The sequence below is a fragment of the Blautia schinkii genome, assembly GCF_013304825.1.
In the GTDB taxonomy this organism is placed as follows: domain Bacteria; phylum Bacillota; class Clostridia; order Lachnospirales; family Lachnospiraceae; genus Blautia_A; species Blautia_A schinkii_B.
Genome location: NZ_JAAWUO010000005.1, coordinates 115,344 through 162,225, shown reverse-complemented (window position 1 = coordinate 162,225; position 46,882 = coordinate 115,344). Strand labels below are relative to the sequence as shown.

The following is a 46,882-nucleotide window of genomic DNA, read 5'->3' as shown; positions in this document are numbered from 1 at the left end:
GAGCCATGCAGCTCTGTGCGCTTATGCGGTATTAGCAGTCATTTCTGACTGTTATCCCCCTGTACAAGGCAGGTTACCCACGCGTTACTCACCCGTCCGCCACTAGAAACAATCTAAATCTGCCGAAGCTTCAATAAAAGGTTTCCCGTTCGACTTGCATGTGTTAAGCACGCCGCCAGCGTTCATCCTGAGCCAGGATCAAACTCTCTGATAAAGTGTTTGAATCTTTTACTCAAGACAACCGTTTGGCTATCTCTCGTTTTTACTGCTAAATAGGTTGTAACTCCGATTTGCCTTCGCTCATCGGAGCAGGTTCATGCTTTCGCATTCACCCGAACCGTTCTTTAAATGTAAAGAAATTTTCGAGAATCGTATGTGTTTCACTGTTTAGTTATCAAGGTTTGTTGTGTCTGTCTCTCAGACAGCTCGTTTATTTTATCTCATCTCTTTTTGTTTGTCAAGCACTTTTTTAAGTTTTTTTCAAACATTTTCGAGTTAAGATTTTGTTGCCGCTTTGTTGGCGACTTGGATACTTTATCATATCTTCTGTCTTTTGTCAACTGTCAATTTCATTTTTCTGAAATTCTTTTTAATTGTTTGTTTTTCAAAAACAATTATTTGCGACAGCTCAGTTATAATACCACTGGGAGTTATGCTTGTCAACCATAAAATTCAAATTTTTTTGATTATTTTGTTTGTTAGTCTAAATGTGTTAATTTCCATTGGCATGGAGAGGCCACTGGCTACGCACGTCACACTATTCTAACCGCATCGTCATACCAATACCGCTTCACCCTCACACTACTTCCCACAACCCAGGACAGGGCGCAATCGCGTCCGCATCCGTCCTTCACCCAATTGACTACCAGCCGTGGAGCTGGGGTCTGTCTGGGCAACTCTGCAGGAGGGTCGAAACTACTTGGGCTGCGGGGAGCGGCGTTATTTTCAAAAATCCTGCTGTCTGAGCGCAGCGAGTTCAGGATTTTTGGAAATGGTTTTAGCCGATTCACGGAGTCCTAGTAGTTTCCCCCAACGAAGCCCTGCCCGGACAGACCCCAGCTCCACGGCGTACGTTCGTTAATAACCACAAAAAAAGCAGGTAGCTCCGCACTGCTCCTGCTAATCTTCACTATTCACACTCACTCACTTCATATTAGCGAATCTCTCCACAGCCTTAGTAAAACTCTCTATCGTCTTATCCGGATCTCCATGGGTGATTCCATCCCGTACACAATGCTGGATATGACCCTCCAAAACAACCTTTCCCACCTTATGCAAGGCCGACTTTGCCGCATTTATCTGAGAAAGAATATCCTCACACGGAATATCCTCATCTATCATCCGATCAATAGCCTGTACCTGTCCAACAATCTTCTTCAGTCTTCTGTGAAGGTTATCCGCATCCATACACTGCTTCATACTACTACCCCCATTATGCAAAGTTCATTTCATTTATTATTTTAAAGGCCTCTAACTTTCTTGTCAAGTTTTTCTCACACCCAAACATTTTTCCGGAAAAGCAAAAAAAGCCCAGGACATACCATCTCAGTCTGTCCCGGACATTTTTCCACTGCGTACACTCTCAGTCAGAGCCTCGCCGCCTTTGCGATACCACTCCTTAACAAACGTATCAAAATAGCTCACAGGCTTTTTCCCCATAATAATCTGGATAAAAGCCTTCTTCTCCAGTTGCTGCAAAATCTGCGGGATCTCACTGTCCCCATCACCCATATATTTTCTCTCCGGTGGATGATAAGAGGCATCTACAAGAAGTCCCACAGCCGTGATCCTGGATTTATAGGCAGCCCACTCCTCCACAGACGGAGAATCTGTGCCGAGATATTTTTTGCATGCATCAAAATACGAAACCTCGATAGCACTAAGCTCCTCCCGCATCCTGGAACCGTAAAGAGCCTCCCTGATATGCCTTGTCACCATATAAGTAGCTTCATTATAATCCACATTGATCATCAGCGGCCTGGCCGTAGGATCTACATTCAAAGCAAAATAAGCATTCATTTCCTCTGTATCATCAGCCTCATACCGGGAATAATCAAACAGCACACTCAAAACCTTCATCACGATTTCCGGATGCTCGTATCCTTTGCGCACAACTACATATTTATTATCCCGAAATGTAGAATATACTTCAACCTGCCGCCTGGCACCAGAAGTCAGGTAATAAGGCTGCCAGTCCGCGTCTTTATTCTGACGGTACTCATCCATCAAAGGATTGTTAGGCGTCCACCAGAGCCCAAAAAAAGCCCCGCATTTTCCCTTCACAACAAGATCACGGATATTATTCTGTGCACGCAGTGCAAAATCCGGATCCAGAATCCCTCTGCTATAAAGATCATGCAAACAGGACAACGCATTCTTCGTCTCTTCAGTCAGCGATCCATACACGATCTCCCCCTCAGGATTACGGATCCACTGTTCAGGATAAGCCCCGAAATTTTCGAATATGGCATCCATGGAATAACTGGTACTGACAGTTCCCACAAGACCCGGATCACACACCAGACCTACCGGTTCTTCATCTCTCTCTGCGCCCATCCGGTTCTCCTGAAAAGCCTGGATCACAGAAAAAGCATCCTCCAGTGTTTTCGGCTCTGTAAGTCCCAGCTGTTCTATCCAGTCACGGCGGAGCCACAGAAGCTGCGGACCGTGATCAATGGCAGTTTCCGGAAGTGCAAGAAGCTTCCCGTCAAAAGTTCCGGATTCCAGAAGCTCATCTCCATAGCTTTCATACATCTCCCTGATCCTGTCTGATGCACAGCTTTTGTATACATCTGTCAGATCTTCGATCAGATCATTTTCAACCAGTTCCTCCAGTGTTTCCCTGTCCGACACCAGAAAAACATCCGGCAGATTCCGGTCTTTTACCAGAATATTCAAAGCCTCATCATACCCCTCTTCACTTTCCATGAAAATATTCTTATTCTGTACATTGAGGATTTTTTTCAGATACCGGGTATAGGCATTATTCTCATATGTCTCCCCCTCCGGTAGATTGGAATTGCCGGTGCCCTTCATCTGACCCAGGGTGTATGTCACTGTCTCAGGATATTTTCCCAATGGAGAAGTTTCAGCTTCCTTCCATGCCTTCTGCCTCTGTGCCATCTTAGTTCTCGTGTCTGCATCCTGGCTTTTTTTCTCGCCGGAAGTACACCCTGTAAGAAAAAGCACTGCACTTAGTATCAGAAGCATTCCGGTTTTCAGCTTAAGCCTTCTCATCTTTTTTCTCCTTTCCCGGAATTCTCATCTCAACCCTGGTTCCTTTCCCAACCTGGCTTAAGATCCTAATGGCATATTCCTCTCCATATAAGATACACATACGGTCATTGACATTCTTTAATCCATAACCTTTGGCCTGGTAGGTGATCAGCTTCTCGGCCTGCTCCTGCTCCATTCCCATTCCATTATCATCTACCCGGATCACCACGTCACTGCCATCCGCAAAAAACGAAAGCCGAAGGATTTTTTCCCCTTCTTCCTTTACATCAAGACCATGCTCCAGCGCATTTTCGACCACCGGCTGCAAAATAAGCTTAGGTACCAGTTCCTGCTGCACCTCCTGATCGATCTTCCATTCCACTTTAAAGTCATTATCATGCATGATCAGCTGGATTTCCAGATAAGCCTCAATATTCCGGATGCAGTTCTCCACAGTCACCATATCAGCACCTTTACTCAGCGCAGTCCGATAAAAAGTAGAAAGAGCCAACGTTACACGGCTGATCTCCTTCTGCCTGCTTTTGATGGCCATCCAGTTTATAATAGAAAGAGAATTATACAAAAAATGAGGATTGATCTGTGCAGTCAGAGCTTTCAGTTCAAATTCCTTAAGCGCGATCTTATTCTCATAAACTTCTTCGATCAGCCGGTTGATCTCATCCATCATATGATGGAAGCTCCGTATCAGCTGACCCACCTCGTCCTGTGAATCGCTGTAAACCGTAACCTCTCGGCTTCCCTGGTTGACCTGTTCCATATTTCTGGTAAGCAGTTCAATATTTCTGGTAAACAATTTGGAAAAAGTCATCCCCAGAACAATAATGATCACAACGCAGAGGCCGATCAGCGGGATTTCACTGATCAGAAGTTTGGAGACAGAGCTCTCAATCACTGCAGGCGGCTTATAAAAATAATAAGTCCATCTCGTTTCGTGGCCGCTGGTGCTGACATAAGCATATTCCTCCCTGAGCCTGTCCAGCATTTTTTCGGTACTTTTCTGCGCGGAAATATCGCTGGCAGCCAGATTTTCCCCGTGGTAAACCACATTTTTCTGCTTATCTACCACTATGCCGCCGGAATTTCTCTCAATAATATTGGCAAGAGGCCGGAAAACTTTTTCATAATCAAGAGTAATGCAAAGAACTGCGTCACGTTTTTTTTCGTTATAAATCTCACGCACAGCTGCAATCTGCCGATTGTCACGGTCTACGATCCACTGCGCCATCACACTTCCGTCCAGTTTGCTGCTCCACCATTCCCCGTACATCTCATCCAGCGGAACCAGCGTATATTCATGGCGTACCGGAATGCTCTCTGCAAAAAGCTGTATTCCAAGAATGGCATCGTGATAGGATTTCGGCACAGTAAGAAGTGGATCTACTACCTCTGTATACTGTTCATAAGCGGTATACCGGTCCATATCCTTATTCTCGATCACTTCCAGAATCTCCGGAGAATAAGTGAGATAATTTAGAAGACTCACATAGATCTCCATCTGGCCGTCAATACTCTCTCTTATCTGCTCCAGGATAGAATACATATCTTCCATCTCATTTTCCCGTACAAGACTGCTCATACGGCTGTGGCTGTACAAAGCCAGAACTGTCATCGGAACAAGGCTGGCCACAACAAGAAGAAGCGTTAGTTTGTACCGGTATTTCATATTTTTATACTTCATCAGAAGCTTCTTCATCCTCACTGTTTCCCTTTCTGTAGGACTCCGGGCTGCTTCCGTAATATTCCCGGAAACTGCGGCAGAAGTATGACGAATTGGTAAAACCTACCTTTTCGCTGACCATAGCTACTTTCATGTTCGTTGTACGCAGAAGCTCTTTTGCTTTTTTCATGCGGAATACACGGATAAAACGGTTCAGGTTCATTCCTGTCTCCTTCTTGAAAATAAAGCTTAAATAGCCGGAAGAAAGATAAACTTTTTCCGCCAGTGTTTCAAGATTCAGATCCTCTGCATAATGGTTGTAAATATAGTTCTTAACTGCTGCCACCTCATCTCTGGATTCGCTCATGGAACGATCCAGGAACTCTTCGTACTGATGAATATTTTTCTCCGTAACCTCAATGATCTCCTGAATGGTAGAACAGCTATACAGATGATCCACTTCCAGATCCAGCCTGTGCTCACCCGCAAAACGATTCTCCTGGAACAACTCCCTTATCACATTGGAAAAAACAAATTTCACATACATGGCAGAAAACTGGGTATTGGACTGATATTTGGATGCCAGACTGCGGAAGTGGCTCCACAGCTGCTTCACATCTTTTCTGGAAATATCTTCTGAAATTTTTTCCATGAGTCTGGAATCTTGTTCTTCTTCCCGGGTATTTTTTTCCGCATCTTCCTCACTGGTGTAAACATGGATATCCGGATGATAGAATTTCTCTTCCATCTGCTGTTCCAGCTGCTCCATAATGTCCGGAAGCTCCTGATATCCATCAAAACGTCTGCTCACTGCCAGGTGAAACCTCACAGAATGCAGTCTTTTCAGAAGAGTGTAGACATTTTTTGCCACAAGTACATAATCGCAGTATACATCTTTGAAAAGAAGCAATGACTGACGGCCGTTCAGATTCAGGTAAAAAAATGATCTGCGCAGCTCTTCCATGATTTCCTCCGGAACCTCATCATTCGCAGACTCAAAAAAAGCTTCATCTGATTCAATAAGGATCGCGCAGTGCCATTCCTTCCACATTGCCAGATCCACGATCCCCTCTGCTTCCTTCAGCCGTTCCTGGTCTCCTGAATAGATAAAGCTCAGAAGAAAATATTGCTGCAGAAAACTTTTTTCTTTCATCGACTGCTGTTCTTTGTCCTTCCGGGATGTAATCTCTGCCTGTATTTTCTGAATCGTCTCATGAAAACGATCCGGATCAACAGGCTTAAGTACATAATCTGTCACACCATAACGTATCGCTTCCTGTGCAAACGAAAAATCTCCATATCCACTGAAAATGATGATCTCCAGCCCCGGATACTCTTCTCTTGCTTTTTTGGAAAGCTCCAGCCCATCCATATGCGGCATTTTGATATCTGTCAGCATCAGATCAATCTTATGGCTACGCAGCTCATTTAACGCCAGCTTTCCATTGGCAGCCTCATAAATCTCCCACTCACCTTCTTCCATAGACAGCAGAAATCTGATTCCCTCTCGTTCCAGCTTCTCATCATCTACCACCAAAACTCTGTACATTCCCCACCTCGCCAAATATGGCCTGATCCACGTAAAGACACGCAGATCAGGCCGTTTTTCTTTCATTTTACCATTATTCAGTTGATTTGTCAGCCCTTAACAGCTCCTGCAACCACACCTTCGATAATATATTTCTGGCATGCAAGATAGAATACAATGATAGGAATAATAGAAAGGACAAGAACTCCCATCATAGCTCCCATATCAATCGTACCATAGCCACCCTTCAGATACTGGATCGCAATGGAAATTGTTTTGTACTTCTTGATATCAAGTACCAGATATGGAAGAAGATAATCGTTCCAGATCCACATGGTTTCCAGAATTGCTACTGTTACACAGGTCGGTTTCATAACCGGAAGAACTACTTTAAAAAATGTCTGAATCGGAGTACAGCCATCGATCATGGCAGCTTCCTCAATCTCGATCGGAATGGATTTTACAAATCCGCTGAACATAAATACCGCAAGTCCTGCTCCATATCCAAGATAAATGATGATCAGTCCCCACGGAGTATTCAGTTTCAGAATGTTTGCGATCTTGGAAAGGGTAAACATTACCATCTGGAATGGTACGACCATGGAAAACAGACACAGCATGTACATGGTTTTTGTCAGCGTGTTGGTAACACGGTTGATGTACCAAGCACACATGGAGGTACAGAGCAGAATTACCGCAACCGAAAATACTGTGATAAATAATGTCCATCCAAATGCCTGGAAAAATCCGGTTTTTGTAAGACCATTTACATAGTTTTCCAGACCTACGAACATTTTATCCGTTGGGATTGCAAAAGGATAACGGCTGATGTATGCTTTTTTCTTAAAAGAATTGATCAAAACCAGAAGAATCGGGAAAATATAAGCAACAGATACCACGCTCAGGATCGCAGTCCACAGACCGCTGAATTTTACTTTTTTATTCATTACTGCTGTACCTCCTTACTTCTTGTGAGACGATTCTGGATCATGGCAATTGCTCCAACCAGGATAAAGAAGATCACGGCCTTCGCCTGTCCTACACCTTCCCATCCGGTACGTCCATAGAAGGTATTGTAAATGTTCAGTGCGAGCATTTCTGACATGTTGGAAGGCTCACCATTTGTAAGGGCAAGGTTCTGATCAAAAAGCTTGAAGGAGTTGGTAAGTGTCAGGAAAGTACAGATAGTGATGGACGGCATGACCATAGGAATGATCACATGCTTCAGAAGCTGTCCTTTGTTTGCACCATCAATCTGTGCAGCTTCGATCAGTTCACCAGGAATGTTCTGGATACCTGCGATGTAAATGATCATCATATATCCGATCTGCTGCCAGCACATCAGGATCACAAGACCCCAGAATCCGTAAACTGATGAATATGTAAGTGTTTTATTAATCTGAAGAAGCAGACCATTTAACAGAAGCTGCCATACATAACCAAGGATGATACCACCGATCAGGTTTGGCATAAAAAATACAGTACGAAATACATTGGTTCCTTTGATTTTCTTGGTCAGAAGCAATGCAACTGCAAAACCTATCACATTGATCAGAACAACCGATACAACCGTAAATGCAGTAGTGTACCATAATGCATGTCCGAATGTTCCATCCTCAGTAAAAATCTTCACATAGTTCTGTAATCCCACAAATTTTGCATCCGTTACTGTGGTAAATTTACAGAAGGAAAGATATACGCCCATGATAAACGGAACAATAAATCCAATGGTAAATGCCAGCAGGGTAGGCAGGACAAAAACCGGAAAATACTTTTTCATCATCTTATTCTGCATGTTTTCTCTTCCTTTCTCCTGAGGATGCATCCTTCCCTACTTTACGCACCCTCTCTTCATTGAAAGAGGCAGGCGGAAACCGCCCACCCCTTCGTGATCACGTTTCAGTTATACCTTATCAGCCTTCATTTGCTGCTTTGTACTCTTTTGCCCATCCGTCAACAAATGCAGTTTTCACAGCATCCCACTCACCGGTACCCTGTGCATACTCAAGCATTGCACTGCCGACCTGGTTTTTCCACTCTTCAGAAGGCATGGTTGTGAAGTTCCATGAAACCGGAGTTTTACCAGCTTTTACATATTCATTGGCTGCTTTTACAAGCGGATTTGTAGACTCATAATTCTCATCAAAGGTCTTGAATGGTGTTGTAAATCCCATTTCCTGGCTTATAGATTCTCTTCCTTCATCACTTGTGATAACCCAGCTGAGGAAATCAAGAGTTGCCTGGATATCCTTCTCATCTGCTTTTTTATTTACGCACCAGTAGTTCTCACTGCCTGTGCAAAGTCCCTGATCCTCTTCACCATCTACACCAATGTAGATTGGAAGCATTCCCATATCCTCGTCTGCTACTTCGTTATCTTTGATGCTATCATAAGCCCAGGTTCCATTCTGATAGAACACAGCCTCTCCAAGACCAAATTCAGCATTTGCATCATCGATAGTCTTGCTGGAAAGAAGGCTTGGCTCACAGGTAGAATCTGTGATATAAAGGTCAAACAGGTTCTTGAAGTTATCAAGATAGGTTCCTTTGATCGCATCTGTGGATGTGATTCCATCTTCTTTGTACTCATAATAGATTGGAAGGTTTGCAAGATGTGTCTTGAAACGCCAGTCACTGGAAGAATCAAAGCCTGCGGAAGTAAATGCACCGTCAACTCCAAGGTCATCTTTCTTAGCCTGGATATCATCTGCAACCTTCTTTAATGTCTCAAAATTGTTGATCTCATCTGCAGACTTGATCACAGCTCCATCCATCTCACAGTATTTCTTAAGAAGTGCCTTGTTGTAAATAAGTCCATATGTTTCAATTACATAGGCGATACCGTCAACTGCACCGCTGTCATCCTTCAGTACGAAATCGTCACTCTCCACATTTTTATAAACATCACTGTCTTTCAGGTCATAGCAATAATCCTTCCAGGATGCAAGTCCAACCGGTCCGTTAACCTGGAATAATGTCGGAACCTCATCTTTGGCCATCTCTGATTTCAGAGTAGACTCATAAGTTCCGGAAGCTGCTGTAACAACAGTAACAGGTACACCAGTCTCATCGGTGTATTTTTTTGCCAGATCTGACCACTGATCTGCCTGCTCCGGTTTAAAGTTCAGATAGTAAACAGAACCCTTACTGTCATCTCCTTTTGCCATGGCCGGAACTGCCGGGATCATGGTAGCTGCCATTAATGCTGCAAGACCAAATGCTGTTGCTTTTTTCATTCTCATAATCGTTACCTCTCCTTTACCTTAAATGATATTCAGTTCGTTCCCCGGATATGCTTATAACGCCCCATTTGCATATCCCTGACCGATAAGCTTTAAATTTGCTTCTCGATCAACTTGATGTTATTGTAAATCGGGGAGGTCATTTTCACTATATAAAAAAATCAAGAAACATGTTCATTTTTTTATATAGTGAAAATATTGATATTTTATCATAAAAAAAGAAACCGGAAGAGGATCACTCCTGTTCCGATTTCCTTTATATATTATTTTCGATTCATCATGCTTTATTGACAGATCCGAAAAGCTCCATTTTCTCTTTAACAGTAGCTTTGATCGCCTCTGCTCCAGGTGCAAGAAGCTTACGTGGGTCATATCCTTTACCCTGCTGATCTTTACCCTCTTCAATGTATTTACGTGTAGCTTCAGCAAATGCAAGCTGGCACTCTGTATTTACATTGATCTTGGAAACGCCAAGGCTGATCGCTTTCTTGATCATGTCTGCCGGGATACCTGTACCACCGTGAAGAACAAGCGGCATATCTCCTGTCAGTTTCTGAATAGCATCCAGAGTCTCAAAGCTTAAGCCCTGCCAGTTAGCCGGATATTTTCCGTGAATGTTACCGATACCAGCTGCAAGGAAGTTGATTCCGAGATCTGCAACTCTCTTGCACTCCTCAGGATCAGCGCACTCGCCCATACCAACAACACCATCTTCCTCGCCACCGATGGAACCAACCTCTGCCTCAAGAGACATGTTGTGCTCAGCAACGATCTTAACCAGCTCTTTAGTCTTAGCTACGTTCTCATCGATCGGATAATGAGATCCGTCGAACATAATGGAAGAGAAACCAGCCTCAACACATTTCAGGCATCCATCATAGCTGCCGTGGTCAAGATGAAGAGCAACCGGAACAGTGATGTTCAGCTCTTCCATCATACCGTTAACCATACCTACAACAGTCTTATAACCTGTCATGTATTTACCGGCACCCTCGGAAACACCAAGGATTACAGGAGAGTTGAGCTCCTGAGCTGTCTGAAGGATAGCTTTTGTCCACTCAAGGTTGTTGATGTTGAACTGACCAACTGCATAATGGCCTGCTTTTGCTTTTTTCAGCATTTCTGTTGCGTTTACTAACATGATAAAATCCTCCTAACCTGTATTAGGATACGGAAAAACCGTGTCCTTTATATCCAACCGTACTCATAATAGCAGATTTCCTTTGGTAAGTCCAGTGTTTTACCAAAAATGCTGATACTGTAAGAATTATTATTTTTTTTGAAAAAAAGCTTGCAATTTCATTAATTATTATATATAATATTTTTGTTGTTCACGGATGGATTCCCGAGTGGCCAAAGGGGGCAGACTGTAAATCTGTTGGCACCGCCTTCGAAGGTTCGAATCCTTCTCCATCCATCAGATTTTAGTTCTTACACTTTGTGAAGTGTAGGAACTATTTTTTTTGCTCAAAAAAGAAAACCGCAAAGGGGACGCAAAGCCGCGTCCCCTCTGCACACCCCTTGGGCTTTTTTTATTAGTGCTTAGCTGTGGTATACGTAATGTTATTGACTTGTGTCTGTATGATTCGGTATAGGATGTGATACGCTATGCCGATACACTCCCACACACCACATTTCCCAGAACAGGACGCCTGCGACCGTCTCCGTCCACACAATAGACAGCTGTACACATTAATGCCTTCTTTCGTAATATAACTTTGTCCTCTTATACCTATATTCTTCGTCATCGAATATGATACACTATACCGCTTCCCACACACCACACTCCTCAGGACAGGACGCCTGCGTCCGCTTCCGTCCACACAGATGCCCCATTCACAGCGTACGTATGTTCATTCGTTTCCCCCACAACAAAAAAAGCGGCCGCCTCCGAAGAACCAGCCACTCTTTTCACACATCATATATAGGAAGAAAATCTATTATTTATTAACTCTGTTAACTGTATTACCAGCCAGGAATGCCTTGATATTATCAACCGTAATATCCATGATTCTCTGTCTGGAAGCCTGAGCAGCCCAGGAAATATGTGGGGTGATGATGCAGTTTTTGGCTTTGAGGAGTGGGTTATCTCCTTTGATCGGCTCTGTGGATACAACGTCAAGTCCTGCTGCATAAACTTTGCCGCTGTTAAGCGCATCTGCAAGATCCTGCTCTACTACCAGCTGTCCACGGCTGTTGTTGATAAGGATAACGCCGTCTTTCATCTTTGCAATGTTCTCTTTGTTGATCATACCCTCTGTCTCCGGGAAAAGCGGGCAGTGAAGGAAAATCACATCAGACTGTGCAAACAGCTCATCAAGGGAAACATACTCAGCAAGCTTTGCACCAGCCTCACTCTGGTAAGCATCATAAGCAAGAACCTTCATATCAAGAGCATTCAGAAGCTTGGCTGTAGCCTGTCCGATTCTTCCAAGGCCAATAATACCGGCAGTTTTTCCATAGAGCTCGATCATCGGATAATCCCAGTAGCACCAGTCATCGTTGTTCTCCCATTTGCCAGCCTTAACAGTCTCATCATGATGACCATAGTGAGAGCAGATCTCAAGAAGAAGTCCAAGAGCATACTGACCAACGATCTGTGTACCATAAGTAGGAACATTCACAACCGGGATATTTTTTTCTTTCGCATAAGTATAATCAACAACATTGTAGCCAGTAGCCAGAACAGCGATCAGTTTCATATTCGGGCATTTGTCAATTGTCTCTTTGGAGATCGGAGTCTTGTTGATGATAACGATCTCAGCATCACCGATACGCTCAGCGATCAGTGGAGACTCCTCGTAGGAAGTTCTGTCATAAACAGTAACATCTCCAAGCTCTTTTAATGCGTCCCAGCTTAAATCTCCAGGGTTCTCTGTGTAGCCATCCAATACAACAATCTTCATATTCGTACTCACCTTTCTTAAAAAAATTTTTGTGGTATGTATGATTTATTTAATTCAGATCGATCAGCAATCTGAATTCAACTTTTCATCCAGAGCCTTCATATCATTAAGCTCGCGGATATACAGATCCTGTGCAAGATCAAGGCTTACCTCGACGAAGCGGATCTTCTGTCCAGGACGTGCCTGTGCGATCTTTGTAAAATCAACTGTGATCACAGTACCGATCTTCGGGTAGCCGCCTGTACTCTGACGGTCAGCCAGCATGATGATCGGCTGTCCGTTTAACGGGACCTGAACTGATCCCATGGAAATACCGTCTGTATTGATATTACCATCACCAGCATGCTCAACCGGCTCTCTCTCTATACGGCATCCCATGCGGTCAAATTCATTTGTGATCTTGCCGCTGTACCAGAAGAATTTACGGACCCCCTCTTCTGTAAATTCATTTTCCTGCGGTCCAAGAACAACCCGGAGAACAACCTCATCATCCGGAAAGATCTCTGCCGGAACATGGCGAAGCTCCATATTCGGAAGCTCTGTCTTCGGTGCTGTAAATTCGATACTGTCACCCTTTTCCAGCTTTCTTCCCTCAACACCGCCAATATGGTTACGAAGCAATGTGGACTTGCTTCCCATCACAAGCGGAATATCCAGTCCGCCTGCAAAAGCAATATATCCGCGGCTGCCGTTTCTGGCACCTGCAAACATCAGCTTCTGGCCTTTTTTTACAAGGACTGCCCTGTACATCGGAAAAGGCTGTCCGTCCAGCATCGGTGTCAGGTCACCGCCTGTCACCGCAATAATATTATCACTGGTAAAAGTAAGCGTTGGTCCGATGAAAGTCATCTCCAGCGCACCTTCTGTCATCTCATTTCCAACCAGCAGATTGGCAATATGGAAGGAATGAGGATCCATAGCTCCGGAGGTAGATACGCCAAATGCCTGGTTTCCGAATCTTCCTTCATCCTGAACGGTTGTCAGGATTCCTCCGTTTTCAACTGTTATTCCCATATCATGTCCCTCCGTTCTCAGCCATTATCCTGCAGTGTGTAGGTTTTTACTTTGTAAGTACCATTTTCCACATCTCTACGGATCTGGTCATATTCTGCTTTTGTGACGGGAACATGTTTTACCCAGTCACCCGCACGCACAAGGAACGGATCGTCCTTTGCAAAATTACAGATATCAAGCGGTGTACTTCCGATGATATTCCATCCGCATGGCTGCTCAAACGGAATAAAATCTGACAGTGCCAGCTGAACTACAATGGATCTTGCAGGAATCTTAACTCTCGGAGAAGTTCTTCTCTTAAAGCTGAAAGGCTCCTCAAATCTTGCCATATACGGATGTCCCGGTGCAAAACCAAGCATATATACATAGTACTCATGCTGGGAATGCTTGCGGATGATCTCCTCCGTAGTGGTATTCTCAAGTTCTGCACAGTACTCAAGATCCGGCCCTGTCTCACCGCCGTAATAAACCGGAATCTCTTTTACGACTTTCTCAGTTGTTGTGGAAACTTCGTGCATGTCTGCAATTCTCTTCTGCAGTTCCTCTACAAGTTTTCCGTAACGGATCACCTCCGGGCGGTAATGCACGATCAGTGCACAGTAGGTAGGAACTGTTTCCACCATACCTTCAACAGGAGATTCTTTTAATTTTTCGTCCAGCGCACGGACTTTTGCATTGACCTCAAGACTGATCACGCTGCCGAATTCAACGGAAACTGCTCTGTCTCCTGCGATCAGGAACTTCACATCCATTTAAGCTTACCTCCGTTCTTAATTTGACAAAAAGGCCCGTCATACGTGGTGACAGACCTTCCTGCATGTATCTTTTATTCGGTTAGTCTACAAATTCAAATCCGACTTTTTTAAGAGCTTCGTCAACCCATGGACGCGGCCACTCTCCACGTGTCAGGATTCCCTCAAGCTGTTTTTCTTCACCTGCATGATAGTTTCTTGCAATCTCAGCAAGCTCAGCTGTATGCTCATCCGGCTTGATCGCCAGAAGTCCATCAGAGTCTCCGACGATGATATCACCAGGATTGATTACGATTCCTGCGAAGGATACCGGGAAGTTCATCTCTCCCGGGCCGTTCTTGTATGGTCCGTTAGGTGTGATGCCTTTTGCATATACCGGGAAATCCATCTGGCTTAATGTGTAGCTGTCGCGAACACATCCGTCGATAATGATTCCTGCGATTCCTCTGGATTTCGCATAATTGCTCATGATCTCACCGCAAAGTGCTCTGCTCATGCTTCCTTTGTTTGCAAGAACGATAACATCTCCTGGCTGAGCCATATCCAGAGCTTTGTGGAACAGAAGGTTATCTCCTGCCGGTGCGTTTACTGTGAAAGCTGTTCCCAGAAGTCTTGCCTTCGGGTTCAGAGGGAAAATACTGGAATCTACAGCAGCGATTCTGCCACAGTTATCATCAATATTTGCTACCGGGATACCACGGAATGCTTCTACTAATTCTTTTGACGGTCTTTCAAAGTTTCGTCTGATTCTACATCCTAATGACATATGAAAACCTCTCTTCTTCTGATTACTGATCACTTGGTAACAGTGTCTTGTTTTATCTGCATTTATCATATCACACAAGTTTACCATTGAATAACGAATAATTTCTCTGTATAATATAAATAATTTTTATATTGTTTTGAAACTTACTTTATTCCTGATAGATTGTACCAAAGAAAAGGAGCTGATCATATGAATCTTGCTGAAATTGAAACCTTTCTCACCATCGTAAACACAAAAAGCATCACCCGTACAGCGGATCTTCTTTTTCTTTCCCAGCCTACAGTCAGCCACAGGCTCACTTCTCTGGAGAATGAACTCGGCTTTCCCCTTGTGATCCGCCAGAAGGGGCACAAGCAGGTGGAACTGACTGCCAAGGGAACCGATTTCATCATTCTTGCGGAACGATGGATGTCCCTCTGGAAAGAAACCATGGAACTGCAGCGCAACCAGGATTCCCTGCTGCTTACTATCGGCTGTACAGACAGTCTGAATGTTGCTGTCTTCGCACCTCTGTATGACAGGATTTTAAATGAGCAGACCAAGCTGGACCTGAACATTGAATCCCACCACTCATCAGAGCTCTATGGACTTCTTGGAGAACACAGCATTGATATCGGATTTGTCTACCATAAATTGCATTACAAGAATATCATAACAGAGAAAATCTTTGAAGAAAAGCTTTATCTGGTACAATCAGATCAGCCAGCCATTTCTGCTCCGGCAATACATACCGATGAGCTGGATCCATCCCTGGAGCTGTTTTTAAGCTGGGACGACAACTATCAGATCTGGCATGACCGCTGGCTTTCCTCCGCTTCCAGGCCTCACATTGCGGCAGATACCATCACGCTTTTGGACCGTCTCTGGAAAAAAACGGGAAACTGGATGGTCGCACCACAGTCTGTGATCCTTGAGCTTTCTCATTACCGGCCTCTTTTTATCAGTGAGCTAAAAAACACACCGCCAAACCGTGTCTGCTATAAAATCAAACATAAATATCCAAAATCCACCAGTAAGCGAGCTGTGGAATTCTTCGAAAATGCGCTGGAAGACTTCCTCGCAGAATCCACTCCTTCTTTCCCCATCGGTCAGGTATGGGAACGTCAGAAATAAAAAAACGGCAAGCATAAATCTGTCACAGGAACATTCTCTGCTTTACCGTTTCTTCTTATATTATATACCAGAATGATTCATCCACCGCTTTTCGCCACAAAAAGCGGTGGATATTTTTTTATCTGATTATTTGTTTTTCAGCTCTTCCACTGCTTTTTTGATTCTCGCGCATGCTTCCTGAAGATCCTCATAGCTACATGCATAAGAGATTCTTAAATATCCTTCTCCCTCGGAACCGAATGCAGATCCAGGTACCAAGGCGATCTTTGCATTATCAAGAAGATACTCGGCAACCTCCATTGAAGTCATTCCAAGGCTCTTAATATTTACGAAGATATAAAAAGCACCATGTGGGTTGTTACAGCTGATTCCATCGATCTCGTTCAGTGCTTTTACCACATAATCTTTTCTTCTCTGATACTCTTTTCTCATTGCCTCAACATCATCTGCACAATCAGTTAAAGCTGTGATCGCTGCTTCCTGTACAAAGGAAGATGCGCAGGTAACTGTATACTGATGAACACGTACGCAGGCCTGGATGATTTCAACTGGTGCACACAGATATCCAAGTCTCCATCCTGTCATGGAGTAAGCTTTTGAAAATCCTCCTAATGTGATAGTACGCTCTTTCATTCCCGGAAGAGATGCAATACTTACATGCTCTGTTCCATCGTATACAAGCTGGCTGTAGATCTCATCTGCGATCACAAGAAGATCATGTCTGATAGCGATCTCGCTTAATTTCTCAAGTGTCTCTCTGGAAAAAACACCACCTGTCGGGTTGCTTGGGTTTACAACAACGATCATCTTAGTCTTGTCTGTGATCTTTGACTCCATCTCCTCAAAGTCGATCTGATAATCGTTCTCTTCTTTCAGGCTGTATGTTACAGGTACTGCTCCAAGCGCTGACGGAACATGGATGTAGTTCAGCCATACCGGGTTAGGAACAAGGATCTCATCGCCAGGATCCAGGAAAGCGTCCATGGATGCGAAAGTTGCCTCACCAACACCTACTGTTACAAGAACTTCAGATGCTTCATAATCTGTACCATGGTTCTCGTTCTCCCATTTTGCAATAGCTTCTCTCAGTTTCGGGATACCGTAATTGGATGTGTAAAATACATGTCCTGCTGCAAGGCTCTCGTTTGCTGCCTTTTTGATTTTCTCCGGTGTATCAAAATCCGGACGGCCGATCTCCAGGTGAATGATCTTCTCTCCTGCCTGCTGCATTTTGTTTGCTTTTTCCATTACTGCACGGATACCGGAAAACGGAAGGCATTCCATTCTTTTCGCTGTCTTGTACTCCATATTCATTTCCTCCTGAACCCTTTTATTTTTCTGCGGATGTCCCGCTTTTTTACTCTGGAAATTCCGGACTGTATCTGTGCAGATGGGCAAATCACCTGCACAGCTGCGCATTCATGTCCATTTAGTATTTAAGCGTATAGCTGATGTTTCAACTATACGCTTAAATGGTATCATCGTAGTAATATTAAGTCAATTTAATAATTTGTATGTATAATATTAATACTTTTTATATTTACTTACGCGTTATATTTGTTTACGTCAAGCTCATTCTCTTTCTTGTTAACGATAACGTTGACTGTTGCATCACCGATTACGTTAAGCGGAAGAAGTGCCATCTCAACCGGACGGTTGATAGCTACAACCAGTGCATATGCGATCATGCAGAGGTCAGATGTCCATCCCATACCGGAAAGGATTGTTACGATCAGTGTTGTTCCGGCGATCGGGATAGCCGGGCAGCCCATTGCTGCACAGATGGAAAGGAATGCAACTGTGATCAGGTTTGCCGGTGTGATGTCGATTCCGGATGCTGTTGCAATAAAGGTTACTGCAAACATATGCATAACTGTTGTTCCGTTCATATTGATGGTCATACCTGTAGGAAGTACAAAACTTGTGATCTCCTGAGAGCATCCAAGCTCATCAATACATGTTCTGGTGTTCAGCGGAAGGCATGCTGCGGAAGAATTTGTAGAGAATCCGAACACACCGACCTTTGCGATCTTTTTAAGGAATTTCATCGGGCTTAAGCCTGTTGTAAGGCCGATACCGATCGGGTAAATAGTAACAACAAGTACAAACAATGTCAGCATTGCGCCTACAATGTAAGCTGCTGCAGGTGCCAGATACTCTGCTCCGTAGATAGCAAATGTACGGGAAATCAGACAGAAGATTGCAACAGGACCAACTTTGTTGATCAGGAATGTCAGATACAGGTTGATGATGTCGCTTAAGTTCTCAAGTACGCTTTTCAGCGGTTTCATCTTGTCGCCAAGTGCGTTCATGCAAAGACCAAGAACGATAGCTACTACTACAACTGCAAGGATGCTGTTATTGCTGCTGAATGCGGTTCCGATATTGGACGGAACTGCTGTTACGATTGTTGCAAGCGGGTTGAACTGATCCAGTGTTGCAGCCTCTGTAACTGCCTCTGCCGGAAGTTTTACGTTGAAAAATCCAGCTGTTTTCATTGCGAATGCAACAATACCTGCGATAAGTGCGCCAACTACATAGAAGCAGAAGAATCCAAGTAATGTACGTCCTGCAATTCTTCCAAGCTTGGAGGAACTGGAGATACTGCACATTGCAAGGCTTAAGGATACCAGTACCAGCGGTACGATCGCCATCTGTAATCCTCTCATGAACAGCTGTCCGATGATGTAGAAGAGACCGATGGAATGAAATCCCTGATCTGCTGTGATATCCTGGAACAGAAGTGCATTGATCACGTTCCATGTCCCCTCTGACATCTGCTGTTTCAGAAGCATGAATCCAAGTCCTACGACCAGACCGCCGACCAGAGCGATCATCATGTTTCTTACTATGTTGTTCTGTTTTTTCTCTTTTGCCATAGTTTCCACCCTTTCCTTTCTTATCCTAAAAAGGTACACATTTTCATATAAAAAGAGCCGGACAAATCATCGCAGTAATCCCTTGTTTTAAATCTCCTTTGATTTATCCGGCATTCTATCTCTCATGTGAATGTACTTTATTTAGTTTTTATAAGTGTTTGATCTCAATACCTTCTTCTATGAATCTCTCACGGATCTTCTGTACAAAAGCAAGTGCCTTCGGTCCGTCTCCGTGTACACAGAGTGTGTCACCCTTGATGTCAAGCTCTTTTCCGTTGATGGATGTTACTTTTCCTTCTTTGATCATCTTCACGCATCTTTCGATGGCAATGTTCTCATCTGTGATCATGGATCCCTCCATCTTTCTCGGTACAAGAGAAAGATCATCCATGTATGCACGGTCTGCAAAGATCTCGGATGCTGTACGGAGTCCCTTGCTCTCAGCGATATCACCGAGAACTGCTCCTGCACAGTAGTAAACGATCAGATCTTTGTCATACTCACAGATTGCCTCGCAGATTGCTGTGGAAATGTCCTCATCATACTGGCAGGCATTTCCCATTGCTCCATGAGGAGCGACATGCTGAAGCTTCATTCCATAGCTTTTTGTGAATGCAGCCAGTGCTCCGATCTGGTATCTGACGTAATTCTTAACTTCATCATGAGAGAGAACCATCTTTCTTCGTCCAAAGCCAAGAAGATCAGGATATCCAGGATGGGCTCCAACCATAACGCCACGTTCCTTTGCCATGCGGACTACCTTATCCATTACCATTGGATCGCCTGCATGCCAGCCACATGCTACATTTGCTGTTGTGACATATTTGATGATCTCTTCATCTCCGCCAAGCTTATATGCGCCAAAGCTCTCACCCATGTCACTGTTTAAGTCGATACTGTACATGTTGCTACCTTCCTTTCTTTCTTTACTTGTTGAAAGTATAACATGTTAAATAAAAATAATAAAATAGAATATTTTTTCAGAATATATTAATATTTTCTATATTTCTTTTGCAATAAATTTTACTTTTCTCTGATCCGTTTTTTGAAAATCTATTGACAAAGGATTTTATATATGATTAAATAGTCATATGAACATTAATTCATATATTCATATAAATAATCAGCAAGGAGAATTCATATGAAAGAGATATTAGAGAAGACTTCCTCAGATTCCTGCGGATGCGGTCACGACCATCATGATGTACATGACCATGTAGAACATGCGCATGAAGAACATCACCACCATGAACACAACGATGAGCACTGCGGCTGTGGCTGTGAGGATCATGAACATGAACATCACCACCACCATGACCATGACGATGAACATTGCAGCTGTGGCTGTGAGGATCATGAACATGGGCACGAACATCATCACCATCATGACCATGACAACGAGCTCTGTGCTTGCGGCTGTGAGAATCATGAGCGCGAGCACGAACATCATCACCATCATGACCATGACGATCACTGTGCTTGCGGCTGTGAGAATCATGAACATGGGCACGAACATCATCACCATCATGACCATGACGATCACTGTGGCTGCGGCTGTGAGGATCATGAGCGCGAGCACGAACATCATCACCATCATGACCATGACGATCACTGCGCTTGCGGCTGTGAGGATCATGAACATGGGCACGAACATCATCACCATCATGACCATGACAACGAGCACTGTGCTTGTGGCTGCGAGGATCATGAGCACGAACATGGCCATCACCACCCCCACAGCACAGCATCTGCGAAGCGTGTCTACATCCTGGAGAACCTTGGCTGTGCTCACTGTGCTTCCAAGATGGAAGAACAGATCCAGCATCTTGACGGCGTAGAAAGTGCAACCATCACTTTCGCTACCAAACAGCTTCGTCTCAATGCAGCAGATCCAGATGCTCTGCTTCCGCAGATCCGTAAGATCTGCACCTCTATTGAGTCCGAAGTTAAAGTTGTTCCGAGAAATCCGAAGCCTTCTGCTTCTGCTGACGTAACAACCAGGATCTACCTTCTTGAGAACTTGGGCTGCGCTCACTGTGCTTCAAAAATGGAAGAACAGATTGCCGACCTTGACGGCATCTCCGAAGCTACCATTACTTTTGCAACCAGGCAGCTTCGTGTAACTGCAAAGAATCCGGACCGTTACCTGGATCAGATCCGCAGGATCTGTACTTCCATCGAATCCGAAGTTATAGTAAAAGAAAAAGATCCGAGACCAAAGGCACAGGCAGCTACATCCGAAACTCACGCAGCCAGTACAAAGAGAACTTTTTCCAAAGAAAAGATCGACACGATCTGCATTATCATCGGTGCGATCCTCTTTGTTGCCGGTGAGATCATGGAACATAAAGGATTTTCAGATACTGCCACTCTTCCGGTATTCGTGATCGCATACCTTGCACTTGGCGGTGTGATTGTTGTAAAAGCAGCCAAAAACATCTCACACGGACAGATTTTTGATGAAAACTTCCTGATGAGTATTGCAACACTTGCCGCTTTTGCTATCAATGATTCTGCTGAGGCCGTAGGCGTTATGCTCTTCTACCGAATTGGCGAGCTTTTCGAAGAAAAAGCTGTTGAGCGAAGCCGCGGTCAGATCATGGACGCAGTTGACCTCCGTCCGGAAGTTGTAAACCTTGTTGCCGGCGATGATGTTCAGGTAATTCCATCTGAAGATGCTCAGGTTGGAGATGTTCTCCTGGTTCGTCCTGGTGACCGTATTCCTCTTGACGGTGTGATCATCGAGGGAAGCAGCCGCATCGACACATCACCGATCACAGGTGAGCCTGTACCAGTTGCTGTAAACGAAGGTGACGAGATCACTTCCGGATGTGTAAATACCTCCGGTCAGTTAAAGATCCGTGTGGAAAAACCACTCGGAGAATCCATGGTAACACGTATCCTGGATTCTGTAGAAAATGCAGCAGCAAGCAAACCGAAGATCGACCGTTTTATCACACGTTTTGCAAAAGTATACACCCCTTGTGTTGTAGGAATCGCTGTTGCAACAGCACTGATTCCTTCCCTTGTAACCGGGAACTGGCACTACTGGATCTACACAGCGATCACCTTCCTGGTAATGAGCTGCCCATGTGCTCTTGTACTTAGTATCCCGCTTGCTTTCTTCTCAGGAATCGGTGCTGGTTCCAAAAAAGGAATCCTGTTCAAAGGCGGCCTTTCTATTGAAGGATTAAGCCACCTTGGTGCAGTCGTTATGGATAAGACAGGTACTATCACAGAAGGTAACTTCCAGCTCCAGAAAGTTGTTACAATCGGAGAATACAGTGAAGAGCAGCTTCTTGCCATGTGCGCAGGCTGCGAACAGAACTCTACTCACCCAATCGCAAACAGTATCGTAGCTGCCGCAAAAGAGCGCGGAATAAGCCTTGAAAAGCCCCTTTCCCTTGAAGAGATCTCCGGCCATGGAATTTCTGCCCAGATGCCGGAAGGCAAAGTCCTCTGCGGAAACCGCAAGCTGATGGACAAATTCGGTGTTGCAATCGGAGAACTTCACGAAGCAGCTTACGGATCTGAAGTATTCATGGCTGTAAACGGAAAATTCGCCGGATATATGTTAATTTCCGATACCATCAAACCGGACGCAAAAGATGCCATCGCTTCTCTCAAGAAACTTAATCTTCACACAGTTATGCTTACCGGCGACTCTGAGGACAGTGCTCAGGCTGTTGGAAAAGAAGCCGGAATTGACGAGATCTATGCAAAACTTCTTCCTGAAGATAAGCTGAACGCATTAAAGAAGATCCGTCAGGAACATGGAACTGTAATGTTTGTCGGTGACGGAATCAACGATGCTCCTGTACTTGCAGGTGCTGATGTAGGAGCTGCTATGGGAAGCGGTGCTGATGCCGCTATCGAAGCTGCTGACGCCGTATTTATGAATTCCAACGTAGATGCGATCCCTCAGTCCGTTTCCATTGCAAAGAACACCAACCGCATTGCATGGCAGAACGTAGTATTTGCTCTTGTGATCAAGATCGCAGTTATGATCCTTGGTCTTGCAGGACACGCAAACATGTGGATGGCTGTATTTGCGGACACCGGCGTTGCCATGATCTGCGTGCTGAATTCCATTCGTATCCTGTATAAAAAATAAAAATTTGACCGGTGCGGTTTTTTCAGCTACAATAGAAGTTAATATTTTGGAGGATGCGCAAATGAAGAAACCACATATAGATTACCCGATCAACGATGATACACTCTACAGACTTGCGGATCTTTTTAAGGTTTTCGGAGACCCGACAAGAATCCGCATCCTGTACGCACTTTCTGTTGAAGAGCTCTGCGTCCAGGATATCGCAGACAGACTTTCCATGACCCAGAGTGCGATTTCCCATCAGCTCCGTGTACTGAAGCAGATGTCACTGGTCAAGTTCCGCAGAGACGGAAAAACAATTTTTTACTCCCTGGCAGACAGCCATGTGGCAACCATCATGAATCAGGGTCTAGAGCATGTAACAGAAGAATAAAAAAACGGTCTGGCTTTCCCTTTTCCGGGAAATTACCAGACCGGCTTTTTATATCTGCCGGATTCCATTACGGAAGTGTCCGGCAGATTTTTTATTATTCATATTCACGATACACTGCTGCACCGAATAACTGCCTGTCAGTCTGATTCGGCCACGTCATTTTCATTCATTTACACTGTTGATTGCATCCACTGTTTTCTTATATTCAGCAGCTACCTTTCCAAGCAGCTCCGGAAGCCTGGACACATCCGGATTTCCGTTTCGCAGCTCCTCTGTGATATCGCTTGAAACTTTGAAAAGCTGTGTGAAACCAAGATTTGCACATACACCTTTTAAGGTGTGAGCTGCACGGAATGCCTCTTCATAATCCTGTTTTCCCAGAGCATCTTTCAGTAACTGATAGCTTGGATCGTCCAGAAATTTCCGAGCAAATTTCTCAACCAGCATCTTATTTCCTGCAAAACGTCCAAGTACCTCTTCGTAATTGCTTTCGATGGCATTATAGCACTGTTCAATTGTCATTTTTAAATTTCTCCTTTCCGGCCCATCAGATATCTGCCATTATTTCCAGGACAGCTGTCTGATCTTGTGTATTATTTATATTTATCTTTAGCTCCATGATAAAGCACCATGACTCCGTATGCAGGCATTCGTACCTGAAGGATTCCTGCTTCTGCAATATATTCTTCTGCCTCTTCTGTATAGCCGTTTTTAGAGGAAAGCATGATTCTCTGGAAAGCTGCAGCACCTTTACGGCTTACACCTGTTTTCCAGGCTGTCACACGCACGTCCCTCTCATATTCCTGATTATTCAGGATCACTATAATCTGCTCATCATCAGAAAAACGTCCATAGCTTAAGCCCTGATAATCATTCCACAAAAATTCCAGGGATCCTTTTGAAAGGAGCGGATATGCCTTGTGTATACAAATCATCCGCTTGTGGAAATCAAGCATTTCAAGATCTTCTTTTCCCCAGGGGTATGTCCTCCGGTTGTCCGGATCTGTAAATCCGCAGACACCAGCCTCGTCTCCGTAATATACGGTTGGCGCGCCAGGCCAGGTCATCTGGATCACAACAGCCTCTCTCATGATCGCAGGATTGATGTTTGCAGATGCTGCCTCAGCTCCTGCGTAGGAAAGTCTTCCTACCCTGTGGTTCGTTCTTGTGAGGAACCTGGAATGATCGTGATTGGAAAGCTCATTCATAGCCCCGTAAAGAGCTCCCATATGAAGGGAACGCATGTGATGCTTCATAGCCCCGATAAAGGCCTCACTGTTGCCGTAGAGATCTTCTCTGTACTCATCACTGTGCTTCTCCATCCCGGTTAGAAACCAGGTTACAGGCTCCATAAAAGCATCGTAGTTCATCACAGTATCCCACTCATCTCCAAGCAGCCAGCTCTCCGGATTTCCATAATGCTCAGCCAGGATCACTGCTTCCGGATTCGCTTCCCGCACTACTTTGCGAAACTCTTTCCAGAAACGGTGGTTAAATTCATTGCTGTGCCCCAGATCTGCTGCAACATCCAGTCTCCATCCATCTACATTGTAAGGCGGGGAAACCCACTTCTTTCCTACTTCCAGGATTGTTTTACAAAGCTCCTCCGACTCCTCGTAATTCAGCTTGGGCAGAGTATCATGGGTCCACCATCCCTCATAGGAAGGATTGTACGGCCACAAATTCTGATTCTTGAAACAAAAGAAAGAACGGTAAGGGCTGTCTGCTGAAACATAAGCACCTTTCTCATAACCTTCCTGATTTTCATAGATCCGCTCCCTGTCCATCCATTTATTGAAGGATCCGCAGTGGTTGAACACACCATCCAGGATCACTTTCATTCCTCTCCTGTGGATTTCCTCAACAAGCTCCTGAAACAGCTTGTTGCTGGCCTCCAAGTTGCGTTTATCCGTCACACGGCAGATATACTTGGCCGCATGGCTGTTATCCCTGTCTCCCGGGCTTAAAAGGCCGTCACAGTCCTCCACGATCTTCCCGATATGGGGATCGATATGGTCATAATCCTGACAGTCATATTTATGATTGCTGGGTGAAACAAAAACCGGATTCAGATAGATCACGTCCACGCCCAGCTGCTGCAGATAATCAAGCTTATCCATCACGCCCTGGAGATCACCGCCGTAAAATTCCCTGACCCCCATTACTGCAGGTATTTTTTCCCAGTCATCTACTTTCACAGAAATATCTCCAATATAAGAGTATTCTGCTGTCTCCACATCATTAAAAGGATCTCCGTTATAAAACCGATCTACATAGATCTGGTACATTACCGCACCTTTCAGCCACTCCGGCACATGATAATCCGGATAGATCTCAAACTCAGTCCGTTCTTCATGTCTGGTACTGACACCATTGGTATCATAATAACAGGTAACAAGACCTGAATGGATCTCAAAATAATACCGCAGGATATCGGTTCCCATTACAACCTGTGCAGTATAGTAATCAAAGCTTCCCGATGTCTTCTCATGTTTCATTTCCAGATATTCTCCGTCATGCACAAGACAGACATTGTCCACATTATTACGCTGTGTCCTGAAACGGATCGTAACCGTATCGCCCACATCAGGCTCCACCGGTGTCCGGTAATATTCGGTTCCGTCACTGAACATTGCGTCTTTATTTAATACCGGACTCATATTGAGTATATACTGCATTTTTTTTGTAGTCTCCATGCTTTCATGTAACATTCTATTTTCCTCGCTCCGTTTTTAGCACTCATATTTAGTATATTAGCGTAATTTTTTATATCCTGCAAGCATTCCTGCCTTTGTTTTTCTTATCTTCCCACTCATATCTTTTTATATTTTTTTACAGTAAAAAAGACAGCTGGTTAGGCTGCCTTTTTTGGAGAAGGTATTTCTTCTTATGGGGTGTAGCAAAAACTATATAATGTATTGGGGGGTTTTTACGGTATATATAGTACCATGCGTCCACCAAAAAGTGTGCACAAAGTTCACAAAATTCAATATGTTTTTTTGTGCATTTTATTCGTTAATTTCTGCAACCCCATTTTTTTCTGTTGTAAAAAGTGCTTCAAACTCCTCACGATGTACTTTTTCCTTCTCAAGAAGAAGGGCTGCACAGCCATGAAGAACATCCATGTGCTCACGGATAATGCTCTCAGCTTTCTCGTGGCACTCGCTGATAATACGGGATATCTCAGCATCGATCTCTCTTGCTACTTCTTCGCTGTAGCCTCTTGTATGCGCCAGGTCACGGCCGATAAATACCTCATCATCGTCATTTCCATAGGCAATCAGACCGATTTTCTCAGACATACCATATTTCATGACCATGGAGCGTGCGGTCTCTGTTGCTCGCTTGATGTCATTGGAAGCACCTGTTGTGATATCACCGAAAATGATCTCCTCAGCCACACGTCCTCCTAGAAGTGTGGTGATATCCTCCAGCATCTTATTCTTTGTGTTGAACATCTCATCATTATCCGGCAGCGGCATGGTGTATCCTGCTGCTCCCATACCTGTCGGGATGATGGAAATGGTATAAACCGGATCCATATGAGGAAGAACATGGAAAAGAATCGCGTGTCCTGCTTCGTGGTACGCTGTGATCTTCTTCTCCTTGTCAGAAATCACCTTGCTCTTCTTCTCTGCTCCGATTCCAACTTTAATGAATGCTGCCTTGATATCTTTCTGCATGATATACGGGCGGCTCTCCTTAGCTGCGTCAATGGCTGCCTCATTGAGAAGGTTCTCAAGGTCAGCACCTGTAAATCCTGCAGTTGTCTGGGCGATCTGACGAAGATTCACATCATCTCCCAGCGGTTTATCCTTGGCATGTACCATCAGAATCTCTTCTCTTCCCTTGACATCCGGACGGCCAACACCTACTTTACGGTCAAACCGTCCAGGACGGAGAATTGCCGGATCCAGGATATCCACACGGTTGGTCGCTGCCATTACGATAATTCCTTCATTTACACCAAAACCATCCATCTCAACAAGAAGCTGGTTCAGTGTCTGCTCTCTCTCATCGTGTCCACCGCCCATACCGGTTCCTCTCTGGCGGGCAACTGCATCGATCTCATCGATAAAGATGATACACGGTGCATGACGTTTGCCTTCCTCAAAAAGATCTCTTACACGGGAAGCACCGACACCGACAAACATCTCCACAAAATCCGATCCGGAAATAGAGAAAAACGGTACGCCTGCTTCTCCTGCAACAGCTTTTGCCAGAAGGGTCTTACCGGTTCCCGGAGGGCCCACAAGAATTACTCCTTTCGGGATTCTGGCTCCGACTTTTGTATATTTCTGCGGAGATTTCAGGAAGTCAACTACCTCCTCCAGATCCTCTTTCTCCTCCTGGAGACCTGCAACATCCTTGAATGTTACTTTCTTATCGTCAGGGGAAGACATTCTGGCTCTGCTTTTTCCGAAATTCATCATCTTCGCATTGCTTCCGCCGCCACCGGACATCTGACGGTTCATCATCATAAAGAAAAAGATGAGGATAGCTCCTGTCAGTACGACCGGAAGAACAGTTCCGATCATAGAACTGTCTCTTGGTACATTGCGGATGGTTGGATCAATGTCATATTTCTCAAGAAGTTCCTCTGCTTCTTTTACATCGGTTACATAGACTGTCTTCTGACCGTCTGAAACAATGTTTGCTGTTACATAACCGGTGGGCACTTCTCTGTTCTGATGGATCACAGCATCCGTCACCTTGTCTTCTTCCAGGGCCTTCTCCAGCTGTCCCATTGTGTAGCTTCCCTGGGTCGATACCTGGTCATTGAGATACAGATATCCTGCGATCAGCGCCACAATAAGCAGAAAGTACAGGCCTATCTTACCTGAATGCTTGCTCACTTGGTTAAATCTCCTTTCAGTCCTCCAGCTCCACTACTCCGATGTAAGGAAGGTTTCTGTATTTCTGGGCATAATCAAGTCCATAACCAACTACAAACTCATCCGGAATGTTGAAGCAGCAGTAATCTACCTCTACATCTGTCACACGTCTCTCCGGCTTGTCAAGAAGTGTACAGAGTTTAATACTGGCCGGGTGTCTGCCCTTTAAGATACGCAGCAGATAACTTAATGTTCTTCCGGAGTCAATGATATCCTCCACGATCAGAACATCCCTGCCTTCCAGCGGCTGGTCAAGATCCTTGACGATCTTTACAACTCCGCTTGATTTCGTGTCATCGCCATAGCTGGATACAGACATGAAATCCAGAGTTACCGGGCGTGTGATCCTCTTGGCAAGCTCACACATAAAGAAAACGCCACCCTTCAGTACACAGATCATGTGTACTTCCTTGCCTTCATAATCTTTGTTGATCACATCTGCAACTTCCTGGATACGGGCATCTACCTCTGCTTCACTGAGTAAAACTCTGATTTTTTCGCTCATGCTAAAACTCCTCCTTGGTAATGTAATTCCAACACTCTCCCTGTAGTGGAAGTGATCTTATACTGTTCGTTCATCCGTCCTCCCGGGATCCAGAGAATCTCGCTGCCTGCTGCAACAACAGGAATCTTATCTCTTAAGCTTGCCGGGATCTTCTCATCAATAAAGATCCGGTTCAGTTTCTTCCTGCCACCCTCACGGTTCACAACAAGGAAATCACCCTGTCTTCTGGTTCTAACGCATGGACTATTTTTTATTTTATCATAATCAAACCATTTCGTACACTTTTTTTCTTCAATCTTCTGTTTCTTATAGGAAAAAATTTTTGCTTCGAAGATGCCAAACGGGCATTCCAGACTTCCAGGTACCGGAATTTCCCAGAAATCTTCTGCAGGATATTTCTCTCTTTTTACAAGGGATTCTGTACTCTCCGGGGCTTTCCGCGGAACTGTCTTTCCCAGATGGACACCTTCGTACTGCCGGACTGCATAAAGATTCTGCGGGAGCCTTATATAACGGCCGATTCCTTTCTCTGAAACAGACAGCACCTGTTCCACATGAAGGGCAGTAAAATCTTTTCTTTTTCCTGCCAGCTTTCCGAAGGCTTCCAATACTGCATACTCCTGAATGATCTGATCCTCCCTGAAAAACTCCCCCTCAAAAAGATATCCGTCTTTTCTTTCACATCCGGATAAAAGCCGGCTGCCTTTTTCCAAAAGATAATGGTCTGCCGCTGCCAGCATCCTGGCTGTTTCTGCCATATGTTCCACTGCTCTTGGATTGATTTCCTTCTCCATGGCAGGCAAAACATGATGGCGGATCCTGTTTCTGGTGTATTCATCCGACAGATTGGTGCTGTCCGTGATATATGAAATCCCCTTCTCTTTCAGATAATTGACAATTTCCCGGCGTTCTAAACATAAAACCGGACGGATGATCCCATCACCGCAGGGACGGATTCCCGCGAGACCGCGAAGACCTGTTCCTCTGGCCAGGTGATGGAGCATGGTTTCTGCCAGATCATTGCGGTTGTGGGCCAGTGCCACAAGAAACTGCGGCTGGTCTTCCGCCTTCTGTTCCGGAAATCCCATTCTTTCTCTCTCCCTGAAAAAAGCCTGCTTCCGGACAATCCTTCCGGTTTCCTCCTCTCCAAGCTTCCATTCCTTCGCAAGCTCCGGAACCGGATAGTGATACACCTCAAAAGGGATCTCCCATTCTTCGCAGATTTTTCTCACCATGGATTCGTCTCTGTCTGCCTCTTCACCACGGATTCCATGATGGATATGGACAGCCTCCAGCTCGAAGCCCATATCATGCTGAATGCACTTCAGGATATGGAGCATGGCAATGGAATCTGCACCGCCGGACACTCCTGCAGCCACCATATCCCCTGCCTTCAGCATATGATTTTCTCTGATATATTTCTTTACACGTTCGATCATTTCTTCTTATATCGTCCTTCTGTATAAAAAACTTCTATTTCTTCCACAGTCCTGCCACAACAACTGTCATGTCATCCCTGGCACGGTAATCGCTGTATCCAAGAACCCTCTCCAGGATTCCCCTCCCCATCTCCTTAGGCTCTTTTTCCCGGACATCCATGATGATCTCCTTCATGGTCTCCTCCTCCCGCTCAGCCGGAAGTGCATCGAGAACACCGTCTGTCATCATGATCAGATAATCCCCATGATAAAGTTTTCTTGAGGCTGTGTCAAAATCCAGCTGCTGCACAAGTCCTGCTGCCAGACTCTCTGATGCAATGGATTCCACCCAGTGATCTCGCTTGATAAAAGTAGACGAAGCTCCTGCCTTGAGAAAATTGCAGATTCCTGTATACAGATCCACAGCACAGATATCCACTGTGGAAAACATCCCTTCCCTGCCCTTCAAAAGCAATGCGGAATTCACCATTCTGGCTGCTGTTTCCTGAGAAAGCCCTGATTCCATAAACTGTTCCAGAAGTTCCACAACAATCTCACTCTCCTTGAAAGCTTCCATCCCGGACCCCATTCCATCGGAAAGGCAGAGAAAAAATCTTCCATCTTCTTCCTGTCGGCAGATATAATTATCTCCGGAAACCTTCTCCTGTTCTCTTGTAATCCTGGCCACTCCATAAAGCATCTGATAGCTCACATCTTCCACAAAATGCACAGTATGGAATTCTCCGTTCACAATGCTTCTGCTGCCCTGTTCCGGAGTCATGGGACTTCCGCAGATTCTTGACAGGATCTGGGAGCTCTCTGCCATGGAAATGCACTGGCCGCTCCTGGCTCTCATATTAAGAAAAACCTGGCGTCTTCCTTCGATCTTGTCCATGACCCAAACATGGCGGATGATCACATGTTTTTTTCGAAAAGCTTTTCTAAGATCTTCCTGAAACTGCGGATCTGCAGGCATGATATCATAAAGCTCCTCTGCCATATGATCCATGATCCTGGATATCTCCGTAAGCTGCTGCGCTACTGCCAGCCGGCTTTCAATCATACGGTTGTCCCATACAAGATTCTGCCGTTCTTCCCTGAATTCTTCCCCCATCACCTGAAAATACTGGGATGATTTTCCGCAGACTCCCATCCATTCACTGCGTACCTGGCGGATAGCCTCCTCATCTCCTTCTTCCATAGTGCGTATCAGGTTTTCACTGCAGCGCATGGTATCACCGGCACGTTCTCCCCAGCAGATCTCTCTCTGATAGCATCTGGAACATACTGTCTGGCTGGTATCTGAGATAATCCGGTTCAGCTGTCCGCTGCTCAAAAATTCCTTGCGGTACGGCATGCCGTAAAAAGTATCTGCCAGCTTACGAAGTGATGCTGCATACCTCTCCACCTTCTCCTTCTGGGGATGGCTTTCACCCAGCGGCATGATTTCTTCTTTTTCGTGCTTTTTTCCCGAAAAGACAGTTTTTGCCATGTCCCGGATCATCAGCAGTATGCTGATTACGAGCATGGCAATTATCCATTCCTGCATATTCTCCCCTCCCCTGATAGCCTTCACTGACTGATTATTATAAAGGAGGTTTTATGAAATATCTGTCAAAGCTGCACGAAAACCAGAAAAAACTTTTCACCAAAATACGAAATATTTCGGCTATTTCTCTTCCTGGAATACGATCTCGTTATCTTTCACAAGACCAAGCTTCTCCCTGGCTGCTTCTTCCACATATTCATCTGTCTTCATGTATTCTTTCTCAGCATCGATCTCCTTGGTACGATCTTTCTCGCTCTCAATAGATTTCTCCAGTGCGGACGCCTTGGAATTATAATAATCCAGACGGTTCTGAAGCGTTCTGGCCTGCATCATAAGGCTTCCAAGCATAACCAGTGCAATGACTGTAATTCCCATCATGCCGAGATAATTGTATCCGATTTTTCTCTTTCCTTTTCCCTTCCCTGGCTTCTTCAATCTGTCTGCTCCTTTTTCATTTATATCTGCATCGTTTCCTTTTTCTGAGCTTACATATCCAGATTTTACATCTTCTGCAAAGAAATATCAACCAGTTTGCCGTCTTTTTTCTTCAGCGAAACAGCCTTTTTAAAAGGGACTCTTCTTTTTTATCTTTTTTTCTGCCAGGATAGCTGAGACTGTCGATTCTTCCTTCCAGACTGATCTCCCCGCTTTCCAGGTCAAGGTGTTTTACATGGAGTGCTTCACCCTTTATGTCCAGTTTTCCCTCTTCTGTATTCAGCAGTATTTCTTTTTCGTCAAAAGAGATCACCTCTCGGATTCCTGTGATTGTACCGCCTTTTTGCCTCTCCAGCATCAGTCTGTGAAGTGATGCAGATTTCTTCTCGTCCAACTCCAGCCTCCCAAGCGCGATTTCTCTTTTATTTTATGAAAAAGGCTGCCGGAATAGAACATTCTGCCTGACTGACAGCTTTCCCTTCATCAGATGTAGCGGAACATACTCTCCACTTCGTCTTTCTTTACAGTATCTTTCACCTCCAGAACTTCCACCTTTACATTCCGGCTTCCGAACTGGATCTCAACTGTGTCGCCGGTCTTCACCTGAACAGATGCCTTGGCCGGTTTGTCATTAACCAGAACTCTTCCCGCATCGCATGCTTCATTAGCTACTGTGCGACGTTTGATCAGACGGGATACCTTCAAATATTTGTCAAGACGCATATTTTTTCCTCCTAAAAAAGCAGGGGAAACCAAAATCCGGTTCCCCCTGCCGTTATCACTCTGAACTAACAGATTATTTACCGTTGACAACGTCCTTTAAAGCTTTTCCAGCTTTGAATTTCGGAGACTTGGAAGCCTCGATTGTCATGGTCTCACCAGTCTGAGGATTTCTTCCCTCTCTTGCAGCTCTTGTGCTGACTTCGAAAGTTCCGAATCCAACCAACTGAATCTTCTCGCCCTTTTTCAGCTCATCAGTTACAACATCGATAAAAGATTTCAGAACAGCTTCTACATCTTTCTTGGAAAGATTGGTATCTTTCGCCATAGCTGCTACTAATTCTGTTTTATTCATGGTGTTTCCTCCTAATAATTGATGTTCTCTTATTTTTTGGCTTTGCTTTATATATATAACCCTTTTGACTTATAATGTCAAGGTTTTTCGCGTATTACAGGCGTTTTCTCCGATTTTTTCCCGCTTTTTCAGCTCATCCCAGGAAAGGCTGCAGGCTTCTTTATCTTCCGGGAAAAATATCTTGGGATGACGGAATTTCATCTTGTCTGCAACGCCGCTGATCACATCATCTACGGTGAACGCTCCCTCTTCACGGGCGATCTCACTCTGAAGGATAACCAGCATCAGAAGATCTCCAAGCTCCTCGCAGAAATTGTCACTGTCCCCGGTGTCCCGGAAGTGATCAATACCTTCCAGAACTTCCTCAGTCTCATTGACCAGACATTCTTTCAGGCTCTCGTGGGTCTGTACACTGTCCCACGGACAATCTCTGCGAATCCGCTTTATGATGTCAACAAGTTCTTCGAATGTGTATCTGTCCTGTTCTGCCATTATTTCATGGAATCTACCATTGCAAGAACAGCCTTGCCCATTGCATCCGATTTCTCGTCTGCATCTGCAAGGGATGTTCCCTTAACGCCATAGTAGAATTTAACCTTCGGCTCTGTTCCGGACGGTCTTACGCAAACCCATGCATCGTCTGTAAGCTCATAGTAGAGAACATTGGAATTCGGAAGACCTGTAGGTTTCTTCTCGCCTGTTGCAAGATCTGTGATCTCGTCAAGCTTATAGTCACGGACAGCTGTTACCTTATGTCCGGCAAACTCTGCCGGCGGGTTCTGGCGAAGAGTTGTCATGATCTCCTGGATTTTCTGAAGTCCCTCGATACCTTTCATGGTAACTGCCTGAATAGCATCCTTGTAGTATCCGAACTCCTCGTACATGTCGATCATTGCATCCCAGAGAGTCTTGCCCTGAGTCTTATAATAAGCTGCTGCCTCGCAAAGTGCCATAGTTGCAACAATGGCATCTTTATCTCTTGCGTAAGTTCCGATCAGGCAGCCGTAGCTCTCCTCAAATCCGAAAAGATATGTACCCTTACCGCTGTTCTCAAATCCAAGAATCTGCTGTCCGATATATTTGAATCCCGTAAGTACTTCGATCAGTTTTACGTTGTATCCCTTGGCAATAGCATCTGCCAGGTTAGTTGTAACGATTGTCTTTACAAGGGCTCCGTCTTCAGGAAGGCTTCCGTTTACAGCCTTTCTCTGGCTCAGCTCATAGTTTGCAAGAAGGCATCCGGACATATTTCCGGTAAGATCATGGTACTCGCCATTCTTATCTTTTACGCGGACGCCAAGGCGGTCTGCATCCGGGTCTGTTGCAAGTACAATGTCTGCATCAACTTCTTTTGCAAGCTTCAGGCCAAGTTCAAATGCCTCTGCTGCCTCCGGGTTCGGATAGCTTACTGTCGGGAAATCTCCGTTCGGAAGCTCCTGCTCCGGTACTACGTATACGTTTTCAAATCCAAGCTCTTTGAGGATTCTTCTGGCCGGGATATTACCGGTTCCGTGAAGCGGTGTGTAAACGATCTTAAGGTTCCTGCCCTCTGCCTCGATGGCGTCCATATGGATGATCTGTTTCTTAAGCTCTGCCATATAAGCATCGTCAACAGCCTGTCCGATCACCTCGAAAAGTCCTGCCTTCACTGCTTCTTCTTTATCCATTGTCTTCACTGTGTTCCAGTCAGAGATTGCTTTTACCTCGCCCATGATTCCTGAGTCATGAGGCGGTGTGATCTGTGCGCCGTCCTCCCAATAAACCTTGTATCCGTTGTATTCCGGCGGGTTATGGCTGGCTGTTACGTTGATACCTGCAACACATCCCAGATGACGTACTGCAAAAGAAAGCTCCGGTGTCGGGCGAAGTGTCTCAAAGATATAAGCCTTGATTCCGTTAGCTGCCAGACAAAGTGCTGCTTCCTGAGCAAACTCCGGTGACATATGACGGGAATCATATGCAATGGCAACACCCTGGGATTTCTTGTCTACTTTAGCAATGTAGTTGGCAAGACCCTGTGTAGCTCTTCTTACAACGTAAATATTCATACGGTTGGTTCCCGCGCCAATGATACCGCGCAGGCCTGCCGTACCAAACTCAAGATCCATATAAAAACGCTCTTTGATCTCGTTCTCGTCGTCTTTAATTGCTTTCAGCTCATCTTTTGTTGTCTCGTCAAAGTATGGGTTTTCAAGCCACTGATTATAGATTTCCTTATAATCCTCCATGTTTCAAAGTACCTCCCTGTTTCTCATATACTGTACTCAATATTATATTACAGTTTTCTGAAAAATGGAAGTTTTGTTTTTGCCTTATTCAGAATAACTCCTGCACGAAGCACTGTCCTGAAAAACTTTCCCACTGCTCTTTCTGACGGATCATCATGCGCAGCTTTTCCACATTTTTCCCGGAAACTACCACCTTATTGTGGGTGTAATAATGATTGGCAAGCTTCCAGTATTTTTCCGGATAGAAAAAACGAACTTTCAGGTTCTGCCATTCTGACTTTGAGATCGGACGCACTGCATTATAAGATGAGAGCATTTTTTCCGCCATACGGGGATCCCAGCTGTATTTCTCCAGTATCTTGCGCATAAATCGGTAAAGATCTGCCATCTGCACGTCAAAACTCCAGTGGCCGAAATTGGTCACAGCTGCATTTCTGCCTAAGATCAGCACATTGTGCTGGTTGAACTCTCCATGACAGATACAGCCTGCACGCAAAGCTTGTTCCCTGAGCCTGTCATAATCCGTTGTCTTAAGCATGGAAACTGCCTCTTCGCCTTTTTCCAGAAACCATTCCACACTCCGGAGGTAATCTTTTTCGAAAGGATTGGATGCCCCTTTCTTTCGGATAAAGCTGCGTATCTTACGGAGTTCCTGGTTGTGGCGGATGTATTCATCTTTCAAGTCTCGTCCTGTATAATCCTTCTCCAGCGGGAGCTGCATTTTTCTGTGGATCTCTGCCAGTATGCGCACACTTTTCAGGATATCAGCTTCTGATTTTGTGTCACATTCCCGTCCGTCAAACCAGATCTGTGCAGTATAGGGTATGGAATCTTTGTCCCTGCTTACCAGCGCGCCTTCTTGATTTTCCAGAAATGTATCAACATGGCAGCCCTCATTCTGAAGTTTCATAAGAAGCATCTGCTGCACGGCAAGCTTTTTTTCTGATCCGTGGAATTCCCGCAGGATCACAGGGCCTTTTTCTGTCCTGCACAAAAGCGCACCTCTTACCCTGCCGGAGATTGAAGCAGTAAGCCCATACTGCTCCAGTACGCTCAGACCATAATCGTACAAACAATTTCCCCCCTGCCTTATTTTACGTTCTATCTTATGCAGGGGGGAAATTTGTTATTCTATTCGGTTTTTATGCTATCTTTTTCTGCTGCTTCAAGAAGTTTTTCTTTTGTATTAAGGGAAGGATCTTCCAATACACTGTCAAGAAGCTTTTCCAGAAGATCTCCCAGTTCCGGTCCTGCCGGGTGTCCGGCATTTATCAAATCTTTTCCGGTGACTGCCAGGGTCTTCAGAGATGTACACTCGCCTCTTTTAAGGATCTCCTGATAAGTTTCTGTCACGCCGTTCAGACGTGCCAGCTTTTCCTCTCTTTTATACATACTCTGTGATAAAAGATCTGCCCTCTGTACTTTCAGATACAGTGGAAAAAGCTCCTCTCCAATAAGGTTCACGGATCTTCTCACATCCTCAGCTGACGGAGTCGGGCGAAGATCATGGTACCGGATCAGGCGACAGGTGTTTCGAATTGTTGCATTGTCAAATTTCAGTCGGCGCAGGATCTTTCCTGCCAGCTTCTCGCCTGCCGGTCCATGAGTCTTGAAGTGGTCTCTACCGTTCTCATCAGTCTTTTTCACAACAGGTTTCGCAATGTCGTGAAGAAGCATGGTGATACGGAGAAGCCGGTCATTTTCAATCTCTGTAAGGCTTTTCAGAATGTGCTCACCCACTGTATAGCAATGATGCGGAGTGTTCTGCTTTGTCTCCATACAGGCATCAAATTCCGGAAGAAATTCCCGGGTCAGGCCTGTCTCCCATGCTGTGCGAAGATAGTCCGGATGATCGGATACCAGCAGCTTCACAAGCTCTGTCTGGATACGTTCTGCGCTGACATGCTCCAGGTTTCCTGCCATTCGCGCCAGTGCCGCCTTCGTATTCTCCTCCACTGTAAAACCAAGCTGTGCAGAAAAGCGTACTGCGCGGAGCATCCGAAGGGCATCTTCTGTAAAACGCTCCACCGGATTTCCCACACAGCGGATGATCTTCTGATCAATATCTTCCATTCCGCCAAACAGATCCACCAGTCCATGTTCCGGATGATAAGCCATTGCGTTGATGGTAAAATCTCTTCTCTTAAGATCTTCCTCAAGGCTTCTGGTAAATGTCACTGCATCCGGATGGCGGCCATCATGATATTCTCCGTCCACACGGTAGGTTGTCACCTCGAAGCCTTCTTTATCCATCATCACTGTTACGGTTCCATGCTGGATCCCTGTGTCCACGGTTCTGTGAAAAAGTTCCTTCACCTGCTCCGGAAGTGCGGAGGTTGTGATGTCCCAGTCTCCCGGCACTCTGCTCAGCATGGAATCCCGGACGCAGCCACCGACAACGTAGGCCTCATAGCCGGCAGCATTCAACGTACGCAGGATCTGTGCTGCCTTTTGTGGTATATTTATTGTCATAAATTTAATATGCACGTCCCCAGTAAACCATCTTCTTAGCCGGTTTTCCGCAGCATACGCAAACATCGCTTAACTGCTCCTGCTCAAATGGCATACATCTGGATGTTGCCTGGAAATCTTCTTTGATCTTGTCCTCGCATGCACGGTCGCCGCACCACATAGCTTTGATAAAGCCTGGCTTGCTGTTGATGATCTCGCCGAACTCTTCATAATTCTTTGCTACGTAAGTATGTGACTCTCTGTGTGCACGTGCGCGCTCCAGCATATCATGCTGAATAGTATCCAGAAGCTCTTTTACCTTATCTGCAAGCTCCTCGAAGGATACTGTATATTTCTCACGGGTATCTCTTCTGCAGAGAACTGCCTGACCGTTCTCAATATCTTTCGGTCCGCACTCAACACGAATCGGAATACCACGCATCTCCTGCTCAGCGAATTTGAATCCCGGGCTCTTGTCTGTAGCGTCAACTTTTGCACGGATTCCTGCTGCTTTCAGTGCTGCAAGAAGCTCATCGGCTTTCTCCATAACGCCCTCTTTACGCTGCTGGATCGGAATGATCACAGTCTGCACCGGAGCAATTCTCGGAGGAAGAACAAGACCGCTGTTATCGCCGTGTACCATGATGATGGCACCGATCATACGTGTTGTCATTCCCCAGGATGTCTGGTGAACATATTTCAGTGTGTTGTCTTTATCTGTGTACTGGATTCCGAATGCTTTCGCAAAACCATCTCCGAAGTTATGGCTTGTACCGGACTGAAGAGCTTTTCCATCGTGCATCAGGGACTCAATAGTATAAGTAGCCTCAGCACCTGCAAATTTCTCTTTATCTGTCTTCTGGCCTTTGATAACCGGAATTGCGAGAACTTCCTCACAGAAATCTGCATAGATATTCAGCATCTGGATGGTACGCTGTTCAGCTTCCTCAGCTGTTGCATGTGCTGTATGTCCTTCCTGCCACAGAAACTCTCTGGAACGAAGGAACGGACGTGTTGTTTTCTCCCAGCGGACAACAGAGCACCACTGATTATATACCTTCGGAAGATCTCTGTGGGACTGGATTTCTTTCTGATAGAAATCGCAGAACAGAGTCTCAGAAGTCGGACGCACACAAAGTCTCTCCTGAAGCGGATCAAGACCGCCATGAGTAACCCATGCAACCTCCGGAGCAAAACCTTCTACATGATCCTTTTCTTTATCAAGAAGAGACTCCGGGATAAAGATCGGCATGTAAACATTCTCTACGCCGGTTTCTTTAAATCTGCGGTCAAGCTCATGCTGGATATTCTCCCAGATCGCATAACCTGCCGGTTTGATCGCCATACATCCTTTAACACTTGTATAGCCGCAAAGCTCAGCCTTCTTAACAACGTCTGTATACCACTGAGCAAAATCCTCATCCATAGACGTGATGGCCTGTACTAATTTCTTTTCTTTTGCCATGATAAATCTCCTTTTTCTTGTGATCTAAAACAAATCGCCGACTGCTGCCCAGCCGCCAATAATCCGGAATCCATCCGGCCACTCTTCCATCCCATAAACCGTACATCATATCACAGTCCCGTTTTACGGACAAAAAAATAAGCCCTCCGAATCCCTCACAAGGGACCGAATGACTTCGGCGGTACCACCCCAGTTAACAGCCGAAAAAGCTGCTCTCTCAATACCCGTTAACGCCGGAAACACACGCCACGCTTCAATCACGCAGAGCTCCGAGGCCGGTTCCACAGTTAACCTGACAGGACTCTCACACCACCATCTGACTCTCATCAGCTGGGAATCCCTCTCTGCGACATATCCCTGTGTACTATTCTCATCATCGCCGTATCTTCGTCCATTTTAGGCGAAAATCCCGACAATGTCAACCCCAAAGATCAAGGATTTACTTCTTCTTTTTATACGAAAAACCCGGTATCCCTGACTTTCTCAAAGATACCGGATCTCCTATCAGTTAAGCTGGAAATGAGACTCGAACTCACGACCCCTTCATTACGAGTGAAGTGCTCTACCGACTGAGCTATTCCAGCCTGTGATAAACACAACTGATATTATACCTGATTTTATAAAAAATGCAAGTGTTTTTCCAGAATCTTGCCAGATTATTTCGCCATCATTTCTTTCTGGAGGTTACTTTCTTTACTGCATCTTTTACTGCTGATGTTGTTTCTGCTGCTGTTTCCCTGACTCTTTTCACTGCACTGGTTACTGTTTTTTCTGCCGTTTTCTCCGCTGATCTCATATCTGCTTTCTGCTTCATATTTCTTTCCGGGATTTTCGGAACTGATGCTTTTGATCTGGATTTCGGTATTTTTGCATTGGATCTCTTTGTTGTTCTGCTTTTTCCGGATGCAGTCTTTACAATTTTTTTATCTTCTTTTGTGTGTTTTGGTGCTTTTGATGTTTTTCTCTGCACTGTTTTCTTCTCAGGTGTACAGATGAATACAGCCACACCATATGCCGGAAGTTTCAGTTTCAGAGAATATTCACGGTTGTCACATTCTGTATCTGCACAAGACTTTGCCCTGACATTTACCACACCCTTGCCGCCATATTTTCCGCTATCGCTGTTTAAGATTTCCTTATATTTTCCTTTAAAAGGAACTCCCACCTGATAGCTGTCGTAGGAAACCGGTGAGAAATTGCACACTGCAAGAAGGGTTTCCTCCGGCTTCTCTGTTTTTCTCAAAAATGCAACGATATTCTCATCAGAATCTGTAAACCGGATCCATTCAAAACCGTCAGAATTACCATCCATTGCATACAGTGCTGGATTTGTTCTGTAAAGCTCATTCAGATCATGAATGTACTCTTTCAGCTCCGGCTGGATATCAGAATCCGGTGCAGTCATCTTTATTCCCGGATGAAGGATAAGATAAGCATATGCTTCACGTAGCTGTGCGTTTTTCTCTTTCAGAGTTCCCGGAAGTTTTTCCAGAAATTCAGCGGTAGTACCTACGTCCCTTTTTCCCAGGGTAAGTACATAATGTTCACTGTAGGCATACATCATGGAAAGAGTCATCTGGTCATAATGCTCATGTCTCCTCACAGGCTCTGTTTCCATATATGTGAGAAGATCCCTTGTCCATCCACCGCTCCATTTATAATCAAAGCCAGGATGATCATTCTCCACACTGTCTGTAAGCTGCGGCCATAAACCATCCTCCTGAGCGATCATAAGAACCCCCGGATTCCGTTTCTTTACAATGGAATTCAGATGCTTGATAAATTCCAGTGCCTGAAGATTCTCACCGGAACCATAGATATTAGGAGTCCACTGGCCTGCCTCCCTTCCGAAATCCAGATACAGCATGGCATCCACATCATCCAGACGGAATCCGTCCACATGAAATTCATCCAGCCAGAAAAACGCATTGGACAGCAGAAAATTTCTCACCATCGGGCTTCCGTAATTATAAAGCATGGTTCCCCACATCGGATGCACAGCCATAGCCGGATCCTGCACTTCATAAAGCGGTGTTCCGTCAAACTTCTCAAGTCCTGCATCAAAACGCGGGAACTGTGCAGGTGCCCAGTCAAGTATCACACCGATCCCGGCCTGATGGAGTTCCTCCACAAGTACGCGGAAATCCTCTACTGTACCAAAACGTGTTGTCACAGAATAGTATGCAGAAGTAGAATAACCACCTGATTTCTGATCCAGATATTCCATGACCGGATGTAATTCCACATGTGTATAGCCGGTTTCTTTTACGAAATTTACAAAATCAATGTTATTTTTCCATGCAGTGATATCTGTCTCATAAACAGATACCGGAATTTCGCGGCTTTCATATTTTACACGTTCCTTCATCCACACATCATCCTGCCAGGAAAAATCTCCCAGCTCTGTCACAACGGAGATCACGGAAGGCGGTTCCTGCGTACCGTTTCCATAGGGATCTGATTTTCGCCGGATATTCCCTCCTTTGACTTTGATCTCATATTGATAAGCACTTCCTGCCTTCACTCCCGGAACAAACAGTTCAAAGATACCTGACATTGGCATGCGGTGCATTGGCAGACGCCGTCCATCCCATCTGTCAAAATCTCCCACTACACTGACACGTATCGCATTCGGTGCCCAGACAGCAAAATAGGTTCCCTGTACACCACCGCAGTTCCCAGGATGCGCACCCAGCTTCTGATAAGCTTTGTAATAAACACCTGCACAGAAGGCTTTCTCCTCTTCTTCTGTAATCTGGCAAGGACATTCATATGCATCATAAAAAGTTTCCTTCATGTTTCCTCTTGTTACGCGGAAGCGATATTCCGGAATTCTTTTCAGAGGGATCATCACTGCATAATATCCCGCTTCATCTTCCAGTGTCATTGGATAGACTTTTTTTCCAACTAATACTTCCGCTGCTTCTGTTCCCGGAAAAAATCCCTGGATCAGCACACCGTCTTCCGTCACCCTGGGCTGCATCACATCCCTTGGCGCAGCTTCCTCACCATAAACAATTGCCTCGATTCGGGGCCAATCCATATATTCATACGCTTTATCAGCCATAATCGTCTCCTCCGTCATTTTTGTTGTTTTATAGACTCAGTTTATCACTTTTTTACAGAAAAATAAAGATTACCATCATTAATCTTCGCAAAAAAATATACAAGTAACCGGTAACAGAATAGAAAATAAATGAATTTGGTTCTTCCCAAAACCACTTTCAGCGATTATAATATGAACCAGAAATATGAAGCACATAATAAAATTATCAGGAGGAAACATAAATGGAAAACAGACTGTATGATGTAACAGCTCTCGGCGAGCTTCTGATCGACTTTACAGAAAACGGCGAAAGTTCCCAGGGAAATCCAACTTTCGAGGCCAATCCTGGTGGGGCTCCGTGCAATGTTCTTGCCATGCTGAACCGTCTTGGTAAAAAGACTGCCTTTATCGGAAAAGTAGGTAATGATATGTTTGGCAAACAGCTTAAAAGTGCTGTCGAAGAATGTGGAATCGATACCAGAAATCTTGTTATGGATGATGAAGTGCATACAACTCTTGCTTTTGTACATACTTATCCGGATGGAGATCGTGATTTCTCTTTTTACCGTAATCCGGGTGCTGATATGATGCTTACCAAGGATGATGTGGATGCTGATCTGATCCGCAATTCCAGAATTTTCCATTTCGGTACTCTTTCTTCTACTCATGAGGGAGTTCGTGAAGCTACCCGTTATGCCCTTGATGTGGCAAAAGAAGCCGGATGTATCATCACCTTCGACCCAAATCTTCGTCCTCCTCTCTGGAAGGATCTTGACGATGCACGGAGAGAAATCGAATATGGAATGGAAAGATGTGATGTTCTGAAGATTTCTGACAATGAAGTGGAATTTCTCTTTGACACCACTGATTATGATAAGGGTGCTGCCCTGATCGAAGAGAAATATCATATTCCGCTTGTTCTGATCACCATGGGTAAAGATGGAAGCAGAGCTTACTATCGCGGACGTAAAGTGGAAGCTGCTCCGTTCCTTCAGGAGCATACGATTGAAACTACTGGTGCTGGAGATACTTTCTGTGCAAGTACATTGAATTATGTGCTGGAGCACGGGCTTGAGGATCTCACAGATGAGAATCTCTGTGAGCTGCTTACTTTTGCAAATGCAGCAGCTTCTCTTATCACTACCAAGAAGGGTGCTCTTCGTGTAATGCCTGAGAAGGATGAAATTCTTAACTTCATCGCATTGCGCAAATAGAGTTATCAGTTCTTGAAAAGCTAAGGAAAACCGCAAAAGAGCGAGAGAGAAAGACGTTCGGAATTACAAGTCATACTTCTCTCGGCTCCTTTGCGGTTTTCATTTTTTTCCAAAAAAACGCTGCATCCCGTTCACCACAAACGAAACACAGCATTTTTCAAAAAATCATTCTAAAATCTTGTTACTTTACTTAACAACACGCACCCTGTACATGCCCTCAATCTCCTTGAGTTCATCAAGTGCTTTCGCAGAAGCCGCACTCTCAAGATCAATAAGAGTATAAGCAAACTCCCCTTTACTCTTATTGGTCATATCCGCAATGTTCAGTCCCTCAGATCCGAGGATCTTGGTTACCTGGCTGATCATATTCGGTGTGTTGCTGTGTGCAAGAGAGATTCTTCCAACAGCTACACAGGTACCCATATCACAGTTCGGATAATTCACAGAATTCCTGATATTACCATTCTCAAGGTAATCACGGATCTCTTTCACAGCCATCTCCGCACAGTTCTCCTCAGACTCCTCAGTAGAAGCACCAAGATGCGGAGTTACCAGAATACCTTCGCGTCCTGCAACTGTCTCATTGGCAAAGTCAGTCACATATTTCTTAACCTTACCGCTCTCTACAGCCTCGATCAGCGCATCCTCATCAACAAGAAGATCTCTTGCAAAATTCAGCAGAACCACTCCGTCCTTCATCTTGTCGAAAGCTTCTTTATTGATCATCTTCTTTGTACTGTCAAGAAGCGGAACATGAATGGTGATATAATCACACTGGCTGTAAATCTCGTCCAGGCTCTTGCTGTGTTTAATGGTTCTGGAAAGGTTCCATGCTGCATCGATGGAAAGATACGGATCATAGCCATAAACTTCCATTCCAAGACCGCATGCTGCATTGGCAACCATGGCTCCGATTGCTCCAAGACCGATGATACCAAGCTTTTTGCCACTAATCTCGCAGCCTGCGAACTGTTTTTTCTGCTTCTCGGCAAGTTTGCCGATATGCTCTTTATCTTTCTCCTGTGCAACCCACTCGATGCCGCCAACGATATCTCTGGATGCAAGCAGCATACCTGCAAGTACAAGCTCTTTTACGCCGTTTGCATTTGCTCCAGGTGTGTTGAATACAACAACACCTTTCTCTGCATACTCTTTAACCGGGATATTGTTGACACCTGCACCTGCACGTGCAACTGCACAAACACTCTTCGGAAGCTCCATATCGTGCATTTTTGCACTTCTTACAAGAATAGCATCACACTGATCTGCACTCTCTGTTTTTTTGTAATTGTCGCCAAAAAGTTTAAGTCCCTTCTCAGCAATAGGATTCAGGCAATGATACTGGAACATTATGCATTTTCCTCCTCGAATTTTTTCATGAATGCAACCAGCGCCTCTACGCCGGCCTTCGGCATAGCATTATAGATGCTGGCACGCATTCCGCCAACTGTACGGTGTCCTTTCAGGTTTACAAGGCCTGCTTCTGTTGCCTCTTTGACAAACTTCGCATCCATTTCCTTGTCTCCTGTTACAAACGGAACGTTCATAAGAGATCTGTCTTCCGGAACTACAGTTCCTTTGAACAGTTTGCTGGAATCCAGGTAATCATAAAGGATTTTTGCTTTCTCCTCATTGCGCTGTTTCATCACTTCCAGACCGCCCATCTTCTTCAGCCATTTAAATACTTTTCCGCATACATAGATGCAGTAAGCATTCGGTGTGTTGTAAAGAGATCCTGCGTCTGCATGTGTCTTATATGTAAGCATGGTCGGTGTGCCCGGAAGAACGTCCTCTGTGATCAGATCCTCACGGATGATAACGATAACCATACCTGCCGGTCCGATGTTCTTCTGAACACCACCGTAAATAATACCGTATTTGCTTACATCAACCGGCTCAGACAGGAAGCAGGAGGATACGTCTGCTACCAGAGTCTTGCCTTTTGTGTTTGGAAGTTTTTTGAATTTAGTACCATAAATGGTGTTGTTCTCACAGATGTATACGTAATCTGCATCCGGGCTGATCGGCAGATCACTGCAGTCCGGGATATAACTGAAGGTTTTATCCTCAGAAGATGCGATCTTGTTTGCTTTTCCGTATTTCTGAGCTTCCTGATAAGCTTTCTTTGCCCACTGACCTGTTACGATATAATCTGCAACCTTGTTTTTCATAAGATTCATCGGGATCATGGCAAACTGCTGGGATGCTCCTCCCTGGAGGAAAAGTACCTTGTAATTATCCGGGATGTTCATAAGCTCGCGGAGATCTTTCTCTGCTGTATCAATGATCTCCTGGAAAGCTGCACTTCTGTGACTCATTTCCATAACGGACATTCCAGTGCCGTTATAGTCCATCATCTCATCAGCTACTTCTTTGAGTACTTCCTCCGGAAGCACTGCCGGTCCGGCAGAAAAATTATACACTCTACTCATGTTTCTTCATATCCTCCTCGTCAAATACATCATCTAGATTCGCACCAGCCGGTACCATCGGGAACACACTCAGATCCTGATCGATCCAGCAATCCAGAACGACAGGTCCCTCTGCTGCCAGTGCCATCTTAAGTGCAGGTTCCACATCCTCCATTTTTGTCACACGAATGGCTTTTGCACCCAGTGCCTCCGATAATTTCACAAAATCAACGGCGTCATCCAGTACTGTGGAAGAGTATCTCTTTCCATAGAAAAGCGTCTGCCACTGACGCACCATTCCCAGTACATGATTGTTCATAACAATCTGGATCAGCTGTCTGCCACAGCGTGCAGCTGTTGCCAGCTCATTCATATTCATACGGAAGCATCCGTCACCTGCTATATTTACAACTATTTTTTCCGGTCTGCCCATCTTCGCGCCAATTGCAGCGCCAAGGCCGTAACCCATGGTTCCAAGTCCACCGGAAGTAAGAAGCGTTCTCGGCTCTTTATATTTATAATACTGTGCCGCCCACATCTGATGCTGTCCGACCTCTGTGGAGATGATGGCATCACCGTTTGTCAACTCATAAAGCTTCTCTATAATAT

General features: G+C 44.9%; 38 protein-coding genes, 2 tRNA genes and 1 rRNA gene (1 of these 41 running past the window's edge). 5 read left to right on the top strand and 36 right to left on the bottom strand.

Annotated elements, in window-relative coordinates; genetic code table 11:
• The 9 genes from HFM85_RS05990 to fba form a co-directional block, all read right to left on the bottom strand.
• Window positions 1-214: ribosomal RNA gene (locus tag HFM85_RS05990) — 16S ribosomal RNA — on the bottom strand; the annotation flags it as partial.
• A gap of 929 nt (window positions 215-1,143) precedes the next feature.
• Window positions 1,144-1,419, bottom strand: a complete 276-nt coding sequence (locus tag HFM85_RS05985; protein WP_173737529.1) for a metal-sensing transcriptional repressor — start codon at window positions 1,417-1,419, stop codon at window positions 1,144-1,146.
• Between the two features lie 126 nt (window positions 1,420-1,545).
• Window positions 1,546-3,237 (bottom strand): type 2 periplasmic-binding domain-containing protein, encoded by a 1,692-nt coding sequence (locus HFM85_RS05980; RefSeq protein WP_173737528.1) that lies wholly within the window; start codon window positions 3,235-3,237, stop codon window positions 1,546-1,548.
• Window positions 3,224-4,930 carry a sensor histidine kinase gene (locus HFM85_RS05975; protein WP_173737527.1) on the bottom strand — a complete coding sequence of 569 codons (1,707 nt, stop codon included), beginning with the start codon at window positions 4,928-4,930 and terminating at the stop codon, window positions 3,224-3,226. Before HFM85_RS05975 ends, HFM85_RS05980 begins: the two co-directional genes overlap by 14 nt.
• The gene (locus tag HFM85_RS05970; protein WP_173737526.1) at window positions 4,905-6,443 is read right to left on the bottom strand and encodes a response regulator transcription factor; all 1,539 of its coding nucleotides are present in this window, start codon (window positions 6,441-6,443) and stop codon (window positions 4,905-4,907) included. Before HFM85_RS05970 ends, HFM85_RS05975 begins: the two co-directional genes overlap by 26 nt.
• Window positions 6,444-6,532: 89 nt before the next feature.
• The gene (locus HFM85_RS05965) at window positions 6,533-7,369 is read right to left on the bottom strand and encodes a carbohydrate ABC transporter permease (protein WP_173737525.1); all 837 of its coding nucleotides are present in this window, start codon (window positions 7,367-7,369) and stop codon (window positions 6,533-6,535) included.
• The gene (locus HFM85_RS05960; protein WP_243873821.1) at window positions 7,369-8,217 is read right to left on the bottom strand and encodes a carbohydrate ABC transporter permease; all 849 of its coding nucleotides are present in this window, start codon (window positions 8,215-8,217) and stop codon (window positions 7,369-7,371) included. The genes HFM85_RS05965 and HFM85_RS05960 overlap by 1 nt, the downstream gene beginning before the upstream one ends.
• A gap of 118 nt (window positions 8,218-8,335) precedes the next feature.
• Window positions 8,336-9,664, bottom strand: coding sequence for an ABC transporter substrate-binding protein (locus HFM85_RS05955; RefSeq protein ID WP_173737523.1), 1,329 nt, complete (start codon window positions 9,662-9,664; stop codon window positions 8,336-8,338).
• 277 nt (window positions 9,665-9,941) lie between these two features.
• Complete coding sequence (gene fba / locus HFM85_RS05950) at window positions 9,942-10,805, bottom strand: class II fructose-1,6-bisphosphate aldolase (protein WP_015527136.1); 864 nt, start codon at window positions 10,803-10,805, stop codon at window positions 9,942-9,944.
• Window positions 10,806-10,999: 194 nt separating this feature from the next.
• Between fba and HFM85_RS05945 the strand changes: the two genes are divergently transcribed.
• Window positions 11,000-11,081, top strand: a tRNA-Tyr gene (locus HFM85_RS05945).
• Window positions 11,082-11,604: 523 nt separating this feature from the next.
• Here HFM85_RS05945 and HFM85_RS05940 read toward each other — a convergent pair.
• From HFM85_RS05940 to HFM85_RS05925, 4 genes are all read right to left on the bottom strand, one after another.
• Window positions 11,605-12,570 carry a D-2-hydroxyacid dehydrogenase gene (locus HFM85_RS05940; protein WP_119240832.1) on the bottom strand — a complete coding sequence of 322 codons (966 nt, stop codon included), beginning with the start codon at window positions 12,568-12,570 and terminating at the stop codon, window positions 11,605-11,607.
• 63 nt (window positions 12,571-12,633) lie between these two features.
• Window positions 12,634-13,584 (bottom strand): 5-oxoprolinase subunit C family protein, encoded by a 951-nt coding sequence (locus HFM85_RS05935; protein ID WP_173737522.1) that lies wholly within the window; start codon window positions 13,582-13,584, stop codon window positions 12,634-12,636.
• 17 nt (window positions 13,585-13,601) lie between these two features.
• Window positions 13,602-14,336 (bottom strand): 5-oxoprolinase subunit PxpB, encoded by a 735-nt coding sequence (pxpB, locus tag HFM85_RS05930; protein ID WP_119240830.1) that lies wholly within the window; start codon window positions 14,334-14,336, stop codon window positions 13,602-13,604.
• An 82-nt stretch (window positions 14,337-14,418) separates the two neighbouring features.
• Window positions 14,419-15,102, bottom strand: coding sequence for an RraA family protein (locus HFM85_RS05925; protein WP_173737521.1), 684 nt, complete (start codon window positions 15,100-15,102; stop codon window positions 14,419-14,421).
• Between the two features lie 189 nt (window positions 15,103-15,291).
• Between HFM85_RS05925 and HFM85_RS05920 the strand changes: the two genes are divergently transcribed.
• A complete protein-coding gene (locus tag HFM85_RS05920) occupies window positions 15,292-16,215 on the top strand; it encodes a LysR family transcriptional regulator (protein ID WP_173737520.1) in 924 nt (307 codons plus the stop codon).
• A 126-nt stretch (window positions 16,216-16,341) separates the two neighbouring features.
• Here HFM85_RS05920 and HFM85_RS05915 read toward each other — a convergent pair whose 3' ends face one another.
• From HFM85_RS05915 to HFM85_RS05905, 3 genes are all read right to left on the bottom strand, one after another.
• Window positions 16,342-17,523, bottom strand: coding sequence for a pyridoxal phosphate-dependent aminotransferase (locus tag HFM85_RS05915; protein ID WP_173737519.1), 1,182 nt, complete (start codon window positions 17,521-17,523; stop codon window positions 16,342-16,344).
• A 236-nt stretch (window positions 17,524-17,759) separates the two neighbouring features.
• Window positions 17,760-19,094, bottom strand: a complete 1,335-nt coding sequence (locus HFM85_RS05910) for a dicarboxylate/amino acid:cation symporter (protein WP_173737518.1) — start codon at window positions 19,092-19,094, stop codon at window positions 17,760-17,762.
• A 148-nt stretch (window positions 19,095-19,242) separates the two neighbouring features.
• Window positions 19,243-19,998 carry a LamB/YcsF family protein gene (locus HFM85_RS05905; protein ID WP_173737517.1) on the bottom strand — a complete coding sequence of 252 codons (756 nt, stop codon included), beginning with the start codon at window positions 19,996-19,998 and terminating at the stop codon, window positions 19,243-19,245.
• Between the two features lie 861 nt (window positions 19,999-20,859).
• On the opposite strand from HFM85_RS05905, the gene HFM85_RS05900 reads away from it, so the two are divergent.
• Both HFM85_RS05900 and HFM85_RS05895 read left to right on the top strand, forming a co-directional pair.
• On the top strand, window positions 20,860-23,208 hold the full coding sequence (locus HFM85_RS05900; protein ID WP_173737537.1) for a heavy metal translocating P-type ATPase: 2,349 nt from the start codon (window positions 20,860-20,862) through the stop codon (window positions 23,206-23,208).
• 61 nt (window positions 23,209-23,269) lie between these two features.
• Window positions 23,270-23,581: an ArsR/SmtB family transcription factor gene (locus tag HFM85_RS05895; RefSeq protein ID WP_021976406.1), complete on the top strand. Its 312-nt coding sequence runs from the start codon at window positions 23,270-23,272 to the stop codon at window positions 23,579-23,581.
• Between the two features lie 162 nt (window positions 23,582-23,743).
• On the opposite strand, the gene HFM85_RS05890 is transcribed toward HFM85_RS05895, so the two are convergent.
• The 17 genes from HFM85_RS05890 to glgB form a co-directional block, all read right to left on the bottom strand.
• Entirely contained in the window at window positions 23,744-24,103 is a 360-nt protein-coding gene (locus tag HFM85_RS05890) for an Hpt domain-containing protein (RefSeq protein ID WP_173737516.1), read from the bottom strand.
• A 71-nt stretch (window positions 24,104-24,174) separates the two neighbouring features.
• A complete protein-coding gene (locus HFM85_RS05885; protein WP_173737515.1) occupies window positions 24,175-26,292 on the bottom strand; it encodes a glycoside hydrolase family 13 protein in 2,118 nt (705 codons plus the stop codon).
• 297 nt (window positions 26,293-26,589) lie between these two features.
• Window positions 26,590-28,437 (bottom strand): ATP-dependent zinc metalloprotease FtsH, encoded by a 1,848-nt coding sequence (gene ftsH, locus HFM85_RS05880; RefSeq protein ID WP_195455349.1) that lies wholly within the window; start codon window positions 28,435-28,437, stop codon window positions 26,590-26,592.
• 16 nt (window positions 28,438-28,453) lie between these two features.
• Window positions 28,454-28,981 (bottom strand): hypoxanthine phosphoribosyltransferase, encoded by a 528-nt coding sequence (gene hpt / locus HFM85_RS05875; RefSeq protein ID WP_173737514.1) that lies wholly within the window; start codon window positions 28,979-28,981, stop codon window positions 28,454-28,456.
• Complete coding sequence (gene tilS, locus HFM85_RS05870) at window positions 28,978-30,420, bottom strand: tRNA lysidine(34) synthetase TilS (RefSeq protein WP_173737513.1); 1,443 nt, start codon at window positions 30,418-30,420, stop codon at window positions 28,978-28,980. Before tilS ends, hpt begins: the two co-directional genes overlap by 4 nt.
• A gap of 34 nt (window positions 30,421-30,454) precedes the next feature.
• Entirely contained in the window at window positions 30,455-31,948 is a 1,494-nt protein-coding gene (locus tag HFM85_RS05865; RefSeq protein WP_173737512.1) for a SpoIIE family protein phosphatase, read from the bottom strand.
• A 120-nt stretch (window positions 31,949-32,068) separates the two neighbouring features.
• The gene (locus tag HFM85_RS05860; protein ID WP_243251357.1) at window positions 32,069-32,383 is read right to left on the bottom strand and encodes an FtsB family cell division protein; all 315 of its coding nucleotides are present in this window, start codon (window positions 32,381-32,383) and stop codon (window positions 32,069-32,071) included.
• 112 nt (window positions 32,384-32,495) lie between these two features.
• A complete protein-coding gene (gene yabP / locus HFM85_RS05855; protein ID WP_173737511.1) occupies window positions 32,496-32,777 on the bottom strand; it encodes a sporulation protein YabP in 282 nt (93 codons plus the stop codon).
• 89 nt (window positions 32,778-32,866) lie between these two features.
• Entirely contained in the window at window positions 32,867-33,106 is a 240-nt protein-coding gene (locus tag HFM85_RS05850; protein ID WP_118062154.1) for an RNA-binding S4 domain-containing protein, read from the bottom strand.
• Window positions 33,107-33,179: 73 nt separating this feature from the next.
• Entirely contained in the window at window positions 33,180-33,458 is a 279-nt protein-coding gene (locus tag HFM85_RS05845) for an HU family DNA-binding protein (protein WP_015527117.1), read from the bottom strand.
• Between the two features lie 69 nt (window positions 33,459-33,527).
• The gene (locus HFM85_RS05840; RefSeq protein WP_173737510.1) at window positions 33,528-33,950 is read right to left on the bottom strand and encodes a MazG nucleotide pyrophosphohydrolase domain-containing protein; all 423 of its coding nucleotides are present in this window, start codon (window positions 33,948-33,950) and stop codon (window positions 33,528-33,530) included.
• A complete protein-coding gene (locus HFM85_RS05835) occupies window positions 33,950-35,686 on the bottom strand; it encodes a phospho-sugar mutase (protein ID WP_173737509.1) in 1,737 nt (578 codons plus the stop codon). The genes HFM85_RS05840 and HFM85_RS05835 overlap by 1 nt, the downstream gene beginning before the upstream one ends.
• A gap of 88 nt (window positions 35,687-35,774) precedes the next feature.
• The gene (locus HFM85_RS05830) at window positions 35,775-36,758 is read right to left on the bottom strand and encodes a protein kinase family protein (protein WP_173737508.1); all 984 of its coding nucleotides are present in this window, start codon (window positions 36,756-36,758) and stop codon (window positions 35,775-35,777) included.
• 59 nt (window positions 36,759-36,817) lie between these two features.
• Window positions 36,818-38,158 (bottom strand): CCA tRNA nucleotidyltransferase, encoded by a 1,341-nt coding sequence (locus tag HFM85_RS05825; protein ID WP_173737507.1) that lies wholly within the window; start codon window positions 38,156-38,158, stop codon window positions 36,818-36,820.
• A gap of 4 nt (window positions 38,159-38,162) precedes the next feature.
• Window positions 38,163-39,602, bottom strand: a complete 1,440-nt coding sequence (proS, locus tag HFM85_RS05820) for a proline--tRNA ligase (RefSeq protein ID WP_119239096.1) — start codon at window positions 39,600-39,602, stop codon at window positions 38,163-38,165.
• Window positions 39,603-40,113: 511 nt separating this feature from the next.
• Window positions 40,114-40,186, bottom strand: a tRNA-Thr gene (locus HFM85_RS05815).
• Window positions 40,187-40,269: 83 nt separating this feature from the next.
• A complete protein-coding gene (gene glgB, locus HFM85_RS05810) occupies window positions 40,270-42,669 on the bottom strand; it encodes a 1,4-alpha-glucan branching enzyme (RefSeq protein WP_173737506.1) in 2,400 nt (799 codons plus the stop codon).
• Window positions 42,670-42,890: 221 nt separating this feature from the next.
• Here glgB and HFM85_RS05805 point away from each other — a divergent pair, with 221 nt between their 5' ends.
• Window positions 42,891-43,862: a carbohydrate kinase family protein gene (locus tag HFM85_RS05805; protein WP_173737505.1), complete on the top strand. Its 972-nt coding sequence runs from the start codon at window positions 42,891-42,893 to the stop codon at window positions 43,860-43,862.
• Window positions 43,863-44,048: 186 nt separating this feature from the next.
• Here HFM85_RS05805 and HFM85_RS05800 read toward each other — a convergent pair whose 3' ends face one another.
• The 3 genes in view from HFM85_RS05800 to ilvB are tightly spaced (each overlapping or abutting the next) and all read right to left on the bottom strand, a layout consistent with a single transcriptional unit that may run on beyond the window.
• Entirely contained in the window at window positions 44,049-45,212 is a 1,164-nt protein-coding gene (locus tag HFM85_RS05800; RefSeq protein WP_173737504.1) for a phosphoglycerate dehydrogenase, read from the bottom strand.
• Window positions 45,212-46,294: a 3-phosphoserine/phosphohydroxythreonine transaminase gene (serC, locus tag HFM85_RS05795; protein WP_015527147.1), complete on the bottom strand. Its 1,083-nt coding sequence runs from the start codon at window positions 46,292-46,294 to the stop codon at window positions 45,212-45,214. Before serC ends, HFM85_RS05800 begins: the two co-directional genes overlap by 1 nt.
• A protein-coding gene (gene ilvB / locus HFM85_RS05790; protein WP_173737503.1) for a biosynthetic-type acetolactate synthase large subunit crosses the window boundary here: on the bottom strand, window positions 46,287-46,882 show its final stretch. It continues 1,087 nt past the right edge of the window; the window shows 596 of its 1,683 coding nt (coding positions 1,088-1,683); its start codon lies beyond the right edge, outside the window; the stop codon is at window positions 46,287-46,289. The genes serC and ilvB overlap by 8 nt, the downstream gene beginning before the upstream one ends.

Coding starts and splice junctions, on each gene's coding strand:
- HFM85_RS05985 (WP_173737529.1), bottom strand. CDS start 1,419: ATGAAGCAGTGTATGGATGCGGATAACCTTCACAGAAGACTGAAGAAG.
- HFM85_RS05980 (WP_173737528.1), bottom strand. CDS start 3,237: ATGAGAAGGCTTAAGCTGAAAACCGGAATGCTTCTGATACTAAGTGCA.
- HFM85_RS05975 (WP_173737527.1), bottom strand. CDS start 4,930: ATGAAGAAGCTTCTGATGAAGTATAAAAATATGAAATACCGGTACAAA.
- HFM85_RS05970 (WP_173737526.1), bottom strand. CDS start 6,443: ATGTACAGAGTTTTGGTGGTAGATGATGAGAAGCTGGAACGAGAGGGA.
- HFM85_RS05965 (WP_173737525.1), bottom strand. CDS start 7,369: ATGAATAAAAAAGTAAAATTCAGCGGTCTGTGGACTGCGATCCTGAGC.
- HFM85_RS05960 (WP_243873821.1), bottom strand. CDS start 8,217: ATGCAGAATAAGATGATGAAAAAGTATTTTCCGGTTTTTGTCCTGCCT.
- HFM85_RS05955 (WP_173737523.1), bottom strand. CDS start 9,664: ATGAGAATGAAAAAAGCAACAGCATTTGGTCTTGCAGCATTAATGGCA.
- fba (WP_015527136.1), bottom strand. CDS start 10,805: ATGTTAGTAAACGCAACAGAAATGCTGAAAAAAGCAAAAGCAGGCCAT.
- HFM85_RS05940 (WP_119240832.1), bottom strand. CDS start 12,570: ATGAAGATTGTTGTATTGGATGGCTACACAGAGAACCCTGGAGATTTA.
- HFM85_RS05935 (WP_173737522.1), bottom strand. CDS start 13,584: ATGGGAATAACAGTTGAAAACGGAGGAATCCTGACAACCGTTCAGGAT.
- pxpB (WP_119240830.1), bottom strand. CDS start 14,336: ATGGATGTGAAGTTCCTGATCGCAGGAGACAGAGCAGTTTCCGTTGAA.
- HFM85_RS05925 (WP_173737521.1), bottom strand. CDS start 15,102: ATGTCATTAGGATGTAGAATCAGACGAAACTTTGAAAGACCGTCAAAA.
- HFM85_RS05920 (WP_173737520.1), top strand. CDS start 15,292: ATGAATCTTGCTGAAATTGAAACCTTTCTCACCATCGTAAACACAAAA.
- HFM85_RS05915 (WP_173737519.1), bottom strand. CDS start 17,523: ATGGAGTACAAGACAGCGAAAAGAATGGAATGCCTTCCGTTTTCCGGT.
- HFM85_RS05910 (WP_173737518.1), bottom strand. CDS start 19,094: ATGGCAAAAGAGAAAAAACAGAACAACATAGTAAGAAACATGATGATC.
- HFM85_RS05905 (WP_173737517.1), bottom strand. CDS start 19,998: ATGTACAGTATCGACTTAAACAGTGACATGGGTGAGAGCTTTGGCGCA.
- HFM85_RS05895 (WP_021976406.1), top strand. CDS start 23,270: ATGAAGAAACCACATATAGATTACCCGATCAACGATGATACACTCTAC.
- HFM85_RS05890 (WP_173737516.1), bottom strand. CDS start 24,103: ATGACAATTGAACAGTGCTATAATGCCATCGAAAGCAATTACGAAGAG.
- HFM85_RS05885 (WP_173737515.1), bottom strand. CDS start 26,292: ATGTTACATGAAAGCATGGAGACTACAAAAAAAATGCAGTATATACTC.
- hpt (WP_173737514.1), bottom strand. CDS start 28,981: ATGAGCGAAAAAATCAGAGTTTTACTCAGTGAAGCAGAGGTAGATGCC.
- tilS (WP_173737513.1), bottom strand. CDS start 30,420: ATGATCGAACGTGTAAAGAAATATATCAGAGAAAATCATATGCTGAAG.
- HFM85_RS05865 (WP_173737512.1), bottom strand. CDS start 31,948: ATGCAGGAATGGATAATTGCCATGCTCGTAATCAGCATACTGCTGATG.
- HFM85_RS05850 (WP_118062154.1), bottom strand. CDS start 33,106: ATGCGTCTTGACAAATATTTGAAGGTATCCCGTCTGATCAAACGTCGC.
- HFM85_RS05845 (WP_015527117.1), bottom strand. CDS start 33,458: ATGAATAAAACAGAATTAGTAGCAGCTATGGCGAAAGATACCAATCTT.
- HFM85_RS05840 (WP_173737510.1), bottom strand. CDS start 33,950: ATGGCAGAACAGGACAGATACACATTCGAAGAACTTGTTGACATCATA.
- HFM85_RS05835 (WP_173737509.1), bottom strand. CDS start 35,686: ATGGAGGATTATAAGGAAATCTATAATCAGTGGCTTGAAAACCCATAC.
- HFM85_RS05825 (WP_173737507.1), bottom strand. CDS start 38,158: ATGACAATAAATATACCACAAAAGGCAGCACAGATCCTGCGTACGTTG.
- proS (WP_119239096.1), bottom strand. CDS start 39,602: ATGGCAAAAGAAAAGAAATTAGTACAGGCCATCACGTCTATGGATGAG.
- glgB (WP_173737506.1), bottom strand. CDS start 42,669: ATGGCTGATAAAGCGTATGAATATATGGATTGGCCCCGAATCGAGGCA.
- HFM85_RS05805 (WP_173737505.1), top strand. CDS start 42,891: ATGGAAAACAGACTGTATGATGTAACAGCTCTCGGCGAGCTTCTGATC.
- HFM85_RS05800 (WP_173737504.1), bottom strand. CDS start 45,212: ATGTTCCAGTATCATTGCCTGAATCCTATTGCTGAGAAGGGACTTAAA.
- serC (WP_015527147.1), bottom strand. CDS start 46,294: ATGAGTAGAGTGTATAATTTTTCTGCCGGACCGGCAGTGCTTCCGGAG.